Annotated in this window: 54 protein-coding genes, 1 tRNA gene and 1 pseudogene (2 of these 56 cut by a window edge); 34 read left to right on the top strand and 22 right to left on the bottom strand. The window is 49.9% G+C overall.

The window, feature by feature from the left end; translation table 11 throughout:
- The 6 genes in view from lepA to pdxJ are tightly spaced (at most 21 nt apart) and all read left to right on the top strand, a layout consistent with a single transcriptional unit that may run on beyond the window.
- A protein-coding gene (gene lepA, locus C2M24_RS06545; protein WP_105200750.1) for a translation elongation factor 4 crosses the window boundary here: on the top strand, positions 1-671 show its 3' portion. The gene continues 1117 nt to the left of window position 1, outside the view; 671 of the gene's 1788 nt are visible here — the last part of the coding sequence; its start codon lies off the left edge, out of view; its stop codon occupies positions 669-671.
- Positions 672-692: 21 nt separating this feature from the next.
- Positions 693-1628 (top strand): signal peptidase I, encoded by a 936-nt coding sequence (gene lepB / locus C2M24_RS06540; RefSeq protein WP_105213706.1) that lies wholly within the window; start codon positions 693-695, stop codon positions 1626-1628.
- A gap of 2 nt (positions 1629-1630) precedes the next feature.
- Positions 1631-2308: a ribonuclease III gene (gene rnc / locus C2M24_RS06535; protein ID WP_105200748.1), complete on the top strand. Its 678-nt coding sequence runs from the start codon at positions 1631-1633 to the stop codon at positions 2306-2308.
- The gene (gene era, locus C2M24_RS06530) at positions 2298-3209 is read left to right on the top strand and encodes a GTPase Era (protein ID WP_105200747.1); all 912 of its coding nucleotides are present in this window, start codon (positions 2298-2300) and stop codon (positions 3207-3209) included. The genes rnc and era overlap by 11 nt, the downstream gene beginning before the upstream one ends.
- A 4-nt stretch (positions 3210-3213) precedes the next feature.
- Positions 3214-3909 carry a DNA repair protein RecO gene (gene recO, locus C2M24_RS06525; protein WP_105213705.1) on the top strand — a complete coding sequence of 232 codons (696 nt, stop codon included), beginning with the start codon at positions 3214-3216 and terminating at the stop codon, positions 3907-3909.
- Between the two features lie 6 nt (positions 3910-3915).
- The gene (gene pdxJ / locus C2M24_RS06520; RefSeq protein ID WP_105213704.1) at positions 3916-4647 is read left to right on the top strand and encodes a pyridoxine 5'-phosphate synthase; all 732 of its coding nucleotides are present in this window, start codon (positions 3916-3918) and stop codon (positions 4645-4647) included.
- A 983-nt stretch (positions 4648-5630) separates the two neighbouring features.
- Here pdxJ and C2M24_RS06515 read toward each other — a convergent pair.
- Together C2M24_RS06515 and C2M24_RS06510 are read right to left on the bottom strand one after the other, a co-directional pair.
- Positions 5631-6167 (bottom strand): hypothetical protein, encoded by a 537-nt coding sequence (locus C2M24_RS06515; RefSeq protein ID WP_105213703.1) that lies wholly within the window; start codon positions 6165-6167, stop codon positions 5631-5633.
- 102 nt (positions 6168-6269) lie between these two features.
- Positions 6270-6689, bottom strand: a complete 420-nt coding sequence (locus C2M24_RS06510; protein ID WP_105200742.1) for a hypothetical protein — start codon at positions 6687-6689, stop codon at positions 6270-6272.
- A 541-nt stretch (positions 6690-7230) separates the two neighbouring features.
- Here C2M24_RS06510 and C2M24_RS06505 point away from each other — a divergent pair.
- On the top strand, positions 7231-7806 hold the full coding sequence (locus C2M24_RS06505; protein WP_105213702.1) for a hypothetical protein: 576 nt from the start codon (positions 7231-7233) through the stop codon (positions 7804-7806).
- A 454-nt stretch (positions 7807-8260) separates the two neighbouring features.
- Here the strand turns inward: C2M24_RS06505 and barA are convergent, their stop codons facing one another.
- Positions 8261-11020, bottom strand: a complete 2760-nt coding sequence (gene barA / locus C2M24_RS06500) for a two-component sensor histidine kinase BarA (RefSeq protein WP_105213701.1) — start codon at positions 11018-11020, stop codon at positions 8261-8263.
- Positions 11021-11100: 80 nt separating this feature from the next.
- Between barA and rlmD the strand changes: the two genes are divergently transcribed.
- The 5 genes from rlmD to eno all read left to right on the top strand — a co-directional run bounded on the left by rlmD (position 11101) and on the right by eno (position 18545).
- Complete coding sequence (gene rlmD / locus C2M24_RS06495; protein WP_105213700.1) at positions 11101-12411, top strand: 23S rRNA (uracil(1939)-C(5))-methyltransferase RlmD; 1311 nt, start codon at positions 11101-11103, stop codon at positions 12409-12411.
- Between the two features lie 8 nt (positions 12412-12419).
- On the top strand, positions 12420-14585 hold the full coding sequence (relA, locus tag C2M24_RS06490; protein WP_105200738.1) for a GTP diphosphokinase: 2166 nt from the start codon (positions 12420-12422) through the stop codon (positions 14583-14585).
- Entirely contained in the window at positions 14582-15349 is a 768-nt protein-coding gene (mazG, locus tag C2M24_RS06485; protein WP_105213699.1) for a nucleoside triphosphate pyrophosphohydrolase, read from the top strand. The genes relA and mazG overlap by 4 nt, the downstream gene beginning before the upstream one ends.
- A gap of 146 nt (positions 15350-15495) precedes the next feature.
- Positions 15496-17130, top strand: a complete 1635-nt coding sequence (locus tag C2M24_RS06480; RefSeq protein WP_105190565.1) for a CTP synthase — start codon at positions 15496-15498, stop codon at positions 17128-17130.
- A gap of 122 nt (positions 17131-17252) precedes the next feature.
- Complete coding sequence (gene eno / locus C2M24_RS06475) at positions 17253-18545, top strand: phosphopyruvate hydratase (protein WP_105200735.1); 1293 nt, start codon at positions 17253-17255, stop codon at positions 18543-18545.
- Between the two features lie 162 nt (positions 18546-18707).
- Here eno and mutH read toward each other — a convergent pair whose 3' ends face one another.
- Entirely contained in the window at positions 18708-19376 is a 669-nt protein-coding gene (gene mutH / locus C2M24_RS06470; RefSeq protein WP_105213698.1) for a DNA mismatch repair endonuclease MutH, read from the bottom strand.
- A 435-nt stretch (positions 19377-19811) separates the two neighbouring features.
- Between mutH and rppH the strand changes: the two genes are divergently transcribed.
- The 6 genes and pseudogenes from rppH (at position 19812) to C2M24_RS06440 (ending at position 25522) form a co-directional block, all read left to right on the top strand.
- Positions 19812-20333, top strand: a complete 522-nt coding sequence (gene rppH / locus C2M24_RS06465; RefSeq protein WP_105213697.1) for an RNA pyrophosphohydrolase — start codon at positions 19812-19814, stop codon at positions 20331-20333.
- A 14-nt stretch (positions 20334-20347) separates the two neighbouring features.
- Positions 20348-22636 (top strand): phosphoenolpyruvate--protein phosphotransferase, encoded by a 2289-nt coding sequence (gene ptsP / locus C2M24_RS06460; RefSeq protein ID WP_105213696.1) that lies wholly within the window; start codon positions 20348-20350, stop codon positions 22634-22636.
- A 57-nt stretch (positions 22637-22693) separates the two neighbouring features.
- On the top strand, positions 22694-23500 hold the full coding sequence (locus C2M24_RS06455) for a sulfite exporter TauE/SafE family protein (protein ID WP_105200732.1): 807 nt from the start codon (positions 22694-22696) through the stop codon (positions 23498-23500).
- Positions 23501-23514: 14 nt separating this feature from the next.
- Positions 23515-24323, top strand: a pseudogene (gene lgt / locus C2M24_RS06450) (prolipoprotein diacylglyceryl transferase).
- A gap of 10 nt (positions 24324-24333) precedes the next feature.
- Positions 24334-25185: a thymidylate synthase gene (locus C2M24_RS06445; RefSeq protein WP_105213695.1), complete on the top strand. Its 852-nt coding sequence runs from the start codon at positions 24334-24336 to the stop codon at positions 25183-25185.
- A gap of 262 nt (positions 25186-25447) precedes the next feature.
- Positions 25448-25522: transfer RNA gene (locus C2M24_RS06440), tRNA-Arg, on the top strand.
- A gap of 94 nt (positions 25523-25616) precedes the next feature.
- Here the strand turns inward: C2M24_RS06440 and C2M24_RS06435 are convergent.
- Positions 25617-26357, bottom strand: a complete 741-nt coding sequence (locus C2M24_RS06435) for a glutathione peroxidase (protein WP_105200729.1) — start codon at positions 26355-26357, stop codon at positions 25617-25619.
- A 388-nt stretch (positions 26358-26745) separates the two neighbouring features.
- Here C2M24_RS06435 and ccmA point away from each other — a divergent pair, with 388 nt between their 5' ends.
- From ccmA to C2M24_RS06385, 10 genes are read left to right on the top strand one after another with little or no spacing between them, the layout of a single operon-like run.
- The gene (ccmA, locus tag C2M24_RS06430; RefSeq protein ID WP_105200728.1) at positions 26746-27366 is read left to right on the top strand and encodes a cytochrome c biogenesis heme-transporting ATPase CcmA; all 621 of its coding nucleotides are present in this window, start codon (positions 26746-26748) and stop codon (positions 27364-27366) included.
- Entirely contained in the window at positions 27366-28052 is a 687-nt protein-coding gene (ccmB, locus tag C2M24_RS06425) for a heme exporter protein CcmB (protein WP_105213771.1), read from the top strand. Before ccmA ends, ccmB begins: the two co-directional genes overlap by 1 nt.
- Complete coding sequence (locus C2M24_RS06420) at positions 28052-28789, top strand: heme ABC transporter permease (RefSeq protein WP_105213694.1); 738 nt, start codon at positions 28052-28054, stop codon at positions 28787-28789. The genes ccmB and C2M24_RS06420 overlap by 1 nt, the downstream gene beginning before the upstream one ends.
- Position 28790: 1 nt before the next feature.
- Positions 28791-29006 (top strand): heme exporter protein CcmD, encoded by a 216-nt coding sequence (gene ccmD, locus C2M24_RS06415; protein WP_105190496.1) that lies wholly within the window; start codon positions 28791-28793, stop codon positions 29004-29006.
- The gene (gene ccmE / locus C2M24_RS06410) at positions 29003-29479 is read left to right on the top strand and encodes a cytochrome c maturation protein CcmE (protein ID WP_105190495.1); all 477 of its coding nucleotides are present in this window, start codon (positions 29003-29005) and stop codon (positions 29477-29479) included. The genes ccmD and ccmE overlap by 4 nt, the downstream gene beginning before the upstream one ends.
- A 3-nt stretch (positions 29480-29482) precedes the next feature.
- Positions 29483-31423: a heme lyase CcmF/NrfE family subunit gene (locus tag C2M24_RS06405; RefSeq protein ID WP_105200724.1), complete on the top strand. Its 1941-nt coding sequence runs from the start codon at positions 29483-29485 to the stop codon at positions 31421-31423.
- Positions 31420-31983, top strand: a complete 564-nt coding sequence (locus tag C2M24_RS06400; RefSeq protein ID WP_105213693.1) for a redoxin family protein — start codon at positions 31420-31422, stop codon at positions 31981-31983. The genes C2M24_RS06405 and C2M24_RS06400 overlap by 4 nt, the downstream gene beginning before the upstream one ends.
- A 1-nt stretch (position 31984) precedes the next feature.
- Complete coding sequence (locus C2M24_RS06395) at positions 31985-32446, top strand: cytochrome c-type biogenesis protein (protein ID WP_105200722.1); 462 nt, start codon at positions 31985-31987, stop codon at positions 32444-32446.
- Positions 32446-33684 (top strand): c-type cytochrome biogenesis protein CcmI, encoded by a 1239-nt coding sequence (gene ccmI / locus C2M24_RS06390; RefSeq protein WP_105213692.1) that lies wholly within the window; start codon positions 32446-32448, stop codon positions 33682-33684. Before C2M24_RS06395 ends, ccmI begins: the two co-directional genes overlap by 1 nt.
- Positions 33685-33692: 8 nt before the next feature.
- Complete coding sequence (locus tag C2M24_RS06385) at positions 33693-34430, top strand: MlaA family lipoprotein (protein WP_105200720.1); 738 nt, start codon at positions 33693-33695, stop codon at positions 34428-34430.
- Between the two features lie 71 nt (positions 34431-34501).
- Here C2M24_RS06385 and C2M24_RS06380 read toward each other — a convergent pair whose 3' ends face one another.
- Positions 34502-35722: an EAL and HDOD domain-containing protein gene (locus tag C2M24_RS06380; protein WP_105213691.1), complete on the bottom strand. Its 1221-nt coding sequence runs from the start codon at positions 35720-35722 to the stop codon at positions 34502-34504.
- A 326-nt stretch (positions 35723-36048) separates the two neighbouring features.
- On the opposite strand from C2M24_RS06380, the gene putP reads away from it, so the two are divergent.
- Positions 36049-37587: a sodium/proline symporter PutP gene (gene putP, locus C2M24_RS06375; RefSeq protein ID WP_105213690.1), complete on the top strand. Its 1539-nt coding sequence runs from the start codon at positions 36049-36051 to the stop codon at positions 37585-37587.
- An 87-nt stretch (positions 37588-37674) separates the two neighbouring features.
- On the opposite strand, the gene C2M24_RS06370 is transcribed toward putP, so the two are convergent.
- Genes C2M24_RS06370 through C2M24_RS06335 form a run of 8 tightly spaced genes read right to left on the bottom strand, consistent with a single transcriptional unit; the run spans position 37675 to position 46015 of the window.
- Positions 37675-38394, bottom strand: coding sequence for a DUF3379 family protein (locus C2M24_RS06370; RefSeq protein WP_158681405.1), 720 nt, complete (start codon positions 38392-38394; stop codon positions 37675-37677).
- Positions 38387-38962 carry a sigma-70 family RNA polymerase sigma factor gene (locus C2M24_RS06365; RefSeq protein ID WP_267894348.1) on the bottom strand — a complete coding sequence of 192 codons (576 nt, stop codon included), beginning with the start codon at positions 38960-38962 and terminating at the stop codon, positions 38387-38389. The genes C2M24_RS06370 and C2M24_RS06365 overlap by 8 nt, the downstream gene beginning before the upstream one ends.
- Before the next feature lie 38 nt (positions 38963-39000).
- A complete protein-coding gene (locus C2M24_RS06360; protein ID WP_105213689.1) occupies positions 39001-40629 on the bottom strand; it encodes a BatD family protein in 1629 nt (542 codons plus the stop codon).
- A complete protein-coding gene (locus C2M24_RS06355; protein WP_105213688.1) occupies positions 40623-42611 on the bottom strand; it encodes a VWA domain-containing protein in 1989 nt (662 codons plus the stop codon). Before C2M24_RS06355 ends, C2M24_RS06360 begins: the two co-directional genes overlap by 7 nt.
- Positions 42608-43606, bottom strand: coding sequence for a vWA domain-containing protein (locus C2M24_RS06350; protein WP_105213687.1), 999 nt, complete (start codon positions 43604-43606; stop codon positions 42608-42610). The genes C2M24_RS06355 and C2M24_RS06350 overlap by 4 nt, the downstream gene beginning before the upstream one ends.
- Positions 43599-44030, bottom strand: a complete 432-nt coding sequence (locus C2M24_RS06345; RefSeq protein WP_105200712.1) for a DUF4381 domain-containing protein — start codon at positions 44028-44030, stop codon at positions 43599-43601. Before C2M24_RS06345 ends, C2M24_RS06350 begins: the two co-directional genes overlap by 8 nt.
- Entirely contained in the window at positions 44031-45059 is a 1029-nt protein-coding gene (locus C2M24_RS06340) for a DUF58 domain-containing protein (protein ID WP_105213686.1), read from the bottom strand.
- On the bottom strand, positions 45059-46015 hold the full coding sequence (locus C2M24_RS06335) for an AAA family ATPase (RefSeq protein WP_105200710.1): 957 nt from the start codon (positions 46013-46015) through the stop codon (positions 45059-45061). The genes C2M24_RS06340 and C2M24_RS06335 overlap by 1 nt, the downstream gene beginning before the upstream one ends.
- A 294-nt stretch (positions 46016-46309) precedes the next feature.
- Between C2M24_RS06335 and fadI the strand changes: the two genes are divergently transcribed.
- The 3 genes from fadI to C2M24_RS06320 all read left to right on the top strand — a co-directional run bounded on the left by fadI (position 46310) and on the right by C2M24_RS06320 (position 50359).
- Entirely contained in the window at positions 46310-47620 is a 1311-nt protein-coding gene (gene fadI, locus C2M24_RS06330) for an acetyl-CoA C-acyltransferase FadI (protein ID WP_105200709.1), read from the top strand.
- Positions 47620-49947 carry a fatty acid oxidation complex subunit alpha FadJ gene (fadJ, locus tag C2M24_RS06325; protein WP_105213685.1) on the top strand — a complete coding sequence of 776 codons (2328 nt, stop codon included), beginning with the start codon at positions 47620-47622 and terminating at the stop codon, positions 49945-49947. The genes fadI and fadJ overlap by 1 nt, the downstream gene beginning before the upstream one ends.
- A gap of 220 nt (positions 49948-50167) precedes the next feature.
- Positions 50168-50359, top strand: a complete 192-nt coding sequence (locus C2M24_RS06320) for a hypothetical protein (RefSeq protein ID WP_105190478.1) — start codon at positions 50168-50170, stop codon at positions 50357-50359.
- A gap of 161 nt (positions 50360-50520) precedes the next feature.
- Here C2M24_RS06320 and C2M24_RS06315 read toward each other — a convergent pair whose 3' ends face one another.
- The 5 genes from C2M24_RS06315 to C2M24_RS06295 form a co-directional block, all read right to left on the bottom strand.
- Positions 50521-50997: a hypothetical protein gene (locus C2M24_RS06315; protein WP_105213684.1), complete on the bottom strand. Its 477-nt coding sequence runs from the start codon at positions 50995-50997 to the stop codon at positions 50521-50523.
- Between the two features lie 140 nt (positions 50998-51137).
- Positions 51138-51467, bottom strand: a complete 330-nt coding sequence (locus C2M24_RS06310) for a hypothetical protein (protein WP_105200706.1) — start codon at positions 51465-51467, stop codon at positions 51138-51140.
- Between the two features lie 79 nt (positions 51468-51546).
- Positions 51547-51846, bottom strand: a complete 300-nt coding sequence (locus tag C2M24_RS06305) for a hypothetical protein (protein ID WP_105200705.1) — start codon at positions 51844-51846, stop codon at positions 51547-51549.
- Positions 51847-51893: 47 nt separating this feature from the next.
- Positions 51894-53090, bottom strand: coding sequence for an alpha/beta hydrolase-fold protein (locus C2M24_RS06300; protein ID WP_442792504.1), 1197 nt, complete (start codon positions 53088-53090; stop codon positions 51894-51896).
- Positions 53091-53358: 268 nt separating this feature from the next.
- Complete coding sequence (locus C2M24_RS06295; RefSeq protein WP_105213770.1) at positions 53359-54333, bottom strand: transposase; 975 nt, start codon at positions 54331-54333, stop codon at positions 53359-53361.
- Between the two features lie 429 nt (positions 54334-54762).
- On the opposite strand from C2M24_RS06295, the gene C2M24_RS06290 reads away from it, so the two are divergent.
- Positions 54763-55317, top strand: a complete 555-nt coding sequence (locus C2M24_RS06290; protein ID WP_105213682.1) for a hypothetical protein — start codon at positions 54763-54765, stop codon at positions 55315-55317.
- 120 nt (positions 55318-55437) lie between these two features.
- On the opposite strand, the gene C2M24_RS06285 is transcribed toward C2M24_RS06290, so the two are convergent.
- Positions 55438-56028, bottom strand: a complete 591-nt coding sequence (locus C2M24_RS06285; RefSeq protein ID WP_105213681.1) for a DNA-3-methyladenine glycosylase I — start codon at positions 56026-56028, stop codon at positions 55438-55440.
- Between the two features lie 136 nt (positions 56029-56164).
- Between C2M24_RS06285 and C2M24_RS16225 the strand changes: the two genes are divergently transcribed.
- On the top strand, positions 56165-56287 hold the full coding sequence (locus C2M24_RS16225; protein ID WP_267894372.1) for a hypothetical protein: 123 nt from the start codon (positions 56165-56167) through the stop codon (positions 56285-56287).
- A gap of 282 nt (positions 56288-56569) precedes the next feature.
- Here C2M24_RS16225 and C2M24_RS06275 read toward each other — a convergent pair whose 3' ends face one another.
- Both C2M24_RS06275 and C2M24_RS06270 read right to left on the bottom strand, forming a co-directional pair.
- Positions 56570-57196, bottom strand: coding sequence for a DUF2971 domain-containing protein (locus C2M24_RS06275; RefSeq protein WP_105213679.1), 627 nt, complete (start codon positions 57194-57196; stop codon positions 56570-56572).
- A 2-nt stretch (positions 57197-57198) separates the two neighbouring features.
- Positions 57199-57671, bottom strand: partial view of a hypothetical protein gene (locus tag C2M24_RS06270; protein WP_105213678.1) — the 3' portion only. It continues 127 nt past the right edge of the window; 473 of the gene's 600 nt are visible here — the last part of the coding sequence; its start codon lies off the right edge, out of view — the gene reads right to left on this strand; the stop codon is at positions 57199-57201.

The raw sequence follows: 57671 nt of genomic DNA, 5'->3' as shown, positions 1-57671 counted from the left end.
AGGTGGTAACCAAAGATGGCACGATTCAAATCGATAACCCGTCTGAGCTGCCGCCGGTAAACGACATTCTTGAAATTCGTGAGCCTATCGTAGAAGCCAATATTCTCGTACCGCAAGAGTACCTGGGTAACGTCATTACCCTGTGTATTGAAAAGCGCGGTATGCAAACCAAGATGAACTATCACGGCAACCAGGTAGCGGTGACTTACGAGCTGCCCATGGGTGAAGTGGTAATGGACTTCTTCGATAAGCTGAAGTCAACCAGCCGTGGTTTCGCATCACTGGATTACAACTTTAAAGAATTCCGCACCGCTGACATGGTACGTGTGGATATTCTTATCAATGGCGACCGCGTTGATGCCCTGGCCATTATTTGTCACCGTGACAACGCCCAAGGCCGTGGCCGTGAACTAGCCGAAGCACTGCGTGAGCTTATTCCGCGCCAGATGTTCGACATCGCCATTCAGGCGGCTATCGGCAACCATGTTATTGCCCGTTCAACGGTTAAACAGCTTCGTAAAAACGTAATCGCCAAGTGTTATGGTGGTGACGTAAGCCGTAAGAAAAAGCTACTGCAAAAGCAGAAAGAAGGTAAGAAGCGCATGAAGCAGCTGGGTAACGTTGAAGTTCCTCAAGATGCCTTCTTGGCGATTTTGAAAGTCGGCAAATAATAACAATAAAGGACACCACTGATGGCTGGATATTTTTCCATATTTTTAGTGCTACTTACCCTGGCCTCGGGCCTGATCTGGTTGATAGATCATCTGGTTTATGCCCCCAAGCGCAAGCAGCTAATTGCGCTTGCAGAGGGCGCCAGTGGTAAGCCGCTGGACGAGGAATTAAAAGAGGAAATCGCTCCTGTGCCTGTGCTTACCGAGCATGCCAAGTCGATTTTCCCCATGATAGCCATCATTACCGTATTTCGTTCGTTTTTGTTCGAACCGTTTCAGATCCCATCGGGCTCCATGATGCCAACTCTGTTGGTGGGCGACTTTATCCTGGTACAAAAATACTCTTATGGTATTAAGGACCCGGTATGGCGCTCTGAGCTGGTAGCTACGGGCAAACCGGAACGTGGCGACATCGCCGTATTTAAGTTCCCGCCTAAGCCTGAGCTGGACTTTATCAAGCGTGTTATCGGTCTGCCGGGCGACACCATTGTGTATCGCAACAAGCAGCTGTATATCAAACCGCATTGTGAGCAAGGCCAGGCCGAGCAGGGCAGTTTGCTTTGTGGCGAATACAATAAAATTGCACTAGATATAATTAATAAAGATGAGTTTATGCAAGGGAGCCAGCAACTTGTGCGTCTTGAAGAAGACCTCGACGGCCTTAAGCATGATATTTTAATAAACCCAAGACTGCCTGAGTTTAAGAGCAAGTACTACCAACAACAAGGCACCAAGATTGACGAGTGGGTTGTTCCCGAAGGTCATTATTTTATGATGGGCGACAACCGCGACAATAGTGAAGACGGTCGCGCTTGGGGATTCGTTCCAGAGCCTAACCTGGTAGGTAAAGCGGTCTTTATTTGGATGAGTTTTGAATTTGAAAACACAGCCGATGACTTCTTGCCAAGTTGGGTGCCAACCAGTGTTCGCTTTGAACGCTTAGGTAATATTCAGTAACAATGAAGAAAAACGTAACAGAACTGTACAGTAAAATAGGATATAGCTTTATTGACCAGGGCTTGCTTGAGCAAGCCCTGACTCATCGCAGCCATAAGGGCCAGCATAACGAGCGCCTGGAGTTTCTTGGTGACTCGATTTTAAGCTTTGTCATCGCCAACGCCTTGTATCACAAGTTTCCTAAGGCGCGCGAGGGCGATTTGAGCCGCATGCGTTCAACTTTAGTGCGCGGCCAAACCCTGGCCGAATTTGGCCTTGAGTTTAACCTGGGCGAGTACCTGCGCCTGGGCCCGGGTGAGCTTAAAAGCGGCGGTTATCGCCGCGAGTCGACCCTGGCCGATGCGGTAGAGGCCATTATTGGCGCCGTATTCCTGGACTCAGATATCGACACCTGCAGCGACTTGGTACTGCAATGGTACGCCTCGCGCTTGGACTCTATTTCCCCGGGAATGAATCAAAAAGACCCTAAGACTCTGCTACAAGAGTTTCTACAGGCCCGTAAGTTACCCCTGCCGGGTTATACGGTGATCGATACCAAGGGTCAGGCGCATAACCAGACGTTCACGGTTGAATGTATCGTTGAAGGGATGGAAAGTATTATCTCTGTGGGCAGTTCGCGCCGTAAGGCGGAGCAAAAAGCCGCAGAAAAAGCCTTAAAGATATTAAAGAATGACAGCTGATACGCACACACAAACGCATTGCGGTATGGTGGCCATAGTCGGTCGCCCGAACGTAGGTAAATCAACCTTGTTGAACAAAATTGTTGAGCAGAAGGTGAGTATTACCTCGCGTAAACCGCAAACCACGCGCCACCGCATTATGGGCATTCATACCGAAGATAATTATCAAACCGTGTATGTGGACACCCCGGGCCTGCATGTGGAAGAGAAGCGCGCCATTAACCGTTTAATGAACCGCGCCGCCTCAAGCTCCATCGGTGACGTTGAGCTGATCATCTTTGTGGTCGAAGGGACGCACTGGACCAATGACGACGAAATGGTGTTGAACAAGGTCTGTGCCGGTAAAACACCCGTGCTCTTGGTGATGAATAAAACCGATCAGGTGAAAGACCAGGAACTGATCCCCAAGCATCTGCTCTGGCTCAGTGAAAAAGGCGACTTTGCCGGTATTATTCCGGTTTCCGCCAAGAATAATCGCAATCTTGACCTGATCAAAAAAGAAGTGCGTAAGCGCTTACCACAAAGCGAATTTTACTTCCCGGAAGACTATGTTACAGACCGTTCCATGCGCTTTATGGCGGCGGAGATCGTGCGTGAAAAGCTCATGCGCTTTATGGGGGACGAGTTACCCTATTCTGTGACCGTAGAAATCGAGCAGTTTAAATGGCAAGACAACGGCGTATGGCAAATTAACGCCCTGATCCTGGTTGAGCGCGAAACGCAAAAGCGTATGGTCATAGGTAACAAGGGTGAAAAGCTGAAAACCATCGGCCGTGAAGCCCGTCGCGATCTCGAAGATATGCTCGATAACAAGGTGTTCCTTGAGCTGTGGGTCAAGGTGAAATCGGGTTGGGCGGACGACGAACGCGCCCTGCGTAGCCTAGGTTACGGCGAAGACTAAGCCCATGAATGCGGGCTTTGAGCGCGCCTTTTTACTGCATCGACGGGCCATTAGCGACTCGCAATGGCTGGTCGATTTTGTGGTCGAAAACCGCGGCCTGATGCGCATGATAGCGCGCCTAAGCGGTAAGCAGGCGATCAAACATAAAGCCCAGTTACAACCCTTCCAAGCACTCCTTATTCGCTATCAAGGCAATGGCGAGCTCAAATACCTGCAACACTTTGAACTCGACACCGCCTTGGAGCCACTGCGCGGCGACAAGCTCTATTGCGGCTTTTATATGAATGAATTGGCGGCACGCATCATCCCCATCAATGAGCCTCTGGAGCAGATATTCTCCCTCTATTCCCAGCACTTGCAGGAGCTCGCAGGAGCTAAAGATCTGGGTGCCAGTTTACGCTGTTATGAGTTGCAGCTGCTGGAGAGCCTGGGCTATGGCGTCAACTTTGACAGCGACTATCAGGGCGATGCCATTGATGCCAAAGGACAATACGATTACTATCCCGAGCAGGGTTGGGTACGCCAGGCACAACCGGTGCAGGGTTACGGTTTTAGCGGTGCGCATATTCTCGCGTTTGCCCGTTATGATTTTTCCGAGCCGCAAATACAAAGGGCGGCCAAGCATTTTTGTCGTTATATACTCAAACCCTTGCTTGGCAACAAACCACTAAAAAGCAGAGAACTATTTAAATCAAGGTAAGGCAGCATGAAAGAGATTCTACTAGGCGTTAACGTTGACCATATCGCCACTTTACGTCAGGCCCGTGGCACCACTTATCCGGATCCGGCCCATGCCGCCGCAGTCGCCGAGCATGCCGGTGCCGACGGGATCACCATTCACCTGCGTGAAGACAGACGTCATATTCAAGACCGTGACATCTATGTGATGAAAGACACCATACAAACACGCATGAACCTAGAAATGGCGGTCACCGAAGAAATGCTCGCCATTGCCCTGGAAGTAAAACCGGCCTTTGTCTGCCTGGTACCGGAAAAGCGTGAAGAGCTGACCACAGAAGGCGGTCTGGATGTCGTCGGGCAGTACGACAAGGTGGCCGATGCGGTAAAGCGTTTAAGCGATGCCGGTATTAAGGTAAGCCTTTTTATCGATGCCGATAAGGCGCAAATCGACGCCAGCGTAAAAGCCGGTGCCCCTTATATCGAAATTCACACCGGCGCCTATGCCGATGCCGAAAACGACGCCGAGCAAGCGGCAGAGCTTGAGAGCATCCGCGTTGGCGTACAATATGCCCACGCTCAAGGCCTGGTGGTTAACGCCGGTCATGGCTTGCACTACCACAATGTAAAGCCTATCGCAGCCATGCCTGAGATTTACGAGCTTAACATTGGCCATGCGATCATCGCCCGTGCCGCCATCGATGGCATGGAAAAGGCCGTACGTGATATGAAACGTCTGATGCTAGAGGCGCGGGCCTAAGAGGTCTTGGAGTCAGGCTGCTGACGGCGTTTTGATATTGAGATACTTTCTTTGGAAAGCCGGTGTTTATCGCCGGCTTTTTTGTTTTTGTTGAGATCTTGTCGGGTCGCCGACCTCGACTTAGAGGAAATGCTAAGTTCAGCGCTAATAACTCGTCCCTGAAGGAGGGTTCCTGTCGGCATCCATGCCTTCACCTCCTCACGCTGCGAAGCGGTGCTTCGGTCACTCGTCGCCCCTAAGAACTCCTAGGACACCCGTGATTCGCCAATGCTTCCGAACTCAGCGCTTTGTTAAACGTTCCGCTTAGCTTTCAACACGGTTTAACGAGGTGTTCTACCTCGGTAAACCTAACTCCGAAGTCCCCCTCCTCGCAGAGCTCGTCACCTTCAAGCGGCGCGAGTGAAACTGTTCACTCGCTTGTTTCCGCTTTCAGCCATACTCGCTGTTTCCAGCACACTCCACAACAAAAGCGGATTTCTCCAGCGCGAATCCAAACGGGAAGATCGATACCTGTTACTTCTGAGTTTGCTGATGGGCTGATAAGTGCCAATAGCGCCTTGTTAGAAGACTTATGCAAAAAGACGATACAGGCCATAATAAAACCCCAAGCCTATAAAAGCAGCAAAATGCCCCATCCACTTTGTTGCTGAGTCAGAGGATTTACTCTGGAAATAGCCAACAACAAAACCTAAGAACAGTATTGGTAAGAACAATATCATTGGAATAATCGTAGCACTCGGCGTTCCTTCATACTCCCTAAGACTATCGATGAGCTTCTTTAACTTTTTGGGCAGTACCGAATCAGCATAAAGCGCTGGAAATAACGAAAAGTATACCCAGAAGAAACCTAAAAAAAATGTGGGTAGAACTAATACAAACCATTCCTTGTTAATAGCGCTTTCCTCTTGTCTGCTAATGCCTCACCAAGAGGTGAATAATTGTTGGATAAAATGTGAAATGAAGCGGAACCAAGCCAACTGTTACTAGTCCAGTTTCAGTGGTTTGTTGTGTGAAATTACACGTTCTCCATGAAAATTCCACCTGATTTGCATAGTTACTTCAGATATAGGCTGTGAAATAAATTCCTGAACCTTATCACAACGTACTACAACACCATCGGTGCTTAGAGGCACAAGTTGACCAGTCCAAGCTGAGCAATTAGCAATTAGTTTTTTTTCATTTGTATATGCCTCAAAATCAACCGCCACACTCTTCCAAGTACTACTACCTTTGTTACTTATAACACCTGAAATCTCTATCACATCGCCCATATCTTTATAACTTTGAATGCTGAAATATAAATCATGGCTCGGGTCATAATACATATCAGGAATATCACTTAAAAACAGTTCATCAGAGCTGATTGTCATCGACTCTCTTAACTGCTGCGCTTTTTCCATAGCATCTTCGAAGTCATTCAATCGATCTTTTTTACTTAGGTGATAGTGTGCTTCATCAACAATAGATATTCCCAGACCTAAAAGAACACCAATACCTAAGTATTTAAATACTGACTTCACGAATTTACCCCTTTCACATAACGCCTCAATAAAGGGTCTCCACGCAGCGGCGAAGCCGCAAAGTGGAGGTCCAGCCCCGAAGGGGCGCCTTTGATTGATTTGTTAGGCATTTGACTCTGGCCTAAATGCTAGCTCAGGATAAATTAGATAAGCAAAGAAGAAGCCTACCCCGGCTGAACTAAAGAAAGACAGCAAAAACAGAACACTGTCTGGGCCGCCTACCAACCAATAATAGGTAAAACCAGATAACCCGGTAAATATGCCGAATGCAACCATTAAGAAAATTGTATTGACGTACTTACCAATTGCTCTGTACGTGCCTGGCATTGGCATGGGTAAAAACCTATTTAGCAAAGCCAAAATCGGGGGGCCGAACAAACCGAAAAGAACCACCGGCAAAATAGCTGCGTTTTCTAAGCCGCGACCAATCTCACTATCAAATACCACAATACCTTGATAGAGGCCCATGACTGAACCAATCCCAATTCCTACCCAATCGCTTCGTAAAAACTCGAACTTCATGTTGATGCCTAACAATTTAATATCGAGCGATTGGGTCGTTTTTCTACTGCAATCTGTCTCGTTTTTGTCCTATAACCATAGATAACAAATTTAGGAAGTACTTACCAGCATTGAAGTTACGCTACATTGCCATCAACGTGAACACGACAAAAAAGACCCATTGGGTCGTTTTCCTGACTATGGGAGAAACTCATCGATTATGGATGGATAACCAGTAATTTCGGTGGAAGTATGAACGTCAGTTTTCCGCTTAATCGAGGCTGCCTGGAAGTGACATTGGTCAAAATTATATTTCCAGAACTTGTTTTTAACTGTAATGCCTGCGACATGCTCTCAAGATAAGTAACGAATTGTGGTGATTCTTGGTGTTTATCAAACGATGCTCTTGCTTATTAAATAAATTATGTGTGGATGTTTATAGTAGACGGCAAATATTTTCGTTAATTTAGCCATCACATGTAGAGGTGCTAATATTCATTATCTATAGGATTTACATTGCAGATATTACAGAAGCTACTTTTTGGAACGAGGGACTGTTGTTATGAATGGATATCGTATCTTACCTTTAGCGCTAGCTTTAGTTCACTTAACTGGATGTGATTTTATTCCACCCAGTAAAGAAGAAGTATACAAACCTTTTATAAGCCTGAAAGAAAAGTACTCAAAACAAGAGAAACCGCAAGTACCGCTTTCACCAGTTGATTCTTTGCTGTTTCAATCGATACATCACCCTGGCGTGTTATTAAGCTCGGGCAGTACGAGTGGGTTCGCGTTGAACCAAGGCGCTTTGTATATAGACACAAAAAACACCCCACTAGGCTCATTTGAAATTTCAGCAAAAAATATTAGGGCTTGTACATGTCTAAGTTTTGGCTCTGGTGAGATTTACACAGAAGTTTTACTGGCTGAAGAAGGGCTAATTTTGAGCTTAGGCTACTCAGGTATAGCTAGTAAAACGATTGACTGGTGTTACGCTAATAACAAACCAGTTATTTCTAGCTCCCTCCAAAGAGATTGGTTATATGATAAGCGCTCCCTCCCGGACTTCGCCAACTATACTCAAGTGAGTCGAAAGGTATACGATGAGCAGTATAAACAAGCTTGCCGAGGGTTCTAGTGCAGTGTTGGTGAAATAGTTTTATCGTAATACGAAAAGCACTTCCTCGACTTAAAATTAATTGAGCTTCCGCTCCTCGCTCATAGTCATCTAACAGATTGCGATAGCCTAAATTTGAAAGCAGGTGTATCAGCTTAATCCCCTTACATTGCATCCGAAGCGCGATACGAGAAGAGTAATCGCCAGCACGACGCTGGCGAAAACATGCTCAGGCCAGGGAAGGCCTGTGCATGTTGGTTACGTTCATTTCTCGTAGCGGGGTGAGGAAACAATGCAATGTTGGGGCGCCTTGGGGTTCTTAGGGGTGGTTGGCGTAAACCACCCCTAAGGTGTCGTCGCCACCGCGACAATATCTTAACGCTTAAAGCAAACTGACCAGTGCGTCCACTAGTCACCCAAAACCGGGGTTCCAAGGGGGCTCGCCCTTTGGGTGTGATGGTAATCACACCAGCGGTCACAACGAGTTGTTCTTCTCCAACCCCGCATCCGTCAGCAAATTCCTGAGCTCATCCAGCAATTCCAGCAGCTCGGGCTCGATATCATTGATGCTGGCCTGCTCCTTCATGGCCGTTTCAATCAGCTCGGCGAGCTTTTTCAGCTTCGGCACACCGGTATAGCAGCAGGCGCCGTGGAACTTGTGGATGATAGAAAGTAAGCGTTGGTGATCCTTGGCGGTCATGGCTTCTTCTATCAGGCTGACGGTTTCCGGAATGCTGAGCAGCAGCATGTTGAGCATTTCCTGGGCCAGGTCCTCCTTGCCACCGGCGCGTTGCAGGGCCAGATCCCAGTTCAGACCATTGCTGGCAAAGGGAGGTGTGCTTGGGGGGCTCTTGTTGACGTGGCGCTCGCGCAGGCGCTTATGATCGGCGCCGTGCTCCATAAGTACTTCGTGGAGCATGTCCTCGTCCAAAGGCTTGGTCAGGTAGCTGGCAAAGCCAACTTCCTTAAGCTGTTCTTTCTCCCCGCTTAGGGCGTGGGCGGTCACGGCTATGATTGGCGTGTCTTCATTGAGAGAGGACTCGCAAATGAGCTTACAGGCGGTAATGCCGTCCATAATCGGCATTTGTATGTCCATAAAGATCATATCGTATTTATGACTCTTACAGACCTCCACCGCCTGGGCACCGTTATGGGCTGTATCCAGCTCTTCCACCTGCTCTTCAAGCAAGGCGCAGATCAGTTTCAGGTTGGCATCGTTATCGTCTACTACCAAGGCTTTCAACGGCAAGCGGCTGGCCTTGCGGTCCTGGGTGTGAATGGTGGGGTGATCAAGACGATAGGGCGCCGCCATCATTTCACAGAACTTGCGATGATTAATGGGTTTGCTGAGGCAGCCATCGGCACCACTGCCCACTAAGGCCTCGCGCATATTATGCGACACCGTATTGAGCAGCAAATAGATATAGTCACTGTGTGGGCGCACCATGGAAATGAGCTGTTTCATCAGCCCCATGGACTCGACACCGCCGGCATCGCCAAGTACACAGATATCAAATTTAAAGGAGCCGGTGAGTACTTGCTCTAGCTCTTCCAGGTTGCGACAGCCGCTTACATGCACACCCCAGGCATGCAATATGCTGGTGGTGGCCATGTAGCTGTGCTCATTTTGCTCGAAATACAGCACCCGCTTAGTGGCTAACGAGCCGCAGGGCAGTTCGGTTTGGAAATGATGGTCCGGCAGCTTAAACACAGCATTAAAAGTAAAGCAGGTGCCCTTACCCGGGGCGCTGTTCAAGGTGATGCGTCCGCCCATGGCTTCAACCAAATGCTTGGTGATCATAAGCCCCAGGCCGGTGCCGCCAAACTTACGGGTGATGCTGGAGTCGGCCTGGCCAAAGGGGGTAAACAAGGTGTCTTGTTTATCCATGGCAATGCCGACGCCGGTGTCTTTTACCGAGATCAGTAAGGAGGTGCGCTCATCGGCCAGCAGGCGACTGCTGATATCTATATTGATCTCACCCTGCTCGGTAAACTTAATGGCGTTACTCACCAGGTTGGTAAGAATTTGTCGAAAGCGGGTTGGGTCGCCAAACAGTTGCTCGGGCACATTGGGGTTTACATGAATCGACAGCTCCAGGTTTTTCTCATGGGCGCCGGGGGCGAGCAGGGTCAGCACCTCGTTCACCGCATCGCGCAATTGGAATTGAATGCTTTCGAGCTCCATGGCGCCGGCTTCAAGTTTGGAGAAGTCGAGAATATCGCTGATGATGCTAAGCAGGCTGTTGGCCGAGGCCTCTATGGTATCCAGGTAATCTTTTTGGCTCTTATTCAGCGGCGTTTTATAAAGCTGGCGTGCAAAGCCAATAACCCCATTGAGCGGGGTGCGCAGCTCGTGACTCATCTTCGCTAAGAAGTCGGACTTAACCTTGTTTGCAGCCAGGGCCTCGCGTTTGGCGATATTGAGCTGAATATTCTGGGTCTCATACTGCTCCAGGGTTTCCTGGTAGTCGGCGGTGGCCTGGTCGATATGACGCTGCATTTCGTCTTTTTCATCGGCCATATATTCGGTAATGCTCACTAGGCCTAAGCGCAGTTGCTCCAGCTCCCCCTGCATGGTCTGGGTAATGTTTTGCGGCACTTCGCCCCGGGCTACTTCGCCGGTAGCGCGCACCAAACGTGACAAGGGCTGGGTGATCATACGGCTCAGACGAATGGAGAGCACCACGGCAAAGCCGATGGCTAATAAGATCACAGCGGCACTGATTAAAATGGCTCTTTGTTGCTCTATTACCGCGGCCTGGCGGTTAAATTGCACCATCACAGTGCCGGCGGTTTGAAACGGCAAATGGCTGGGGGTATTGGGGTTGAGTACGCCCTGATAAAAAATTAAAAATTCATCGTCGTGAATGGCCTTATTCAGGCTCTGATGCACCTCGGGGGGAATAGTAGTCAGACGGTCAAAATTGCGATGTAAATTGCTGGTCACCACCAAGGAATCGCTGGCGTCAAAAATGGCCACGGACTTTACAAGCGGCGAGTGCATATTGTGAATATGGCGAGCTATGCGCTCTAACGTAGCCTTGTCGTTTTTAACTAAGGGTTGCTCTATGGCAATACTTAATGGCTCGATTATGGTGCTGCCTTGCTCGATGAGAAATTCATCCAACTCCAGGTAGCGATTTATAGTAAAATAGCCGCCGAGCAATAGACCAATCACCACGGTAGGCACCAAGGTCAGGATCAGGACTGAATCCCGAAGGCCTAGTCGGTTCATAAGCAAACAAATAAATGAGACTGTGTTAAGTTTAGGTTATAGCTTACACCGATCTTTATCAATGTAAATTAGGGCGGGGCATGGCGAACTTTTTTAAGCCAAGTAAAAAACAAGTTAAAAATCAAACGCAAGAATTGAGCATCCAGAGTATGGATCACCATGGGCGCGGCGTGGCAAAAAATAACGGCAAGGTTGTTTTTGTTAATGGAGCCCTGGCGGGGGAGCGCGTTCTGGCACGTATTAATGCCGATAAGAAAAGCTACGCAGAGGGCCAATGCATTAAGGTGCTTGAGCCCAGCGCAGCGCGGGTTAAGCCCATGTGCCAGCATTATCATCAATGCGGCGGCTGTAACTTGCAGCATCTTGAGTTGCAGGCGCAGCTGGATGCCAAGCAGCAGGCGGTGGGCGCTCTTTTTGCCAAGTTTACCGGCCAAAGCGAATTACCTTGGCAGGCGCCCATCGAAAGTCAGCCCTGGCATTATCGCCGCAGCGCCCGTATCAGTATTTTCCATGATAAGAATCGCGGCCTGCAGGTGGGCTTCCGCCAGCAAGGTTCCAAGCAGATAGTTAATATCGAACACTGCCCGGTGTTGGAGCAGGGCTTTGATGCGGTCTTTGCATTTTTCCGCGCTCAGATAGAGCAGCATCCGGCGCTGCGCTCAGTATCGCATTTACAGCTGGTGGCCACAGAAGACACCCATTACATAGTAGTACGACATACTAAGGCCATCGTCGACAAGGTGCAGCAACTAGTACAGGATGCCGCCAGCGAGCATGACTGGACCTTGGTTTGGCAGCACAGCGCCGAGCAGGCGCTACCGGCGGCCAGCTATCATATTAAACAAGGTGAACTGTCCTTGCAGTTCGGCCTGGATAACTTTATTCAGGTCAATGCCGAGGTGAACGAACAGATGCTTAACCAGGCCATGCAGTGGTTGGCGTTAGGTGCCGATGAGCAGGTGTTGGATTTGTTTTGCGGTGTCGGCAACTTCTCCTTGCTGGCAGCTAAGCAGGCAAAAAGAGTGGTCGGTGTTGAGGGCGTGGCCTCGGCTGTGGACTATGCTCAGTTAAATGCCAAGGCCAATGAATTGGATAATTGTCAGTTTCATTGTTTTGATTTAACCGAGCCCTTGGCGCAGGCGAGTTGGTTTGATAAAAACCTCGATGTGTTGCTGCTTGATCCATCGCGCATGGGTGCCGAGGCTATACTTGCGCAATTACCGCTCAAACAGTTCAAACGCGTCTTGTACGTGTCTTGTGATCCCGTTACTCTGGCAAGAGACAGCAAAACGATACTGGCAGCGGGTTTTTCGCTCAATAAACTGGGAATTATGAACATGTTCCCGCACACAGGTCATATCGAAACAATGGCATTATTTACACGGGGGTAGAGTCCGCCATGGTGGCAACAAGACAGTCGCATCGTACCGATATCGAAAACTTCGACAGCGCCCTAAAGCAGCTGGCGTTAAGTGACGACAAGTATCAGTTGGTCAAAGCGGCCACCGAATACTGCGGTGAGCACCGCAATGCCGACAGCGACCGATTGGCGTTGGAAATGGTGGAAATTCTGGCGCAACTGAACCTTGATGCAACCTCCTTGGCCACCGCCTACCTGACGCCCTATTTTATCGCCAATAAAATCGCTATCAGTGATGTTAGCGAGGACTTCAATAAGGATGTCGGCCTGTTACTGACCGGGGTGGAGCAAATGGCTACCATCAGCACCCTAGCTCATGCCTCAAGCGGCCAGGTGCAGGTGGATAAGATCCGCCGCATGCTGCTGGCCATGGTCGAAGATGTGCGTGCCGTAGTGATCAAGCTGGCGCAGCAGGTGTGTTATCTGCGCGAGGTGAAAGATGCCAGCGAAGAAGAGCGGGTCATAGCGGCCAAGGAAACCAGTAATATTTTTGCCCCTTTGGCGAACCGTTTGGGTATTGGCCAGCTGAAATGGGAGCTCGAAGATCTCGCGTTTCGCTATTTGCACCCGCAAACCTATAAACGCATCGCCAAGTTGTTAGAAGAAAAGCGTCTCGACCGTGAAGAATATATGCGCGACATGGTCAAGCAGGTGCAAACCAAGCTGGACGAAGTCGGCATTAAGGGCGAGGTCTATGGCCGCCCTAAGCATATCTACAGCATCTATAAGAAGATGAGCAAAAAGAACTATGAGTTCGATCAGCTCTTCGATATTCGCGCCATGCGTATCGTGGTGGATAAAATTCAGGACTGTTACGGCGCCCTCGGCGTAGTGCATACCAGCTGGCGCCATCTGCCTAAAGAATTTGACGATTATGTCGCCACCCCTAAGCCGAACGGTTATCAGTCCATTCATACCGTGGTTTTTGGCCCCGAGGGCAAAACCGTGGAGATTCAAATCCGCACCGCGCAGATGCACGAAGATGCGGAGTTGGGTGTGGCCGCGCACTGGATGTATAAAGAAGGAGCGCTGGGCGGTCGCGACAGCGGCTATGAGCAAAAAATCAGTTGGCTGCAAAAGATTCTGCAATGGCAAGAGGAAGTGGTCGACGGCACAGACCTGGCAGATGAACTGAAAAACCAGGTGGTGGAAGACAGGGTCTATGTCTTTACCCCGCGCGGCGATATTTTTGACTTGCCCTATGGCGCCACGCCGTTGGACTTTGCCTACTATATTCACTCCAATGTTGGTCATCGCTGCATTGGTGCTAAGGTATTTGGCAAAATTGTGCCTTTTACCTATCAGTTGCAAACCGGCGATCAGGTGGAAATTCTTACCCAGAAAGAGCCGAATCCGAGCCGCGACTGGGTCAATCCATCCCTTGGCTATATTCGCTCATCCAGAGCGCGGGCGAAAATTCATCACTGGTTTAAACAGCTCGACAGGGATAAAAACCTGCAGGCTGGTAAAGACATACTCGATAACGAGCTGCAGAAGCTGGATCTTACCTACAAGGATCTCGACCCGGCTATTAAGCGCTTTAACTTCACCAATCTGGACGACCTGCTGGTGGCCATAGGCGCCGCCGATGTGCGTCTAAACCAGCTGTTGAACTTTGTGCAAAACAAGGGTGAGCCTGAGCCGCAAATTAAGTTTAAACAGCCCAGTCGCAGCACCAAGGCGGATAAAAACGGCATAGTGGTGGAAGGCGTCGGCTCCCTGATGAGTCATATGGCCGGCTGCTGTGAGCCGGTGCCCGGCGATTCCATTTGTGGTTATATCACCCAGGGCCGGGGCATTGCGGTGCACCGCAGTGACTGTGAGCAATTTGCCACCTTACAGGAGCGCCACCCGGAGCGCATCGTCGAGGTCAGCTGGTCGGCAAAAACCAGCAGCGATTTTGCACTCTCTATTAAGGTAGAAGCCAATGACCGCCAAGGGCTTATTCGTGATATCAGCTCGGTGCTGGCCAATGAAAAGGTCAATGTGCTGAGCATGAATGTGAATACGGTGGACGAGAAACAGCTGGCGATTTTCAATATGAAGATTGCGGTGTCGGATTTAAGCAGTACCAACCGCTTACTGACTAAGCTGATGCAAATCGAGGGCGTGTATGATGCCTCTCGTGTGGGAGCCGGTGGGTGAGTCACAACACCATTGCCGAGCTACAGGCCATAATGGCCAAGTTGCGCTGCCCTGAGTCCGGTTGTGACTGGGACCTGGCGCAAACCTTTAAAACCATAGTGCCGCACACCCTGGAAGAGGCCTATGAGGTGGCCGACACCATAGAGCGTGGCGCCTATGATGAACTCAAGGCGGAACTGGGCGACTTGCTGTTTCAGGTCATCTTTTACAGCCAGCTGGCCAGTGAGCAACAACTATTTGACTTTAATGCCGTGGTTGCCGAGCTCAATAGCAAGTTAAAACAGCGCCACCCTCATATTTTTGCCGATGGCCAAGCCCGGGATAATTGGGAAACCCGCAAACATCAGGAGCGCCAGGCCAAGGGGCAGGCGCATCTGCTCGATGACATTCCCGCCAACCTGCCAGCGCTCAGCGCTGCAAATAAAATTCAAAAGCGCGTTGCCGCCGTAGGCTTTGACTGGCCCAGTGTCGATGGTGCTCTGGACAAGGTCGCCGAAGAAGTGCTTGAGGTGCGCGAGGCCATAGAGCATGACCCAAATAGCGAGCACTGCGCAGAGGAAATTGGCGACCTGCTGTTTGCTACGGTAAATGTTGCCCGCCACCTAGGTCGTGACCCGGAGCAGCTGCTGCGTCAAGCCAACCGCAAGTTTAGCCGACGTTTTAATGGCGTCGAGGAACAACTAGCGGCTCAAGGCCTAAACCTGGAAAACGCCGATCTAGAGCAGATGGAAGCGGCCTGGCAGGCGGTAAAAGAGCACGAGTAAGGGTGCTCCCTCGGGGGCTCCCTAGCGTGCCCTAAAGGGCGCTCTTCGAGATTAATTTTAGCTGGATTGGCTGAGGGGGCTTTGCTATACTATCGCCCCGTCTTGATTCTATAATTTAATCCATTTCCTGATATCTTAGGGTTCGCATGAGTACAAAATTTATCTTCGTTACAGGCGGGGTGGTTTCCTCGTTGGGTAAAGGTATTGCTGCTGCATCATTGGCAGCGATCTTAGAAGCACGTGGCTTAAAAGTCACAATCTTAAAGCTGGATCCTTATATCAACGTTGATCCGGGCACCATGAGCCCAATTCAACACGGTGAAGTGTTCGTTACCGAAGACGGTGCAGAGACGGACCTTGACCTTGGTCACTATGAGCGTTTCATTCGCACCAAGATGACCAGCCGCAACAACTTCACCCAAGGTCGTGTATACGAAGATGTTCTTCGTCGCGAGCGTCGTGGTGAGTACCTGGGTGCAACCATTCAGGTTATCCCGCACATCACTAACGACATTAAACGTCGTGTAGTTGAAGGTGCAGAAGGTCATGATATTGCCATCGTTGAGATCGGCGGTACCGTAGGTGACATCGAGTCACAACCTTTCTTAGAAGCCATTCGTCAGCTTGGTACCGAAATCGGTCGCGAGCGCGCCTTGTTTATGCACCTAACGCTGGTGCCATTCTTAGGCCCTGCGGGCGAAGTGAAAACCAAGCCGACTCAGCACTCTGTAAAAGAGCTGCGTTCTATCGGTATTCAGCCAGACATCCTGGTATGTCGTTCGGCCTGTAAACTACCGGGTAATGAGCGTGCCAAGATTGCCCTGTTCACTAACGTTGAAGAAAAAGCGGTTATCTCGCTACAAGACGTAGACAGCATTTATAAGATCCCGGCGCTGCTTAAGTCGCAGGATCTGGACAACATCATTTGTCGTCGTTTCTACCTGGATTGCCCGGAAGCGGATCTATCCGAGTGGGAACAAGTACTTTACCAAGAGTCGAACCCTACTGGTGAAGTGACTATCGGTATGGTGGGTAAATACATCGAACTACCGGATGCCTATAAGTCGGTTAACGAAGCCCTTAAGCATGCTGGTTTGAAAAACCGCCTGACAGTGAACATTCAGTACGTTGACTCACAAGACATCGAAAGCAAGGGCGTTGACCTGCTGAAAGGTCTTGATGCCATCTTGGTACCGGGCGGCTTCGGCGGTCGTGGTGTTGAAGGCAAGATCATGGCGGCCAAGTATGCCCGTGAAAACAAGGTGCCTTACCTGGGTATCTGTTTAGGTATGCAGGTGGCGCTAATTGAATATGCGCGTAACGTAGCCGGTCTTGAAGGCGCGAACTCAACCGAGTTCGATGCTAATTCGCCGCACCCTGTAGTGGGCCTTATCACCGAATGGCTTGATAAAGACGGTAATGTTGAAGTACGTGACGAAGCGTCTGACTTAGGCGGCACCATGCGTCTTGGCGCTCAGTTGTGTCATCTGAAAGAAGGTTCAAAGGTACGTGAAGTGTACGGCAATGATCAAATCGTTGAGCGTCACCGTCACCGCTATGAAGTGAACAACAACTATGTTGAGCAGCTTGAGCAAGCGGGTCTTGAGTTCACCGGTCTTTCCGAAGATAAGAAGCTGGTGGAAATCATTGAAAACAAAGATCACCCTTGGTTTATTGCGGCGCAATTCCACCCGGAATTCACCTCAACGCCACGTGATGGTCACCCACTATTTGAAGGTTTCGTGGCGGCTGCACACAGCTTCCAGAAGCAGTCTTCGTAATCGATCGTACTAAGCCGTGCCCATGCACGGCTTTTTCGTTTTTATACCCCTTGCCCAGAGGCGCCAAGAATCGGCCCCGGGGGGAGGGAGTACTAAACCTGGGACAAGAGGAATCATTCGAGATGTCAGAAATTGTTAAAGTGATTGGCCGTGAAGTTATGGACTCACGCGGTAACCCAACTGTTGAAGCCGAAGTATACCTAGCCAGCGGTGCTTGGGGTCGTGCTTGTGCACCTTCTGGTGCTTCAACCGGTACACGCGAAGCGCTTGAGCTACGCGATGGCGACAAGAGTCGTTACCTGGGCAAGGGTGTATTGAAGGCCGTAGGTTATGTAAATAACGAAATCGCCGCCGCCCTTAAAGGCCAAAATGCGCTTGAGCAGCGTGCAATCGATAACATCATGCTTGAGCTTGATGGCACCGAAAACAAAGAAAAGCTAGGCGCAAACGCCATCCTGGCGGTATCGCTAGCAAACGCTAAAGCGGCAGCTCAGGACAAGGGTGTTGAGTTATTCGAACACATCGCCGACATCAATGGTACATCTGGCCAGTATTCAATGCCTGTGCCTATGATGAACATCATCAATGGTGGTGAGCATGCGGATAACAACGTTGATATCCAAGAGTTTATGGTTCAGCCGGTAGGCGCTCCTAGCTTCAGCGAAGCGCTACGCATGGGTGCGGAAATCTTCCACAGCCTGAAAAAAGTACTAAGCGCACGCGGCCTAAACACTGCGGTAGGTGACGAAGGTGGTTTTGCACCTGACCTTAAGTCAAACGAAGAAGCCTTGGAAGTGATCGCCGAAGCCGTTGCTGCTGCCGGTTACGAGCTAAACAAAGACGTAACCCTAGCGCTAGACTGTGCCTCTTCAGAGTTCTACCACGATGGTAAATACGACCTGAAAGGCGAAGGCAAGGTATTCGACTCGGCTGGTTTCGCCGACTTCCTTGCAGACCTAGCGGCACGTTACCCTATCGTTTCAATCGAAGACGGCCTGGACGAAAGCGACTGGGCGGGTTGGAAAATTCTAACCGATAAGATTGGCGACAAGGTACAGCTAGTGGGCGACGATCTATTCGTAACCAACACTAAGATCCTAAAGCGTGGTATCGACGAGAACATTGGTAACTCTATCCTTATCAAGTTCAACCAGATCGGTTCACTGTCTGAGACGCTTGATGCAATCAAGATGGCTAAAGACGCCGGCTTTACTGCGGTTATTTCACACCGTAGTGGCGAAACCGAAGACGCGACTATCGCCGACCTTGCGGTAGGTACTGCTGCTGGCCAGATCAAAACTGGTTCACTATGTCGTTCAGACCGTGTAGCTAAGTACAACCAGCTACTACGTATCGAACAACAACTTGGTGACAAGGCGGTTTATAAAGGCCGTTCTGAAATCAAAGGTCAATAAGCTGAGCTTGTTAAGCCAATAAAAAAACCGCGGTAAGACCGCGGTTTTTTTATGCCTGTTTGGAGCACCCTTATCACCATGTCGTTGTAGGTCGGGCTTTCAGCCCGACAAAAATGCCTCATTGTCGGCGCAAAGCACCGACCTACAAGCGAATTTAACGCTTTAGGGCTGAAACTGTTGAGCGAGGATCTGCCGGGTAAACTGGGTTTTTAAATAAAAGCCCCGTGGCAGGGTCTGAATGCGCTCGCCATTTTTGCCTATGGCGGCGGTCAGGGCTTTGCTGTTGGCGGCCTTGGGGCGCAGTTGTAACACCTCGCCAAAATGGCCATTGACCTGCTCAATCTGCCCCAGAGCTACCATCTCGGTGAGCTCTTCCCAATCCCGCTTCAGCTGGGCGAACTGCTGCGCATTGGGTTGCCATAAAAAGCCACTGCCTATCACTCGTTCCACCACAGGAATATCGCGCTCGGCCAAAATCGGCAGCCATAATACATGACACAACTTTTTATAGACGGTACTTTGCTCGAAACTCAGCCCGGTCACCTGTGTAAGGGGCGCGACGCTGACAAAGGTGGTTTCCAGCGGCGTGCCCTGATAGGAAATGGGCAAGGTTTTTAATTCCACACCAAGGGCAGGAAAGTCCGGTTCCGGCAAAGAGCCAGCGGTAGCCCCAAGCACATATTCCAACAATTGCCCAACCCAGCCCTTTTCTCGCTGCAAATGTTCCGGGGTTTTAAAACCGTATTGCTCGGCAAGCGCCCCTAGGGTCATACCGGCAATAGCATCGACGCGCTGACGTAATTGGGCAAGGTTAGTAGGTGGAGAAATCATAGCTGCTCGATAAGGGCTGTGGAGGCCTGATTGTAACAAAGGCGCGGTGAATTCCTAGTCTTGTTCGGTACGGCGAGCAAGGGTGTTGCTATTTTGAGCAGAAAAAATTGGATGCTTTTTTGCTCACCTATTTGCTTTGATTTTATTTTTAACTAATTGATTTTAATGGGTTATTTTATTGCTGTTAAGATTTCATACAATTGGTGTGATGTTTTAATCCACAAAATACAGATGTATAAACACATTTATCCACAGAATCTGTGGAGAAATACTGTTTTTGGCCTGCTGATTGTGGATTTGTTTTATTTTTATCCGTAGTTATTAAAAGTTATGCACAACATGTGAGTAACTTGGTGTTAATTGCGAATATTATTTGCTGTCAATTGGTGATTGTGGAACAATCGATAAAAATCGACTTACAAAAGAGGCACTAAGGTGATTGATGCCGAAGGTTTTCGTGCCAATGTCGGAATCGTAATCTGCAATAATCAGGGGCAGGTATTTTGGGCCCGCCGTTACGGCCAGCATTCATGGCAATTTCCACAAGGCGGGGTAGATGATGGCGAAACGCCAGAGCAAACCATGTACCGCGAATTGCATGAAGAAGTGGGACTGCTGCCAGAAGATGTTGAGGTGATTGCCAGCTCGCGTCATTGGTTGCGTTATAAACTACCGAAACGTTTAATACGCCGTGATTCGAGCCCTGTGTGTATTGGCCAAAAGCAGAAATGGTTCTTGCTGAAACTAAAATGCAAAGACGAAGACGTAAACTTGCTGAAAACCCATCATCCGGAGTTTGATGATTGGCGTTGGGTGAGTTACTGGTATCCGGTGCGCCAGGTCGTGGCCTTTAAACGCGACGTCTACCGCCGGGTAATGAAAGAATTTGCTCCTATTGCGATGCCATTTAATCGCAAGGAATCAGCGCCCCAGGGGCAGTGGCGTAACCGCCGTTAAGGAGAGTTTTCAATATGCTTGCCACCATGCGCGCCATCGTCGAGCGAGTTGCTCAGCAGCCGAGCTTGGAAAGCGCGCTCATGGTGTTTGTCAGCCAGGTCAAAAAGGCGATGAAGACAGAGTGCTGTTCGATCTATTTTGCCGATTACAGCCAGGATAACTTTGTCTTGATGGCCACCGATGGCCTTAACCCCGCCGCCGTGGGTAAGTTTCGCCTCGGCTTTACCGAAGGCCTGGTGGGCCTGGTGGCTCAGCGTGAAGAACCGATTAACCTTGCCTATGCCAAGTCACACCCGCACTTTATAACCTCAGATCTTGTTCAAGAAGAGCAATATAACGCCTTTTTATCCGTGCCCGTGGTGCATCAAAAACGGGTGCTAGGGGTTATTGTGGTGCAGCAGACGGCGGCCAGAGTATTTAGCGAAGACGAAGAATCCTTTTTGATCACCTTGTCGGCGCAATTGGCGCCACAACTGGCGGTTGCACAGATACAAACCTTGTTGCAGCAGGACGACCTCAGTCATCGCTCGACCATGCTCAAGGGGATCTCCAGCTCCGGCGGTATCGCTCAGGGGCATGCCTATGTGGTGCTGCCTAAAGTCGACTTTTCGTCCGTGGAGCTGCGCAAGGAAGAGGATAAGCTCAAACAAAAGCAACTCTTCTTACAGGCAGTGGCGGCCACCCGCAAAGAGTTCAGTACTCTGGCGGTGTCCATGCAAGGACATCTGCCGAGCGAGGCGGTCGCTGTTTTTGAAGTTTATTTGCAATTGCTCGATGCTCGCAGCCTGGGTCGCGATGTGGAGCTGGAAATTGCCGATGGCTGGTGTGCCAAAAGCGCCTTAAAGCTGGTTATAGAGCGATTGGTGCAGCAATTTAACGCCATGCAGGACCCTTATATTAAAGAGCGGGCCGTCGATGTAAAAGACATTGGCCTGCGGGTGCTGTTTCATCTGCTCAATACCGAAAAGGCCACCAAGCCTTATCCGGAAAATACTATTTTAGTGGCCCATACCCTGACTCCGGCCATGTTAGCGCAGGTGCCCAAGGAGCGCTTAAAAGGGGTGGTCAGTGTTCATGGCGCCGCCAACTCCCATGCCTCGATTTTGACGCGCGCCCTTAATATCCCCACGGTGTGGGGCATTAACGATATTCCGCTGTTACAGTTCGACAATAAAGAGCTGATCATCGATGCCTATGCCGGGCGGGTGTATCTTAGCCCCAGCGAGGCGCTGAAAAAAGAATATGCGCAAATTCAGCACCGCGACGCCAAGTTACACGACCAGTTTGAGTCGGAATACCATCTGCCTTCGACCACTCTCGATGGCAAGGCCATCGACCTGATGCTCAATGCCGGTCTGGATCTACAAACCGAGCTCGACAGCGCCCGTTATTGCGACGGCGTGGGTCTGTATCGCACCGAATCCTGGTTTATGCAAAAAGGCACCTTTCCGTCCCAGCATGAACAAGAGCAATGGTATCGCCAGGTGCTCAACAGTTATCATCCGGCCCCGGTCACCATGCGCACCTTGGATATAGGCGGTGATAAGGCGCTTGACTACTTTGATATTCAGGAAGAAAACCCTTTTCTGGGATGGCGCGGTATTCGCGTGAGCCTAGATCATCCCGAGTTGTTTCTCGATCAGCTTAAGGCCATGATCAAGGCCAATTCCGGCCTGGGTAACCTGCGTATTCTCTTGCCCATGGTTAGCGAAGTAGGGGAGGTCGATGAGTCTTTAGCCCTGCTTGAGCGCGCTTATTATGAGCTGCAACAGGACTTCCCACACGAATTCAGCTATATCGACAAGCCCCTGATTGGGGTGATGATCGAAGTGCCATCGAGCATGTACTTGCTGCATGAGTTTGCCGCCAAAACGGACTTTTGTTCCGTCGGCTCCAACGACCTGACTCAATATCTGCTGGCGGTGGACAGAGCAAATTCCCGCGTCGCCAATCTCTTCGATTGTTACCACCCGGCGGTTCTGCGCGCCTTAAACGGTATTGCCGAGCAATGTCAGGCTGCCAACTTTCCCTTTAGTTTGTGTGGCGAGCTGGCCGGTGAGCCGGAAGGCGCCATTTTGTTGATAGCCATGGGCTTTGACAGCTTAAGTATGAACTTTAGCGCCCTGCATAAGGTGAAATGGGTGATCCGCCGCGTTGGCCTTAAGAAGTGTAAGCAATTACTGGCACAATGTTTAAGCGCCGCCAATGCCAAACAGGTGCACCGTTTAGTGCGGGATTTCATGCTTGAACAGGGCCTAGGGCAATTGTTATATCGACAAAAAGACGATGATGGCAAGCAATGAAATCCTCTTTATAACCTGATATATTCATCATATAAGAAAACAGAATAAGTAAAATACATGGCAGATCTTATTTGGCTTTTTATCTTGTGCATGGCGTTAGGAAGTGTGGTGGGTTTTCTCGCCGGTCTGTTAGGCATAGGTGGCGGCCTGCTTATTGTACCCGCGCTCAGTGCGCTGCTGGTGCATTTTAATGTCACCGATGTTGAACATGTATTGGTAATAGCCATTGCCACCTCACTGGCTTCTATTTTATTTACCTCAACGTCTTCAGCTCTGGCCCATCATCGCAACCAAAATGTGCCCTGGGAAGTGGCGCCAGCGGTACTGTTTGGTGTGTCTACCGGCGCCCTGATCAGCGGCTTTATGGCCAGCTATATACCCCAGCAGGGACTGAAAGCAATTTTCGCCGTGGCGGTCATATTTATCGCTATGCGGATGATCTATTCCAGCCATAGGGCGACCAGCACCCGACCCATGCCATCCGATGTGGTGATCTTGGGTTCAACCTCGGTTCTCGGCGCACTGTCCGGGTTGATTGGCATTGGCGGCGGCGCGCTTCTCGTACCCTTGCTTAACTACTTTTCCGTAGACATGAAAAAGGCCATTGGCTGCGCCGCGGTCAGTGGTATTGCCATTGCGCTGTTTGGCTGCTTGGGTTACATTGCCTCCGGGTGGCAGGTGCAGGACATCGGCGATGGTTTTGTTGGCTTTGTTTATGTTCCCGCGCTGGCCGGCATTGTTGCAACGTCCTGGTTTACGGCCCCCTTTGGTGCGCGCGCTACGCATTATTTACCCGTTTCACATATTAAAAAAATCTTCGCCTTACTGCTGGTGATCATCGCCTTACGTATGGTGTTTAGCTAGGCAAAAATAAAATTATGGCTTTAGAATTTCCACAAATTGACCCGGTGATTTTCGAAGTAGGGCCGCTGGCCGTACGCTGGTATGGCTTGATGTACTTAGTTGGCTTTGTTCTGGCCATGTGGCTGGCAAACCGTCAGGCCGCCAAACCCGGCTCGGGATGGACCAAAGAAGAAGTCAGCGACCTGTTATTTTACGGCATGCTCGGGGTTATTCTCGGTGGTCGTTTGGGTTACGTATTCTTTTATCAATTCTCTTATTTCCTGGAAAACCCGCTTTACCTATTCCGTATTGACCAAGGCGGCATGTCCTTCCATGGCGGCACGCTCGGGGTAATTGCGCCATATTCTGGTTTGCTAAATCGCGCGGTAAATCGTTTTTTACCGTTGGCGACTTTGTGGCGCCTTTGGTGCCGCTTGGCCTGCTGGCGGGACGCATAGGTAACTTTATTAATGGCGAGTTGTGGGGACGTACGTCAGATGTACCATGGGCCATGGTGTTCCCAACCGGCGGGCCGGACGCACGTCACCCATCGCAATTATATGAAGCATTTTTCGAAGGCCTAGTGCTCTTCCTTATTTTGCAGTGGTTTATTAAAAAACCGCGCCCGGCGGGCAGTGTCTCAGGGCTATTCTTACTCGGTTACGGTACCTTCCGTTTTGCCATTGAATACTTCCGCGAGCCGGACGCCCACTTAGGCTTATTAGGCGGCATTATGTCTATGGGGCAGATTTTATCCCTGCCAATGATTATTATCGGTGGTGCGTTTATCTATTGGGCGTACAGCAAAGCGGATAACGCCGCGGCATCGGCAGCGAAGAAATAAGGAAGCAAAGATGAAACAGTATTTAGACTTATGCCGTCGCATCGTCGACACCGGCACCTGGGTGGAAAATGAGCGTACCGGGATCCGTTGTTTGACCGTGATTAATGCGGACTTGGAATACAATGTTGCTGCCAACGAATTTCCACTGATCACCACTCGTAAGAGCTTTTTTAAGGCGGCCATCGCCGAGTTGCTTGGCTATTTGCGCGGCTATGACAGTGCCGCCCAGTTTCGCGATATCGGCTGTAACACCTGGAATGCCAATGCCAACGAAAACCAAGCCTGGTTGAACAACCCCAACCGTCGCGGTGAAGACGATATGGGCCGTGTTTATGGCGTGCAGGGGCGCAGCTGGCAAAAGCCGGACGGCACGCATCTGGACCAGTTAAAGAAGGTGATTGATAACCTCAGTCGTGGTGTCGATGACCGCGGTGAGATCATCACCTTTTATAATCCCGGCGAGTTTGAACTGGGTTGTTTGCGTCCTTGCATGCACACTCATACCTTTTCCTTGCTGGGTGACACCTTACATCTGACCAGTTATCAGCGTTCATGCGATGTGCCACTGGGCTTAAACTTCAACCAGATCCAGGTCTTTACCCTGCTGGCCTTGGTGGCGCAGATCACAGGTCATAAGCCGGGTATGGCGTATCATAAAATCGTTAATGCCCATATTTATGAAAACCAGCTTGAGCTGATGCGTGACGTACAGCTAAAGCGTGAGCCTTTCCCTTCGCCGCAACTGCACATCAACCCAAAGATCAAATCCCTGGAAGATTTGGAAACCTGGGTGAGCACGGATGACTTTGAGATCTCCGGTTATCAGCATCATGAGGCTATTCGCTATCCGTTTGCCGTATAACTAGTCTCCTGCATTGCACTGCAATTAGGAATCTTTAGATCGGGATTTTGCATAAAATCCCTTAGCGAAAATGCTAAGGATGAAAGCTGGATGTCTGGTTTTATCTGTAATCGCGTTAATCTGAAGCGACCGGCGTACTATTAAAGAGCGCGTGTGGTGCATGAGAAACTGGGGCTAGGGATAGCCAGTTAAGTCCAATTAATAGGCTTGATTATCAAACACCTAGCTTTATAATCAAGCCCTAGGTCATAGACCTTGGATAGGCCCCTTAGTTAAATGGATATAACAACCCCCTCCTAAGGGGTAGTTGCAGGTTCGATTCCTGCAGGGGCCGCCATCTAACCGGTAAAAACCATTAAAAATCAAAATCTTGTATTTTTAAGCTTGTTTTTCACAGCTTTTTTACACTCAAAGTGGCGCTTGCCGTTAAATTATTGTGCCGCGAAGTAGGCCGCTAAATCGTCACTGCCACCTATATGCTCACCACCAATAAAGACTTGCGGTACTGTTTCACGACCTGTGATAGCCTTTAAGCTGGTAAGCGACACACTGTTACCCAGGGTGATCTCTTCAAACGCCAGACCCTTCTCTGTCAGCAGATTTTTTGCCTTGGTACAAAAGGGGCAGCCGGGTTTACTGAACAGGCTGACCGGTTGAGGTTTTACCTGCTGAGGATTGATGTACTCCAGCATGGTATCGGCATCAGACACCTCAAAGGGGTCGCCGGGCACATCCGCTTCGATAAACATTTTCTCAACCACGCCATCTTTAACCAGCATGGAATAACGCCAGCTGCGCTTGCCAAAACCAAGGTCATTCTTATCTACCAACAAGCCCATGCCATCGGTAAATTCGCCGTTGCCATCGGGCAGCAGGGTAATATTGCCGGCCTCCTGGTGCTGCGCCCAGGCATTCATAACAAAGGTGTCATTTACCGAAACACAAACTATGTCATCGACACCATTTTGTTTAAACACCGCGGCTAATTCGTTATAGCGGGGCAGATGGGTGGACGAACAGGTTGGCGTAAAGGCACCGGGCAGGGCGAAAACGATCACGGTTTTACCGGCAAAAATATCTGCACTGGTGCGTTTTTGCCACTGGTCATTCTCACGAATGGCAAAGGTGACATCGGGTACACGTAGGCCTGTGCTGTTTTTAAATTGGCTCATTAGTTTTAGTCCTTCTCTAAATCAATGAGCCTAGTGTGCCAAAGTAAGTTTAATCATTAAAATGCTTTAAACTGATTTAAGCAATCGTTTTTTTGAATTGTTTTAGTGGCGCCTGCACTCGCCCCGACACGTGCATTTTCATGTTTATTTGCTGCTATTTAAGGTGAATCCTGTGTGCCATCCAGGGTTATTTTTAAGGTGATTTTGGCTGCAGTATTGGTGCGCTTGAGGCAGTGATTTCCAGCGCTGAGATCAGGTTAAATAAAGGGGTAAATGGACCCGACATATTCCCCCTTGCTAGAGATCAAAGTTTTACCTGCAATTTTTCGCATTAGCTTAGCATTATGGTAGACTAACGCCCAATTTTAAGCATTGAGAATCCCTGTTTGTGCTACACGTTGACGCAGTCACTTGTATAAAGCAAGAGCGATGTTTGTTCGAAGACCTGAGTTTTACCCTAAAGTCGGGCGAGATCATGCAGTTAGAAGGTCCTAACGGTGCCGGAAAAACCTCGCTATTACGTATTTTAGCGGGCTTCGCCGAGCCTATGCAGGGGCAAGTAAAGTTTAATCAGCAGTGTATTGGTCGTAATTATGACGAGTACGCCGAGAATGTGCTGTTTATCGGCCATAAAACCGGCGTCAACACTGCGCTTAATGCCTTAGAAAATTGTCATTTTTGGCTTAATACCCATGGTCTTGAAAGCGGCTTAGATCTCTACGAGGTACTTGCTGACCTGGGTCTGGTTGGTCTTGAAGATGTGCCGGTGCGCCAGCTTTCTGCCGGGCAGCAGCGCCGCGTAGCCCTGGCGCGTTTATGGTTAAATCGTGCGCCCTTGTGGTTATTGGATGAGCCCTTCACCGCGGTGGATAAAAAGGGTGTGCAATTGCTGCAACAGCGTTTTGCCGAGCATCTCGCCTCGGGCGGTGCTATTTTGCTGACCAGCCACCAAGACCTTACCGCGCACTTTGATAAGCTCATCAAGTTGCAGCTGGAGTATCGCATTTGATAGCACAGAACCATTCATACTGGCGCGTGTGGGCCAGCGTATATAAAAAAGATGTTCGTTTGGCGTTTCGCCAGCGCAGCGACATTATCAATCCGTTATTGTTTTTTTTAATCGTTATCACCCTGTTCCCGCTGGGCATTGGCCCTGAGCCTAATTTATTGGCGCGCATGGCGCCTGGAATTATCTGGGTAGCGGCCCTGTTGGCGACCATGTTGGGCTTGGACAAGATGTTTCGTGATGACTACCTGGACGGTACCTTGGAGCAGCTGATGCTGTCGCCTTTTCCGCTGTCATTGAGCGTCTCGGCTAAGGTGGCCGCGCACTGGACGGTAACCGGCTTGCCCATGGTTATTCTAGCGCCGCTGTTTGCGCTTTTGATGAATTTACAATCGCAGGCTCTAAGCGCCATGATGCTGACCCTGCTAATTGGCACGCCGCTGCTGAGCTTGATTGGTGCCATTGGCGCCGGGCTTACCGTGGGCCTGCAAAAGGGTGGGGTACTATTAAGTCTTTTGGTCCTGCCGCTCTATATACCCGTATTAATTTTCGCGACCTCCGCCATCGATACCGCCAGTATGTCCCTGGCTTATGGCGGCCAGCTTGCGATTCTAGGTGCATTTTTAGCCGTGGCTATCGTGCTTGCGCCTATTGCCGTTTCATCAGCATTGAAAGTGAGTATTAACTAATGTGGAAGTGGTTACATCCCTACGCTAAGGCCGAAAGGGCCTATCAGTTGTGTAACACCCTGCTGCCCTATTTTGCCGTGATCGCCGTGCTTGGCATCCTGGTGGGCTGGGTATGGGGGCTGGCCTTTGCGCCTGCGGACTACCAACAAAAAGACAGCTATCGCATCATCTTTATTCATGTGCCGTCGGCTATTTGGTCCATGGGCGCCTATTCGTCCATGGCTATCGCTGGCTTAGTGGCCCTGGTGTGGCAAATTCGCAATGCCCAGTTGGCGGTGATTGCCATTGCTCCTGTGGGTGCGGCCATGACTGTGATTGCTTTATTGACCGGTGCCGCCTGGGGTAAACCCATGTGGGGTGCCTGGTGGGTGTGGGATGCCCGTTTGACCTCAGAGTTGATTCTGTTGTTTTTATACCTGGGTGTGATGTCTCTTTATCATGCCTTTGAAGATAAGCGCGCCGGGGGTAAGGCAGCGTCTATTCTTGCTTTGGTTGGCGTGGTTAATCTGCCTATTATTCATTTCTCGGTAGAGTGGTGGAATACCCTGCATCAGGGCGCTACCATCACCAAGTTCGATACCTCGGCCATCGACCCGAGCATGTTCTGGCCTTTGATGATTAATATCCTTGGTTTTGCCGGCTTCCTAGGTGCGGTGACGCTCATTCGCCTGAAAACAGAAATCCTAAAAAGCGAACAACATCGCCCCTGGGTGAAAGCCCTGGCGGGAGGCAAATAAGATGCAGTTTGACAGTCTTTCAGAATTTTTCGCCATGGGCGGCTACGCCTTTTATGTGTGGTTATCGTTCGGCAGCTGTGCGTTAATTCTTATCGCCCTGGTGGTAAGCTCGGTTCAAGAGAAACGTAAATTATTGCAGCAGGTATCGGCACAAACAGCCCGTGAGCAACGTATTGAAAAAGCCAAGCAGGCTAAGCAGCAGGAGTCGCAGTCATGAATCCGAGACGTAAAAAACGCCTATTAACCATTATTGCTTTGTTATTCGGCCTATCCAGCGCCGTGGGCCTGACTTTGTACGCACTGCAAGAAAACATTAACCTGTTCTATACCCCGAGCGAGTTGATCAACGGTAAGGGTCCTGAGCTTGAAAAGCCTAGTGTGGGACAAAAGCTGCGTATCGGCGGCATGGTGGTACCGGGCTCGGTCAAGCGCGATGAAAACTCGCTATTCGTTGAGTTTAAGCTGATCGATAGCGGCCCCATGGTAACCATTCGCTATAAAGGCATTTTGCCAGATCTGTTCCGTGAGGGGCAGGGCATAGTGGCACAGGGCACCCTGATTGAAAGCGATGTGATCGAGGCATTCGAAGTGCTGGCGAAGCACGATGAAGAATACATGCCCGAAGAAGTCGCCGAAGCGGTGAAGGGTATTAAGCACCAGAAACCAACTTATAACAACAACGGCTACTAAGTTATGATCCCAGAGCTCGGTTATTTTTCATTAACCCTGGCAATGGTGCTCTGTGTACTGTTGTTTATTTTTCCCATGTGGGGCGCGCACACAGGCAATTTACGCCTGATGCGCGCGGCGCCGTCATTGGCGGTGGGCCAGTTTATCTTTGTACTGCTTTCATTTGCGGCGCTGATTTACGCCAGTCTGACCGATGATTTCACCGTGGCCTATGTGGCCCACCACTCAAGTAGTACCTTGCCTTGGTATTACAAGATCACCTCGACCTGGGGTGGCCACGAAGGGGCTATTCTCCTGTGGTTGGTCATGCAGGCGGGCTGGACGGCGGCGGTGGCGCTGATGTCGAAATCACTGCCTTGGCCATTGCGCGCTCGGGTACTGGGCGTGCTGGGCTTTTTGGCCGTCGGCTTCATGCTCTACACCTTGTTGATGTCGAGCCCGTTTGACCGCCTATTGCCTTATTATCCGGTGGAAGGACGTGACCTGAACCCGTTACTGCAAGACCCTGGTATGATCATTCACCCGCCGCTTTTGTATATGGGCTATGTGGGTTTGTCTGTTTCCTTTGCCTTTGCCATCGCCGCACTGCTTACCGGCCAGTTGGATAACCTTTGGGCCAAGTGGTCGCGCCCCTGGACCATGGCGGCGTGGGGCTTTTTAACCCTGGGTATCACCATCGGCAGTTGGTGGGCCTATGCGGAACTTGGCTGGGGTGGCTGGTGGTTCTGGGATCCGGTGGAAAACGCCTCCCTGATGCCTTGGCTGGTAGCCACGGCACTGTTGCACTCCTTAGCGGTGACGGAAAAACGCGGGATCTTTAAGTCCTGGACCGTGCTGTTGGCCATTGCCGCCTTTTCACTGAGTCTATTGGGCACCTTTATCGTGCGCTCGGGCATTATTGTCTCGGTACACGCCTTTGCCTCGGACCCGGATCGCGGCATGTTTATCCTTGCCTTCCTGGCCATAGTCGTGGGTGGCGGGTTAACGCTTTATGCCCTGCGCGCCGGTCATGTATCGAGTGAGGGTCGCTATAGCCTGTTCTCTCGCGAGGTGGCGCTGTGGCTGAATAATATTCTTCTAGTGGTGGCGACGCTTATCGTTCTACTGGGTACGCTCTTGCCTATGATCCACAAGGAGCTGGGTTTGGGCTCGATTTCCATCGGTGAACCCTTCTTCAATCAGATGTTTACCTATTTAATTGTGCCTTTTGCCTTATTGCTGGGTGCAGCGCCGCTGCTGCGTTGGAAGCAAAACAAGCTGAAGCAAGTGGCGGGTAAATATGGATTAGGCGTAGTGATTGCCCTGGTGCTTACCGCCGCCTGGTTGTTCAGTAGCTTTGCCAAGGTCAGTGCTTTAACCTTTATGGCCACCGCATTGGCGCTGTGGATCATGGTGATGAGCGCTCAGGATCTGCTCCAGAAAACCGCGCAGGCGCAATCAATCAAGCGTTTAGGCTTGAGCTATTGGGCGATGCAGCTCGGTCACATCGGCCTGGCGCTGGTGATTATGTCTGTGGCCCTGACTTCGGCTTATTCAACCGAGCGTGATGTACGTGTTGTGCCCGGCGAGCAGGTGGCCTTAGGTGGTTATGATTTCCGTTTCGATGGCGTTAAAGCCATTCGCGGACCAAACTACACCGGCCATGCCGGAGTGGTGACCGTATTTAAAGAAGGTGAGCTGGAAACCGTATTGCACGCGGAAAAGCGTCGCTACGATATCGGCATGCAGTTTATGACCGAAGCCGCAGTAGATGCTGGCCTGAGCCGAGATCTTTATCTGGCACTGGGCGAGCAGCTCACCGGTGGCGCCTGGTCATTGCGCATTTACCATAAACCCTTTGTACGGGTGATGTGGTTGGGCGGTATCTTGATTGCTTTGGCAGGCTTTATCGTCCTATTTGATCGCCGTTATCGTCGTCGTAATCCCAAGGAGGCACAGGCATGAATAAAAAGTGGTTCGTATTGACGCCACTGGCGGTATTTATACTGCTGTGCGCGTTCCTGTTAAAGGGTTTGTTTTCCGACCCTCGTGAGCTGCAAAGTGGCCGTGTAAATCAGGCACTGCCAGACTTTGATTTACCGGATCTGATGGAGCCGCAAAAGCGTTGGACCAATGCCGATATGGCCGGTCAAACCTATTTGATCAACGTCTGGGGCACCTGGTGTCCAACCTGCTTGGCGGAGCTGGGTTACTTAACCGAGCTGCGCGAGCGCGGCGTGACCATAGTGGGTTTGTACTACGAGCAGGGTTATGATCCGGACTTTGGCGACCGCTTTGATTTGAATGCCTTGCAACAGGAAGTGCGGGATATGCTGGCCCGTGCCGGCGACCCTTATCAATTCAATATGCTTGATTTAGACCGCCAGTTTATTTTGGACTTAGGGGTCTCAGGTGCGCCGGAGACCTTCCTGGTCAATGGTGAAGGCAAGGTGCTGGTGCATCACACTGGTGATGTTAACGAGCGAGTGTGGCGTGCCAAGTTTGCGCCGCTACTGGGAGAATAACATGCGTTTTGTGTTTGTATTATTGGCCTTGGTATTTGCCGTTTCCGCTGCCGCGGTGGAAGAAAAGTACGACTTTGCTAACGACGAGCAGGCGGCCTTGTTTGCCGAGCTGACCAAGGAGCTGCGTTGCCCCAAGTGTCAAAACCAGAATATTGCCGACTCAGATGCCGTGGTGGCCAAGGATCTTCGCGATAAGGTGGAGCAACTGGTTAAAGAAGGGCAGAGCAAGGATCAGGTTATTGATTACATGATCGATCGTTACGGTTACTTTGTGCATTATCAGCCGCCTGTTACCCCTGCTACTATTTTGCTGTGGATTCTGCCCGGTCTGATCGTGGTGGGTGGTTTTGCCTTTATTATTCTGCGCCAGAAAAAGGCGGCGCAAAAAGCAAGTTGGTCTGAGACCGATGAGCAACAACTGCAAAAGTTGATCACGCGCTATAAGCGCAAGGAGTCTGCGTAATGTTGTCATTATGGGGGGCCTTTGCGGCCTTAGCCTTCGCCGCCTTGATATTTGTGTGCTGGCCTTTTTTCCGTCGTTTTGAAAGCGATGCAAACCCAAGCGTTAATGCCGAGCGCATCGATATCTTTGAGCAGCGCCAGCAGGAGTTGGCGGATGATTTAGCGCTTGGGCGTATTTCCCAAACAAGTTTTAATGAGTCGCTACTGGAACTTAAAAGACGCCTGTTGAATGAACTGGCGCCGGAGCAACAGCTGCAAAGCCGCGGTAATAACCGAATTTTGGCATTGACCGGTGCTTCATTTTTGGTGCTGCTTAGCGCTGTGTTCTATTATTTCACCGGTAGTCAGGCGCAGCTACAGGCGTGGGAAAAGGCCATGGTGGAGCTGCCAGAACTGGGTGAGCGCGCGGTGATGGGCAAGGGCGAGCCTCTTGATGCCAATGAGCGTCAGGCCTTGTTGCTTGGTTTGCGTACCCGCCTGGCTAAGGACGGTGATGATGCAGTGGCCTGGCTGATGCTGGGTCGTGTGGCCATGACCTTAAACGATTATGAAATGGCGATGCAGGCGTTCGACAAGGTTTTGGCCATGGACCCTGAAAATATCAGTGCCAAGGTCAGCTATGCTCAGTCGCTGCTGATCAAAGGTGATGATATGGCGATGAATCAGGCGGCCAAGCTGTTGTCGCAGGTGCTGCAGGTGCAGCCACAGAATATCGATGCCATTTCCATGCTGGCCTTGATAGCCTACGAGCGTAAGGATTGGGCCGAAGCCAAAAGCGCCTTTGAGTTGATCTTGTTGACCATGAATGAGCAAGACTCCCGTTATGCCATGGTCAGTGAACGCATTAAAGAAATTGATGCGCGTCTGGCGCAAGCGCAAAACAGCGAACCGACGCATAAGGTGCAGGTACAGGTGACTCTGGCCGATGACATAGCCGATCGTATTCCTCTTAATGCGGTGCTATTTGTGTTTGCCAAGGCCGCAGAAGGGCCTGCTATGCCATTGGCGGTTAAGCGCTTTGAGCAATTCTCCTTGCCCATGACAGTCACTCTGAGTGAGGCAGATGCCATGATGGCGCAATTGAGTTTGCAACAATTTGAGCAAATTCAAGTGATTGCCCGTATCTCAAAGGATGGTGACGTGGCCGTTGAACTGGGTGAGTTGGAAGGTAAATCTCAGCCCTTTAACCGCCATCAGCAACCCAGTGTCGATGTGACCATAGATACCTTGATTCAGTAGGATAGACGATGCTTAAAAAGACTCTAATAACCTTATCGGCACTGCTGCTAAGCGCCTGTGCTCAGGTGCCGGCGGAGAAGGAAGACCCGCGCGACCCGCTGCAAAGTGTTAACCGCCCTATTTATGACTTTAATATGGATGTCCTCGACGCCTATATTTTACGTCCTGTGGCGGTCGGTTATGTGGAAGTGACACCGGCGCCAGTGCGTCGCTCGATCGCCAATTTTACCGACAATATAGGTGCGCCCACGGATGCCATTAACGCTGCGTTGCAAGGCAAGGCGGATCGCACCGGTATCGCCATGGCGCGTTTTTTGGTTAATACCACGGTCGGCATTGGTGGTTTGTTCGATATTGCCAGCAGTCTTGGCCTAGAGCATGTGGATGAAGACTTCGGTCAGACCCTGGGTGTTTGGGGCATAGGTGATGGTGCCTATTTGATGTTGCCGGGTATGGGCCCGAGCACGGCCCGCAACCTCACAGGCGATGTGGTGGATAACTTTGTGTTGCCGGAAATCGCCCTGAGTACGCCGGAAACCATCCTGGTATTTGTGTTGAAAGTGGTAGAAACCCGTGCCTCCCTGATCCCTCAAGAGAGTCTGTTGAATGAGTCACTGGACCCTTATACTTTTGTGAAAGACGTTTATTATCAGCGTCAGCTGTATGAGCTGCACGATGGTAATCCGCCGCTGGTCGAAGAGCCGGAAGCGGAAGAATACGACGATGACTTCCTAGAGAATCTCTAAAAATCAGCAATAAAAAAGCCTGCATTTAGCAGGCTTTTTTATTGCTTAACTTTTTATTGAAAAATAAAGGCTTACATAATTGCCTTCATTTGCTCCTGAGCCCATAGAATGGCCTCATGGTAAGCATCGGGCACGCGTTTGGCATCAAGCTTCATCTTATCTATGGTGGCATTGGCTTCTTGCCACTGGGCATGCTCGTATTGTTCAACCAGGGCCAGGTAATCGCCCAATTCCCCCTTGCCGTGGAGCAGCGCCTCCTTGATATCGTCAGCCAGAGGTAAGCGCTCTACTACCTCATTCATGCTTAGATCTAAGATGGCATCAAGCAGCGACATTATGGCCGTTAAAAAGGCGCGCTCCGAGTCGATTTGCTCCGCATGCTGCTTTGCCAATATCTCGGCAAAACGAGCGCGTGTTAAAGACAGGCGTATAAGCTCGGCGGGTTTATCCGATGAGAGTTGGGCGGTATACAAGAGGGAGAGAAACTTTTTGATTTCCTTGTCACCCAGTACCACTAAGGCTTGATTAATACTGGTGATTTCCGTACGACGTTTAAACATGGCCGAGTTGGAATAGCGCAGCAATTTGTAGCTAAGGTTGACGTCGCGCTCGAACACCGCAGTGATCTTGGCCAAATCCAACTCTGTGTTCAAGGTTTGATAAAGCAGCTCAGCCAAAGTTAATTCAGAAGGCGGCAGCGCCTTGCTTTGCACTATTTCCGGTTTAGAGAAGAAAAAGCCTTGGAATAAGCTAAAACCAAGATCCATGGCATGTTGATATTGCTCATGGGTTTCAACCTTCTCCGCCAGCAGTTTAATATGAGGGAAGGGCTTAACGGTTTCAATCACTTCCTCAATTTGCTCCACAGGGGTTTGCAAATAGTCGATTTTTATAATGTCGATATAGGGGTAAAAGTGACGCCATTCATTTTGATGCTTGTAGTCATCGAGTGCCAGGGTATAACCACGCTCTTTCAAATCCTTGATCAGAGCCAGCAGGCGCTGGCTCGGTTGCACCGTTTCGAGGATTTCCACGACGATTTCATCGCTGCCCATGGTGGTGGCATAGCCCTTGGCCAAGGTTTCCAGGGAGAAATTAATATAGGCGGGCTTGTCGCCGGTTAACTCTTCAAGACCAAAAGTAAACTGACTGCCTTCGATAAGCCGTGAGGTGGCTTGGTCGTCATTGATCTGGGGGAAAACGTTATCAAGACCATCGCGAAACAGGAGCTCATAGCCTACTAGGGATTTGTCTCTATCTAGAATAGGTTGTCGCGCAGCGTAGAAATTCATTTATTACATCCATACCGGTTGCTGATCAGTTAGGGCCCAGTCCATTACAGAGCTATTGTATTTCTAACAATATATGAGAAATTGAAATGGCTTTCACCCAGTACTATATACTTTTGTTACCCCAGAAAAGTACTTTTTACGATTAAACAACATACTTGCTTTTGTTATCGCAATTATGGCGACAAACGCACTAATTGGAGTTGCCCCCGCTCGCCATGCTATAGTATGCGACTCGGTCTTGGTTTATGGCCGAATAAGACAATAACAAATAGCTTTGAGCCAGTGGCCAAGGCACGCACTATTTAGCGCTAAAGTTGGAGGCTAGTTTGGAATTAGGTACGATAATATCACTCGCCCTTTATTTTATTGCCATGCTTGGCATAGGCTTGTACGCCTATAAACAATCGACGGATGATGTGTCGGGCTATATGCTCGGTGGTCGAAATCTGTCGCCAAGTGTTGCCGCCCTGTCCGCCGGGGCTTCAGATATGAGTGGTTGGTTACTTATGGGCTTGCCTGGAGCCATGTATTTATTTGGCTTGAGCAAGGTATGGATAGCCATAGGCCTGGTACTGGGTGCCTGGGCTAACTACTTCCTGGTTGCACCGCGTTTGCGTGTGTACACAGAAAGAGCAAATGACGCCATTACCATCCCGGATTACTTTGCCAATCGCTTCGCCGATAACAAAAATATTCTTCGCGTTATTTCCGCCATCGTCATCATAGTTTTCTTTACCCTTTATACCTCATCCGGCGTGGTTGCTGGTGGTAAGCTGTTTGAGAACTCCTTTGGTATGAGTTATGAAACCGGCTTGTATGTGACTACCGGTGTGGTGGTGCTGTACACCTTGTTCGGTGGTTTCCTGGCAGTGAGCCTGACGGACTTCGTGCAAGGCTGTATCATGTTTGTGTCCTTACTGGCGGTACCGCTAGTCACTTATACCATGCTGGATCAGCCGGTGTTCGAAACGCTAGGCAACGCCAGTTATGACTTGCTGTTGTCCTCGCCCAAAGACAGCGAAGTGCATGCACTGAATATGATGGACTGGTTTGCCGGTGGTTCAACCATTGCCATTATTTCAGCCATGGCCTGGGGCCTGGGTTATTTTGGTCAGCCGCATATTATTGTACGTTTTATGTCGGTACGCTCGGTGAAGGTAATGCCTACCATGCGTCGTATCGGTATGTCTTGGATGACGCTCTCCGCCATAGGTGCGGTGTTAACCGGTTTATTCGGTGCCGCCTATATGCTGGAAAACCAAATGCCTATCGATGATAAGGAAACCATATTCCTGGTGCTTGCCGAGCTGCTGTTCCATCCCTTGATTGCTGGCTTCTTACTGGCGGCGATTTTGGCGGCCATTATGAGTACCATTTCATCTCAGTTGTTGGTGTGCTCAAGCTCGCTGACCGAGGACTTCTACCGCATCTATGTGCGTCGTGAGGCGTCACAGAAAGAGTTGGTGTTGATAGGTCGTATCAGCGTAGTGCTGGTTGCCCTGTGTGCCATTTATCTTGCCTATGACCGCGACAGCTCTATTTTGGATCTGGTAAGTAATGCCTGGGCTGGCTTTGGTGCTGCGTTCGGTCCTTTGGTCCTGTTTAGCCTGTACTGGAAACGCATGAACCTGCAAGGTGCGATTGCCGGTATGGTGGTGGGTGCCGCCACCGTATTGTTCTGGATTTATGCGCCAATCAGCATTAACGGTCAGAGCCTGAGCAGCCTTATTTACGAGATTGTCCCTGGCTTTATCTTCTCTTGTATAGCCATTTTTGTGGTGTCGCTGGCAACCAAAGAGCCAAGCGACGAGTTGGTGGCTACCTTTGAGGAAGTAGAAGCTTCGCTGAAAGCGGAGCTAAAATAAGCCTGGGCTTATCGCTTGCTTAGAGACACAAAAAAGCCACCCTTAGTTCGCTAAGGGTGGCTTTTTGCTATCTGGGGAAGTGCCGCTTTATAGCCATTGCAGCGATTGGTTTATGCGACTTTGATATTCATCTATAGGCGCCTGTGCGGCAGCTACCAAGATGGCATCCCCCTTGGGAAAGTGGGAAATCCGTCCGGCAAAACGCTGATCGGAAAAATAGTCATCGCCCAGGTATTGGTTATTGGTCGGGACGATAAATACCGTCATGGGGCCAAACTGAGAATTAAATACCAGATGCAGACTTTTTTGCCCCTTAAAGCGGCAAAAACGAGCAAAGGTCACTTCACCGGGCAGGGCGCTTAATTGGCCACCTAGCTCGGCAAGGCGGGCATTGACCGTGGCCATATCCAGGCGGTCTTGGGCCTCCAGCGAGTCGATTTCGTGGTACACATGGGCCAGAGCATGCTCGCCTATGCTCAGGGTCGGGCTATTAAGCTGATACAAGGCAAAGGTAAACACCAGGGCGACACTGGCAACCAGCGCCAGATACCAGGGACGATTAGGGGAGCGTTTTAGGGGGTGGGTATTCGCGCTCGTATCATCGCTCATGCTTTGCCTAAAAATAATCTTATCGACCAGGTTTTCCGGCACCGACACATTCATGGCTTGGTGCAGCTCCTTATCAAAGCTTTTGAGTTCATTGACCAAACTCATGCGCTCGGGGTTTTGCTGTGCGTACTCAAGCAGCTCTTTGTCTTTATTCTGCGGCTGAGCTAAAAGGCGCCGGCGAAATTCGAGTTCATCCATTGGGGGCCTCATTAAATTTGTCAGGGTTACGAGTTAATGCGTCTTTTAGCTGGTTGCGAGCCCGATATAAGCGCGTCATTACCGTGTTCTTGTTGAGATTAAGGATGTCGGCAATTTCCTCGCCACTGCATCCGGCCATCACCTGCAATATCAAGGGCTCCCGGTATTCGTCTGGTAAGGCCATGATATGTCGCTGCAGCACGGTGAGCTCCATATCATCATCGAGGGCGGTATTGCGCTCATCGACTAATGTGTCTTGCTCGACATCGCTGTAATCAAACTGTTTACGTTCAAAGCGGCGGGCGTTTTCACGGCGCAATATGGTTAGCAGCCACGACTTAGCCGCGCCCTGATCCTGCAAGGAATCCAACGATCGCCACGCTCTTAAAAATGTTTCTTGGACCAGGTCTTCCGCCACAGTGGCATCCTTGCTTAACCAAAAGGCAAAACGATAGAGCTCTTTGTGGTAGACCTGCACCAGCGCTTCATAGCGCTTTTGTTTATCTGCCATGCCCATAAAGACCTGTAATGACGAAAAATTATTTCGTAAAAGGGGAAATTTTTGCACCTGGCTTGCGACGCAGCGCAAACCAGGCGAAAAAGGTTTTAATACAAGGAGTCTAGTTCAGACTGTGGTTTATGGCTTGGGCGCGGGGTATAGGCTGCAGCCTTGGCGATAGCACTGTAGTCAACCTCGGTTGTACTTGGGCTGTATAGGGACTGGCGCAACTTGGCAAATTCCTGCACCGCATCCTGTGGCCACAGAGCAAGCCAAGCATCTATGTTGCCATAATGGGACTTGGCGTAGGCGTCTATGGCCTGATACAGGGCCTTACCATCATTCTTAGCCGCGGCGTCCTGGATAGATTGCACACTTGCCTGTGCAATAGGGGCTGTTTCCTGGCTTGGAGCTATAGTTTGTGCCTTGCTGCGCTTGTGACTAAACCACCAGAGCAGCAGAGTCACCAGCCAAAGAAGATAGCCGGGTAAGGCCAGCCACCAAGGCAGTGAACCAGGTTGCTCTTGAGCTGCACTGGTATTTTCGTCCGCACTCACATCGATATCCGGTGTGGTGGTTTGCTCAGTTTGTGGCGGCTCATTTGCGGCGACTTTAGTGCCATCGGCAGCGACTACGGTAATTTGTTGCTCGGGGACACTGGCCACCTGCTCACGCCCAGTCACTGTATTAAACCAGTTAATTGAAATTGCCGGCAGTGTATAGGTGCCCGGTTCTTGCGGCACATAGGCGATGGAGGTTTTGGTCTGGGCGATAATGCGGCCATTGCGAACCACATGAGTGCGCTCGGATTGATCTGCATAGCTGCGCACCGCCTCTATGTTTGTGCTGGTTAGATCCGGTAATTGCTCCTTGGTAACATTGAGCGCCGTGAGCGTGAGCGTCCGGGTGATCGGCGTGCCAACCTTTACCTCTTGCTCCAGACCTTGCCATTGCTCACTTAAATCTACCAACTCGCTGGGCAGCCAGGCGCCGCTGTACTGTGCCGGGGTGGGCTCAATATCCACTAACTGATCCGTACCGCGGGCGCTGATGGCCACTGGTCGGTAGTTTACACGGACTTTACCTTCGAATACCGGTGCTTGCAGCTCAAAGGTGCCGCTTTTTTGCGGTTGGATCAGATACTCGCGCTGGATCACCCGATAGCGGCGGCCATCAATCACTTCCTGGCTTTCGCTGTCGCGGCCCAACTGAGCCACATTCGCGTCACCCATTGCTGGGGCTGACATGGCCGCATCAATAAGGTCGACGCCAACATAAAGTTTGACGGTATAAATAGCCGCCTGTTGCACATACAAGGAGGCCGGCGTCAGCTCGGTTTTAATAAAGGCGTTATTGCTATCACCTTGCGCCTCATTACCTTCGACCACATTGAGCGTAAAGGGTGTGGAGCTGATGCCCTGGATTTCGAAAGCCGGGATCTCATATTGGCCCGGATCACGGGCCATCAATTCCACCCGCCAGCTGGTTTGGCGGCTGACTACACCATTGATGATCTGGGTGTTGGTACTGCGATAGGTAGGGCCGACCACAAAGTCTTGCAACAGGACCTGGGTGTCTGGTTGGCTGTCTGTTATGGCGTCATCGGCGTTCAGGGTCAACATAAAGTATTCACCGGCGGACACAGGGTTTTTATCGACGCTGGCTTCAAGCTGCGACAAGGCCAAGGTCGGCAGGCTTAAGCAAATAAAGCAAATATATAAAAAACTTCTTACCATGACTTCTCTACTCCTTGTGGTAAGCGGCGGCGATGACTTTGGCGTTGCTGAGCTTCTAATTGCATCTTGTTGCGCAGCAGGATTTCCGGATTGTCGGGGATTTTCCGTAGCAGTTGATTGAGCTGTTGCGCTTTTTCGCGCTCTTCTGGGCTAAGTGCGGCACTGGCCATGGCAGCCTGTTGCTCAGCATCCTGCTCTCCCTTTTCGGCGCCAGGCTCTTGTTCGTTCAACGCTTGCTGCTGTAATTTGCCTTCTTGCTCTTGTGAGCTATCGGCTTCGGGCGATTCCTTAGGCGATGCTGCGGCATTATTTTTTTGCTTGGCATCTTGCTCGTTAGATTGCTCGCTCGAAGATTCATCCGCTTCTTGTTGCTCGTTTTGCTCTGATTGCTCTCCGGCTTGGGCGCTGTTTTGCGGGCGGTTGCGCTCATTGCTGTTACGCTCGTTTTGCGTGCTGCTGCCACCATTTTGTTGCTCGGAGTCGTCTTGTTGTTGCGACTCACCTTGTTGCTCAGTGCCTTGCGGTTGGCCGTCACCTTGTTGTTGGCCATCTTGCTGCTGTTGTTGCGAGTCCTGATCTTGGGAGCCTTGCTCCTGCCCCGAATCACCTTGTTGATTTTGTTGCTGCTCTTGCTGCTTTTTCAACTGCTCCAGGGTCGCCTTATTGGCCTTGGCGGCCTCCAGGTTTGGGTCTTTCTCCAAAGCCTGCTGATAGCGCTCCAGGGCCGCATCAATATCACCCAGCTGCGCCAGGGCATTACCCTGGTTATACAGGCCGGTGGCCGAGTTATCCTTGTTAAAATCCGCCAAGGCACCTTGGTAATCCTGCTGCTGGTATTTGGCGGCGCCACTGAGCAAAGGATTTTGCGCCTGTGCCGCCTGTTCATAGGCCTTGTCATGATAGGCATTCAGGGCGTTTTGCTCGGCATTATTAAACCAGGACTGGCCGCTGGCGGCATAGGCCGGGCTCCATATTTGCGGTATCAGCACTAAGGCGGCGCCCAGCATAATGGCGCGGCGTTGCAGTTGCCATAGCAGCAAGGGCAGAACCAATAACGCCAGATAGATGCCGGCGTCGATTCGCCACAGGGTTTGCTGGTTTTGTGCCTGTTGCGTCATTTTTTCGCCTTTGGAAACCGCCAATACGCTAAGGTTTTCACTGCTTGGCTGATAACGGATCAGTTTACCGCTTCCCAATCTCGTTAGGCGTTGCAGGCGCTCAAAGTTAGTTTTAGGAATGACGATTTGTCCCTGATTGTCTTTTAAGAAGCCGCCATCAGGCAGGCTGATGGGAGCACCTTGCTCACTGCCGATGGCATAGATATGCAAACGGTAATCATTGTTGCTGAGCCAAGAGCGGATATCGTCTTCTTCTTCTCTATCTATGCCGTCGCTGATAAGAATTATGTCCCCTTGCGGGTAGTCGGCCTGCTCCAGCAGCTCCTGTGCCAAGGTCAAGGCCGCCATCACGTTACTGCCTTGCTCCGGCATAATATCCGGGCTTAGGCTGGGGATAAGATTGGTCAGGGTTTGACTGTCCGAGGTCAGCGGCGAAATGGTAAAAGCATCGCCGGCATAGGCGATAAGCGCCGTTTCACCTTCTTTAAACAGCTCCACCATATCCAGGGCTTTAAAGCGGGCCTGTTGCAGTCGGTTGGGGCTGATATCCGTGCTAAACATGGAGCGGGACATGTCCATCACCATAACCCGTGCCATTTTCGCCTCATACACAGGCAGCTCTTGCTTGCTAAAGCTGGGGCCGGCTATGGCTACCACCATAAGTGCCAGCAGCAGAGCGTTGAGCAGGCCATTGTTTTGTCGTTGCTCAGCGCCTTCTTGCATCACTTGTGCCGCCAAATGGGGGGCGATCAGGGGCTGTTGCTGTTGCTCGCCCTTACCGGCAAGCAGACGCCAGATCAGATAGAAGCCCGGCAGTAGCAGTAACCATAATAGTTGCGGTCGTAAGAAAATAAATTCGGTCATAATTGCTCTCCTGCAACACGTTGTAGGGCAGATGCAAAGCGGTGCCAAACCGTGGCTAACAAGAGTATTAAGAAACTCAATAATAAGGGAAGGTAGAAGAGTGCTTCTTCCGGGCGCACCGTTTGCTCTTCTTTTGCTAACGGCTCCAGGGCGTCCAGCTCTCGGTAAATATTGGCCAGACTACGGGTGTCGGTGGCACGAAAATAACGGCCGCCGGTTTCCTTGGCCAGATGAGTGAGCAGGCGCTCATCCAAGGACGCACCACCACCCATGGAAAACAAACCACCACCAAAGTTACCGTCGGAGCCGACGCCTATGGTGTACACCTTCACTTGTGCATCCTTCGCCAGTATCAAGGCTTCCTCCGGGGTAAGGTTGCCGGCGGTGTTTTGGCCGTCTGTGAGCAGGATCACCACCTTATTGGATGCGGATTTATCATTAAAGCGTTTAACCGCTAAACCCAGGGCATCGCCGATGGCGGTGGCGCGACCCACCAGGCCTATTTGCGCTTCTTTAAGCATTTGCGCCACTGTATCCAGATCCCGGGTCAGGGGGGTTTGTAAAAAGGCGGTATCGGCAAAAAGAATAAGGCCGAGCTGATCGCCCTGACGCTCACTAATAAAGTCGCTAAGCACGCTTTTAACCACACTTAAGCGGTCTACATAGCGCCCTTGATAGGCCATATCCTGCTCGCGCATGGAGCCGGACAAATCCACCGCCAGCATAATATCTCGCCCTTCATTGGCTAAAGTGATGGACTCGCCACGATACACGGGGTTAGCTAAGGCGCTTACCAGGGCCAACCAGGCCAGAGCCAGCAGCCAATGCGGCCAGCTTTTGTTGGCGGTGGTCTGGGTTTTTGCCTTAGCCTGATAAGCCAGGGAGTCGATACGCAGCAACAGGCTGCTGTGCGTTTTTTTGCTATTTTGCACCCAGGCCAGTAACCAGGGCAGGGGTACAAGGATAAACAGCCAGGGCCAGGAAAACTCAAACATCCAAAGTCTCCTTGGTTTTAAACTGCACTAGGGCCTGCTTTAGTTTCTGCGCCAGCTCATGTTGCGCGCTTCTCCCTTGATATAGGGCATTAAGTTCATCGGCGTTAAAGCTCAGGCCGCTCAACTGAGACAGGGTTAAGGCCCATTGCTGGCCACTCAGGGCACTGACCTTGGCGCCGTAATAATGCTTGCACAGGCGCTTTAGCAGTTGATGTAAGCCCAGTGCCGTTTCCTGCTCTGCCAATTGCAGGGCGTGGCGTTTGGCGCGCAAGTGTTGCTGTTGGCGACGATAAACCAGTACGGCGGCTATAACCAAGAGTATCAGCAGGGCGCCTAAGAGCCACCAGGCCGGACCCGGTGGCCAACTGGAAACCTCAGTGGGAACTATGACATCGGCCAATGGTAATGTGGGGGCTGACTGCATTTACAAACTCCCTTCATAAAACTGTTGTTCCAGCGCCTTGGCGGCAGTGATTTCTACCAAGGAATGGCAATATCGGGCCAACTTCTGCTGGCGCAAAGCGCCGAGTTGCTGTGCCTGCTGGTTAAAGCGGCGGCGAAAGCCGGCGTCGTGCAGGGGCAGGCTAAATTGCCCCTGATGACTGCGCACATTCACCGCTTCTGGATAGTGTGGCAGGTGCTGCTCAAAGGGATCGCTGATCACACAGGCGACCACTTCACAATGGCGAGCCAGGCGCTGCAGCTCGCGCTCAATGGCCGGGCTGTCACCCTGTTGCAATACCGCAAAGTCACTGAGCAGATAAACGGTGCAGCCGGGCTTGGCAAGCTGGTTTAAGCGCTGTAACTGGGCCAGTAAACCTGTGTTGGCGGGGCCACCGTTGGCGGGGCCACCCTTGGCGGGGGCATTGGCAGAGCCATTACTACCGGTGCTATCAATAAGGTTCTGTTGTTGTTTATGGCTGTCGAGCAGGCCGTGAAACACTCTTAATACCGCTTTATCTCGGCTTTGTGGGCGAAACTCATGGTGTTGTTGGTCATTGAAAACCAGGGCGCCGAGTTTGTCGCCCCGGGCGCAGGCAGACCAGGCGATAAGGGCTGCAAGGTGCGCCGCCTGTACAGATTTAAATAACAACTGAGAGCCAAACTGCATGCTGGCACTAAAGTCCACCAACATCAGCACCGGGCGTTCCTTTTCTTCCTGAAACAGCTTGGTATGAGCCTCGCCGGTACGGGCGGTGACACGCCAGTCGATGCTGCGCACATCATCGCCGCTTTGATAATGGCGTACTTCGGCAAATTCCATGCCTCGGCCCTTATGCGGCGCCAAATACTGGCCACTATGGGGGCTGCGAATGCGTTTACGCACCGCTAAGTCCAGCAATTGGGTTTTACTCTTGTAATAAGTGAGCTCTTTTAAAGCCAGGCTATGGCCGTTGCTATGTAACTGCTGTAGCCATTGCTGCACACTCAGGGCTGACTTCCACTTAGCCATTAAGGCACTGCCACGCGCTCTAAGATGCGCGTTAACACCTGATCTTTACTGATCCCCTCGGCCTGGGCTTCGTAGCTGAGGATAATGCGGTGGCGCAGCACATTATGAAAGACCGCCTGAATGTCTTCCGGGCTGACAAAGTCGCGGCCATTCAACCAGGCATGGGCGCGCGCCGTTCGGTCCAGCGCTATGGTGGCCCTTGGGCTGGCGCCGTATTCAATCCAGTTGGCCAGCTCATCATCAAAGCGCAAACCATCGCGGGTAGCTATGACCAGCTGCACCAGATATTGTTCTAGCGGCTCGGCCAAATGCAGTGCCAATACCTGTTGGCGGGCATCGAACAAATCGGCCTGAGATATAGGCTCGATAGTAAGCTGCTCACCGGCCAGGGCTTCACCACGAGTCAGACGTAAAATCGCCAGCTCAGCTTCGGCATCCGGGTAATCGATATTGAGGTGCAGTAAAAAGCGGTCAAGTTGGGCTTCTGGCAGCGGGTAGGTGCCTTCTTGCTCCAGCGGGTTCTGTGTCGCCATCACCATAAACAGCTGCTCCAGTGGGTAGGTGTTCTTGCCTACTGTGATTTGGCGCTCGGCCATGGCCTCCAGCAGTGCCGACTGCACCTTGGCCGGGGCGCGGTTTATTTCGTCCGCCAGAACCAGGTTATGAAACAGCGGGCCCGGCTCAAATACAAACTCGCTGGTTTGTTGGCGATAAATATCCGTGCCGGTGACATCCGACGGCAATAAATCTGGAGTAAACTGAATGCGTTGAAAACTGCCCTCAAGGCCTTTGGCCAGTGCGTTTACCGCGCGGGTTTTGGCCAGTCCGGGAGGGCCCTCAACGAGCAGGTGACCGTCCGCCAATACGGCAATAAGTAGGGACTGAGTGAGCTGGTGTTGACCGATGATTTGGGTATCTAAATAGGTTTTTAATTGTGCAAACTTAGAAACTGCCATAAGTGTACTTGTCCTTGCCGGCATATTTAAATGCAGTGAAAAATAGGGCGCGTGTCATAATTTGGTTACGCCTAACAACGCCTGTTAGGCATTGCTACAGCCAAATAGTTCGATCGATTTTACTTACAATTGTTCAGTTTTAAAGTCTTGTTTTTTATTTTAATTGCTTCAAGTTGTTAACTATTGTTGTAGCTGGGTGGTAAATTTTGACAAGCCTATTGGCAATGCGCCCAGGGTTGTTTTAGAATCGAGGAAATATAACAGGTCAGACCTGTCAACAGGAGAAGCATTTATATGTCTGGGCAAACAAAACTAACAACACGAAACGGGGAGCGCATCGCCATTGTCAGCGGCCTGCGTACACCTTTTGCAAAGCAAGCGACCGCTTTTCATCATGTACCCGCATTGGATTTAGGCAAGCTGGTGGTTAACGAGATGCTTGAGCGTCTTGATTTCGACCGCAAGGAAATCGACCAGCTGGTGTTTGGTCAGGTGGTACAAATGCCTGAAGCGCCGAATATTGCTCGTGAAATTGTGCTCGGAACCGGCATGCCGGTGAATATCGATGCCTATTCGGTCTCCCGTGCCTGTGCAACCAGCTTCCAGGCCATCGCCAATGTTGCCGAGTCGATTATGGCCGGTCACACACAGGTAGGTATTGCCGGTGGTGCAGACTCATCCTCTGTTTTGCCCATTGGTGTAAGCAAAAAACTGGCCGGCAGTCTGGTCGATTTAAACAAAGCGCGCACCTTCTCGCAGCGCCTAAAGATTTTCTCAAAGCTGGGTCTAAAAGATTTACTGCCGGTGCCGCCAGCTGTGGCCGAATACTCCACCGGCTTGTCCATGGGACAAACCGCCGAGCAGATGGCTAAAACCCATAATATCAGCCGCGCCGATCAGGATGCCTTGGCGCATCGCTCACACACCTTGGCAGGTCAAGCTTGGGCCGAGGGTAAGCTGGCGCAGGAGGTAATGACCGCTCATGTGCCGCCTTATAAGTCCTTTATTGAGCAGGATAACAATATTCGCGCTAACTCAGAGCTGGCCAGTTACGCCAAGTTAAAGCCGGTGTTCGACCGCAAATACGGCAGCGTTACCGCCGCCAATGCGACGCCTTTAACCGATGGTGCCGCGGCGGTACTGTTGATGAATGAAAGCAAAGCCAAGGCCATGGGTTATGAAATCCTGGGCTATATTCGTAGCTATGCCTTTACCGCCATCGGCGTGCATGAGGACATGCTAATGGGCCCGGCGCATTCAACGCCTGTGGCCCTTGATCGTGCCGGTATTACCCTGGGCGACCTTGACCTGATTGAAATGCATGAGGCCTTTGCGGCGCAAACCCTGGCGAATATGAAGATGTTTGCTTCGGATAAGTTTGCCAAGGAGCAGCTTGGCCGCGATAAGGCCATTGGTGAAATCAATATGGATAAATTCAATGTTAACGGTGGCTCACTGGCTTATGGTCACCCCTTCGCCGCCACAGGTGCGCGTTTGATCACTCAAAGTATTCATGAACTTAATCGTCGCGGTGGTGGTTTAGCATTAACCACGGCCTGTGCCGCCGGTGGCCTGGGTGCTGCCTTTGTATTGGAGAGCGCATAATGACTGAATCAGTATTTACATTCGAGCTCAATGATGAGCGCGTGGGTATCGTCACCATAGATGTGCCCGGCGAGAAGATGAACACATTACGCGCCAGTTTTGCCGAGCAGTTGCAGGATGTGATCACCACAGCCAACGAAAATAACGTTAAAGGCCTGGTATTTATCAGCGCCAAGCCGGATAACTTTATTGCCGGTGCCGACATCAACATGCTGGATGAGGCCAATACCCGCGAAGAAGCGCTGGCTCTGTCGACTACCTGTCATGATGCCTTTTTTGATTTAGCTAAATTGCCTTATCCCACGGTGGCCGCCATTCACGGTGCTGCTTTAGGTGGTGGTTTAGAGTTTGCTTTGGCCTGTGATTACCGTGTATGTAGCGACAGCGACATCACCAAAATGGGTCTGCCAGAAGTTCAGCTAGGTCTTTTACCAGGCGGCGGCGGTACTCAGCGCCTGCCTAAGCTGGTGGGTATTCAGAAGGCTCTGGAATGGATGCTAACTGGCAAGCAGGTACGTGCCAAGCAGGCGAAAAAAGCCGGTCTGGTAAATGATTGCGTGCCGCACTCGATTTTGTTGGATGTGGCGGTGCAGTTTGCCCAAAAAGGCAAAGCGAAAGCGGCGAAACCTCAGCTCGATAAAATGTCGGCGCTGCTGGAGTCTAACCCCTTTGGCCGCAACCTGATCTTCAAAAAAGCCGCCGAAAATGTGGCCAAGAAAACTGGTGGTCATTACCCGGCGCCTGAGCTTATTATCAAGGCGGTGCGTGCCAGTGTTGAGCTGGACCAACTCAAGGCTTATAAGACCGAGGCCGAAGGCTTTGCCGATCTGGTTATGAGCGATGTCTCTAAAAAGCTGCGCGGTATCTTCTTTGCCACCACTGAGATGAAAAAAGAGTGGCGCGCCGATAATGCCCCAAGCACCGACAAGGTTGCGGTGTTGGGTGGTGGCCTGATGGGCGCGGGTATTACCCATGTCAGCGCCATTAAGGCGGGTGTGCGCACCCGAGTAAAAGACGTGGCGCAGAAAGGCATCGCCGGTGCCATGAACTACAGCTACAAAATTCTTGAGAAAAAGCGTAAGCGTCGTATCTTGTCTCTGGCCGAGTTGCAAGAGCAGATGAACCGCATTACCGGCACCACGGATTACAGCGGTTTTAAGCATGTGGACATGGTGATCGAAGCGGTATTTGAAGACCTTTCTTTGAAGCAGGCCATGGTTGCCGATGTTGAGCAATACGCCCAAGAGCACACCATTTTTGCCAGCAACACCAGCTCGTTGCCGATAGCGCAAATTGCCGCACAGGCGCAGCGTCCGGAAAATGTCATTGGTTTACACTATTTCTCGCCGGTAGAAAAAATGCCGCTGGTGGAAATTATTCCCCACGAAAAAACCAGTGAGCAAACCATTGCCCGCACCGTGAGCTTTGCCCGCAAGCAAGGTAAAACGCCAATTGTGGTTAAAGACAAGGCTGGTTTCTTTGTAAACCGTATTCTTGCTCCTTATGTGAACGAGGCGGCAAACCTGTTACTCGCCGGTGAGCCTGTGGAGAAAATAGACCAGGCCCTGGTGGAGTTTGGTTTCCCGGTTGGTCCCTTGGCGCTGCTCGATGAAGTAGGAATTGATATCGGTTCTAAGATTGCCCCTATCCTTGAGGCCGAGCTTGGCGAGCGCTTTAAGGCACCCGAGGTGTTTAATCGCTTAATCGACGACAAGCGTCTAGGTCGCAAGTCGGGCCGAGGCTTCTACGATTACAGCAAGAAACAGAAGAAGGTAGACGAGTCGGTTTACGAATTCCTGGGTGTAACCCTAAGCCCGAAACTAAACAAGGAAGAGATTGCCCAGCGCTGTGTTGTGCAGATGCTCAACGAAGCGGCTCGTTGTTTGGAAGAAGGCATCGTCAGCAATGCCCGCGATGGCGACATAGGTGCCATCTTTGGCATTGGCTTCCCGCCGTTCTTAGGTGGTCCATTTAGCTATATGGATAAACTGGGCGCCGCCAATGTGTGCTCAACCCTGGCAACCTATGCGCAGTTTAATGATAGCTTTACTCCGGCGGCGGCCTTACTGGCTATGGCCGAGCAGGGCGGAAGTTATTACCCGCAGGAGCAGGCGGCTGCCGAGGCTACAAACAAGGTTGAAGCTGAGAACAAGGCAGAGGCTAGCGACAAAGCCGACGCTGAAAGTAACGACGAGTCCGAATCAGTTGATACTGAAGAGCTGGCCGAGGACGTCGCCAAGGACGTCGTCGAGGACGTTGCCAAGGACGCTACCGATGACGTTGCCGAGGACGCTGTAGAGCAAGACAAGGAACAGGCTCGCAGCTAATCTCCTCCTAAGTACATGATTGAAAAGCGCAGCAATATGCTGCGCTTTTTTGTGCTCAGGCTTTTGGACGCGTATCGGCTTCTAGATGAAATAAAATCAACTGAAAAAGTTTACTTACTAACCAATGACCTAGCTAGGAACTCTAGAAACAGGGTGGGGTGTATGGTTAATTAAGCAGCAGCTTTGTGTTAAAGTCGCCGCCCGAGAATGAGGGGGGATTATGATTTTATTGTTAAGCGTCGTGTTTGCCAGTTTATTATTTGTTGTTGCTACCGCCAAAGGCATGCCAGCCAAGCGCTGGGCTTTACTCGGCGGATTATGTGGCCCCTTCGCCCTGGCGCTGTTTAATGTGCATTACCGGCGCGCCTTGATGCGCACCATAGCCCATTGTGGGATTATCTGGCGGCCCTGAGATTTCTTGGTGCTGGAAAGGATGCCGCCGAGCATCCTTTTTTGTGTAAGTGAGTTGCAACTCATCGGCAACGGTTTTCTCAGTTAGGTGTCGTCGCCACCGCGACAAGATCCAGCTGTTTGGACAAACTACCTAGTTTTAGCAATTCACCCAAAAGCAGATTACTTTCCTGCTTTGCCCGCTTCGAGTATGGGTAGACCAGCCTCGGTGGGGATGTATATGCGCTCGCCATTGCCTTCTTGCAGGCCTTTAATCCAGACATAACGCAGGTAAGCTTCATTCCCTTTTAGAGACTCGCCTATGATTCTGTTTGCCTCTGCGGCTGCTTTTGCTCTTTCAATGTCTGCTTGGCCTTCGGCTTTTGCTTGAACAATCTTGGCTTCACCTTCACCTTCGGCTTGGGCTAATGTGACCCGTGCTTTTGCTTGCATGAGTGCCGCTTGCTCTCTTGCCTTGGCCTCTTCAATGAGGATTTGCTTGCTCCATTCCGCCTCTTTTAATGCGGCAATACCATTCATTTCTAATTTATATACTTTGTATTTAGGCCAAGCCCATAAGGCCAGTATGATTAATATCACAAAGAATAAAACTGTGGCCACCAGACCACCAAAAGCGATTGCATTTCTATTTGGGTGCACAATTTTTCCTTTCTTTATAATAGGTTATTATTCAGTCCTTGACGTTAGCTTACCTTGTTGGCTGTGCTAAAACCAGCATGGGTAGCGAGCTGGCACAATCTACGGGCTGAAGAGAGTGAATACTTTCCCAAGCGGCATGGTTAGGGCTTTGTTTGATACTGGTGGCACAGCATTAAAATGCCCACTGAGATAGAGACCGAGCCCAGATAAGTCAACGCCATGACAACATAGCTTTTATAGAGCATAGCTTTAGCAAGTAGGTCGGTATCCAACCTTGCGATTGCAACTGTCATGAGTGTATCCAATGGCAGCAAGCCCACCAGGATAATCCCAAGGCTAAGAAAATAAATGGCTCCCTTGCCAAAGGTTCCGTGCAGTTTCACGCTCGCAATAATGGCCAAAATAATGGGACTAATGGCTGCCAAGAGCGTAAACAATGCAAAGGTAATAAACGTCGATTCTTCTTCCATGAGGTAACTCCTTCCTTAGAGATATAACATCCGCATGATGGGCAGGTTCAGCTCGGCTAAAATTAGCGCCAGCCTAGCTTTACTTGTCCTGCTTTAACAACTTGTTAGTTTGAATTTCACTGTAATCAATAGGCTTATTTGCAGCAACAATGACAGCCACAATAAATGCAGGTATAAACTGATAGAACCATTCGGCTATATTTTGAGCAAAAAGAAATGCAATTGATGCACTAGTTAATGCTGTAATAGCAACACAAGTTAAAGCTTGTAATTTATATGCCCAACTAACATGACCAGAAGAGAACTCTTTTCTAGATGCAAACCTAATTGCAAGTGCATAGATAATTAGAAAGAAGTATAAAAATACAAATGCACCCATGATTTCCTTTTCAAACTAAAGTTGATTATCGCGGCCTTGTAAGCCAGTTAACTTTGCGTGCCCTTCACTAACGGAAGCAATCTATCGCGACGTTGGATAAAGAAGTCATAACCAGCATCGTCTTCTTTGGACAGCTCTAAGGCCATATTAACCTGTTGCAGTGAGTCCTTATATTGTCCGTTGCGCTCATAGGCAAAGGCCAGTCCGTTATATGCATCGGCGGACTTAGGGTGCAATTCGATATTAAACTTGAATAGCTTTATTGCCGTTGTAAAGTCATCTTCAAAGACAAAGTGGTAACCCAGTTCTCTTATTACCTGTTCCGGCGGCGCTATCTGTTCGCCGTATTGCTGTGAAAGGCGAGCGTAGTAGTCGGTAATAGAGTCCAGCTCGCCGGTGAATGCTTGTACCGGCATGGCCCTGGGCATAAATAAATGATGGTACGCATTGAATATGCCGGCGCTGGATGTCAGTGCGTGCGCTACATCGTCGAAGGCGTTGGTGACCAGGGTCAGATTCTTGGGTTTATTGGCCATCATAAACTTATGCAAGTCATCATACACAGCGCGCATATCGCCACCTTCTTCACCTATGTTCATATACACATAGCTATTAAGCGTTTTTGCTTTGGCAATGAACTCCTTGGTACTCTTTGCCGACGCGCCATGGTTCCACCACACCGCAGGGCTATAGGCGATATGGGCCTGAAAAAGCTCGGGCTTGGTTTGTAGCGCATAAAGGGCAAAGACTCCGGCTGCGGAAGCGCCGGCAATGACTCTAAAGTCATGGGTACGGTATTTATTATCGACCAAAGGGATTAATTCACGTTCGAAAAAATCCAAAAACTTGGCGCCACCGCCACCGAGTCCGACCGGCCCCCTTGGGTCTTGGTTTACCGTGGGATAAAGATCTCTCAGGCGGTTGGTATTTTCTATGGCGACAATAATAACCTCGGGAGCTGATTGGGCATTCTGTAAGCGCTCTATAACCGCCGTAAGCAGGGGGAGATTACTGGCACCATCTAGGCGGTAAATTACCGGGTACACCTTGTCAGGGTTGGTGTGGTAGCTTTTAGGTAATTGCACCAGGATGCTGCGCTCTTCACCAAGCACTTTTGACTGTATGATTTCGGTGTGTTGACTGTAGATGTTATCTGGCTGTTCTTGAGCCAAAGTCATGGTTGAGGTCAGCGTGGCGACAAAAAAAGTCATCAGCAGAGCGCAGGTCGGCTTTAGAAGACTCACAATAAATCCCTTTATATAAACGCGTTATTTGACTCAAACTAGCATCCTCTACAAAAGAATAAAACAATTATAACCAAAACAAACAAAACACCCACTTTAAGAATTGAGCTTGTGCAACGGAACAAGAAAATACATTTTTAAAGCGAGTTCAATCAGAACAAGCGGTTGTTAGTGGATTTCCCCTTCGTTTTTGTCATTGTCGTAAATTCTGGACGTGCGAAATCGACACTTCGGTTAAGGACTCAATCATAGGGAAGGAAAGTAACACTTAAGCGAATAAGCTTTGGCTATTACTTAAATCTACACGTCGCTTTCGGTGTTGATGCTGGCAGTAGGTTGTTAACGCTTGCTCCTTACCTACCGCACCGTGAAAGACCTTGGTGAATGAAGTCGTAAGCGCTAGCCAGTTTTTCGGGCAAATATCGAGGCGCTGAAGTATGGGGGCTGCATCTGATGAAATATGCCCTGGCTTATCTTCGCGCATACAGCGTCCTGTCCATTCAATCAGCTCTAAGTAACTCTGTAGCTCAAAAGGCAACCCCTTAGGCATGTTTTTGCGTGGATTACCAACAAAGGGCATTAAGGTAGTGGGTTGCTGACCCTTCTTTGCTGAAGTGATTCTAGTTCTCACGCTAGTGTAGTCGGATTGTTCGGGTAAATCAGCAGCCTTTGCACGGATCGGGTTTAAGTCCACATAGGCTAAACAGGCAACCAAGGCAGCTTCATCAAGGAGGGCCTGGGACTTAAAACGCCCTTCCCAAAAACGGCCGGTGCAGTCATCTTCGCTATTGGCTTGACGGGCAATCCCTTCATTGAGGACACGCATAAACCAGCTGATATCACTAAGACGCTCCCGATAAATCAAGATACGACTGTGCAGCGCGGCCAGCTCTGCTGTATCAAGCTGCTCTCCTTGCACAAAACGTTGGCAGAGCACGGTGCCTTTAAACAATTTGTGCCAGCGTAGAACAATAGCTTTATCGGTTAAGTGCTGGGCTTTAGGCTTATCCACATGCAGCACCACATGGGTGTGGTTACTCATTACTGCATAAGCGCATACATCTATGCAGAAAATTTGCGCTAGCTGCAACAGTTTACTTTCAACCCAATCGCGGCGATGTTCATAAGAGCGGCCGGTCAGTGCGTCTATGCCACATAAAAACGCCCGCCGTACACAACGAGAGATGCAGTGATAATAGGGGGTATCTGCTAGACTAATTTGGTTTTTCCGAGGCGTTGCCATCATCCACTCCTCCTTGAGTCGAACATTCAAAGTGTAGTCAATGAGTCTGGAAGTGTGAAATTTTGGAGTGGGTGTCTTAGTTATTTTTTGGAGTGGGTGTCTGAGTTAGTGCACTTCAGCTGCGTTTCACCCTCACCAGCTAAAAGGCGTAACAGCTCGCCTCAGCTATTTATAAACTCAAGCTCATCGCAAATGATCGGGCTAACAATAGTGATATTGGCTGCAAGTTGTTAATTAACGCCTCTGCTAGCCTTGGACAGGCGGAAACCTTCCTCTTTTTCTACTATTGATTAAATACGCTTGCGAAAAAGTCGTTACTGGTAAAGCTCGCTCGATGTAACGAGAAACGGGCTTAAGAAGTTGATGCTTTTGGTCGGATTCTGAAAGCGCATTTCTTCTGGCATTCAAATAATTAAGTAGGAGCGGTTAATGAAGCATCCTAGGCATCAGGTATGGGTAAAGTTCATACTGCTGTTGTTAATTTTATTATCCTACTTTGGTTATTTAACTTACCAGTATGACTTTGTGACAGGCGGGGTCGCATCCCTGATTACCTGGAGCTTCTTTGTGCTTTGCACTCCGGTTGCCGATGCTGGCTTTTTACTGGACTTTCCCATTCGATTATTACTGGGTATTCGTATGGTGTTCTCAGAAATAGCAGTCTGGTTGATTGCTATTATGATTAATGTGCTCTTGCTGTTTTACCTTCCTGAGTTTTATGAAACAACATTTGTTACCCAGACTATGAAAATGATATTAACCACACCTTTTCCATATTGGCTGGTTATTTTGCTGTCTGGGGTGGGGACGTTTCTGTCTATCCGGTTTGGTGATGAACTGATGGACGTTTTTCACCATAAAGAGCGCTTGTTCTATCTACGCCATCACTTCAAACAAGAGCTAATTTTAATTGTTTTTTTTATTCTTGTGCTTTTCGGTTATTACGAAATAATCTCAACATTGGGTGTAAATACCAATTTCTGACACTTACTCGCTCACCAACTAAAAGGCGCAAGAGTTCGCCTTAGCTACTTACTTATACATAGCCAAAACCTGCGCCTTTCTATAACAGTCATCGTGATGGTCGTTGACCATGCCGCAGGCTTAATGTGGGTATTCATTTGCAAGTTGTATAACCTGTTGTTTTCTAAAGCAATTGTTTAGGTGGTCGTTTATGAGTCCAGTAGCTTGGAGGTGTGAATATAGGGTGGTTGAACCTAGGAACTTGAAACCTCTTTTCTTCATGTCCTTGGCAAGCTTGTCGCTAATTGGTGAGGTAGCAACGTAATCACTAATATCATTAATGCTGTTAACGATAGGTCGGTTATCCACATATTCCCAGATGAAGTTACAGAAGCTTTCAAACTCCTTTTGTATCTCTATAAAGCACTTGGCATTGTTGATAGCTGCTTCTATCTTTAGTCGGTTTCTGATGATTGAACCGTCCTCCATTAGGCGTTCTACATCTTCGGGGGTGAATTTAGAAACCTTGATTACATCAAAGTCAGCAAATAACCTTCTGTAGCCTTCACGCTTCTTGAGGATGGTGTACCAGCTTAAACCCGCTTGAGCCGATTCCAACACTAGGAACTCAAACATTGTCTTATCATCGTAAACAGGAACACCCCATTCATTATCGTGATAAGCAACGTAGTCTGGTTTGGTCGTATCTAACCAAGGGCATCTTTTGCACATCGAATCACCTTTACCTGTTTTTGTATACAGCCTGTATATTTGCACATGTTTAATTTGTCTACTACTTTTATTTATGTACTAAGGGGTTTTGTTAGTGCGCTAAATGTAACCATTAAATATTAAAGGGGAAATTCTAATGGCAAAGACTGTTAAGTTTAAGGTAGGTCGTGACGCTAAAACAGGTCAATTTATTCCAGTAGAGAAGGCTCGTAAAAGAAAAGCCACTGCTATTGTTGAAACTATAAAACGCACCAAGTAGCAACTAGTGACAACAAGGAGGTTGTCTTGTTTTACTCACTCCTGAATAGCGATATATCGAAATCTGCCACTCTGAGTCTAAATGTGCTTGGGTCGATTCTTGCCACCTTTACCTTCTCGTATAATCCGTGAGACTTAACAACGGCCAAAAGAGTAACCAGTTTGGCGTATGGCATTTTTTGGCCAACAATAATTGATTTAATTGCATTGGGGTTGTAAGTAACCCTCGCTTCTGATGTAACCATGCGCACCTCTTGCTCGTATTCCCATTCAGGGCTTTTGGTTAGCATGATGTCCGATACATTATGGCAGTTGATTGGTTGCTCATGGCGCTACTTAGGATATCTACCGCTTCAAGTTCACGATATCTAATTTCATCCTTAAGGATTGTCTGAGAGTTTTCTTCTTCCAAAGATTGAGCGAGTTGCTTATCATCAAACTCCAAAGCAAAGCCTCGCAAACCGTTTGCGTAGTGGCTCCACATTAGCTTATTTTCAAGGGCTCTCTTGTTCTCATTATCTCTGATGAAGCAGCAGAAGCGGCGACTCTTAACATCGCTAACGGTTCTGTTAATGGCTTCAACCATGGCATCTCTAAAAATGCGCTTTTCTTCTAGTAGCTGCCCCTCGGTTATTTGATTCGTTAAAAGATAAGAATACTCACTAACCTTGTCTATAGCTTCTTGCTCACTGAAACCAGTCCCTAGAAGTCCTTTCTGATGAAAAATCAAAAGGTCATCATTTGAAATGTCCTCAGGTGTTTTAAAGGCCATCTGCTCTAGGTACATCCCTTCAAAAGGGTCATTGAAATCCTCTATTGAGCTAAACCAAAGGTATGAGCCAGCTAAGGCATCTAGGTCAAAGTCACGATAAGGATAAAATTTATAGATTTTCTCAGATTGTGTAGTCATTTCTAGTTATTGCCGTTCGTGCTGGTAACTTCTTCTAAAGCCTTGCCTTTGGCTTGTTGCTTAATGGTTAAGTTAGGTGTTAATTCCTTGGCATCTATAGCTTTTGCTGAAACTGCTTCAGGGCTGGTCTTTTTTATCAAAGCTGTTTCATAGCCTAAGCTATGAGCAAATATTGCTACACCTATGGCGGTTCCAGCCACACCAGCCGTTGTCAGAATTCTGAAAAACAAAAACCGCACTTTATCGTACCAATCATGTTTAACCATCTGTTTAATCTCATTCGTTATATCTTTGTGGTGAGCGTGCATGGTGTTGTATGTGTTTAAAATGACTTCCATTCGGGTTCCTCTCCCAAAACTGTTTAACCCTTTCTCCATACACATTCCTTTAGCGCTACCTATGAAATCATCTTGGCTTTTATAGTTATTGTATTCAATGGAGGTGTAGGCTTGCCTCATTACATCCTCAATTACCT

The sequence above is a fragment of the Pseudoalteromonas sp. T1lg22 genome, from assembly GCF_002964645.1.
GTDB lineage: Bacteria > Pseudomonadota > Gammaproteobacteria > Enterobacterales > Alteromonadaceae > Pseudoalteromonas.
This window is presented reverse-complemented; position numbering and strand designations above follow the sequence as displayed.

Bases quoted from the DNA above. Each gene is read 5' to 3' on its own strand.
- C2M24_RS06435 (WP_105200729.1), bottom strand. From the start codon at position 26,357: ATGAGCCAATTTAAAAACAGCACAGGCCTACGTGTACCCGATGTCACC.
- barA (WP_105213701.1), bottom strand. From the start codon at position 11,020: ATGAACCGACTAGGCCTTCGGGATTCAGTCCTGATCCTGACCTTGGTG.
- fadJ (WP_105213685.1), top strand. From the start codon at position 47,620: ATGACTGAATCAGTATTTACATTCGAGCTCAATGATGAGCGCGTGGGT.
- C2M24_RS06320 (WP_105190478.1), top strand. From the start codon at position 50,168: ATGATTTTATTGTTAAGCGTCGTGTTTGCCAGTTTATTATTTGTTGTT.
- ccmE (WP_105190495.1), top strand. From the start codon at position 29,003: ATGAATCCGAGACGTAAAAAACGCCTATTAACCATTATTGCTTTGTTA.
- C2M24_RS06345 (WP_105200712.1), bottom strand. From the start codon at position 44,030: ATGCAGTCAGCCCCCACATTACCATTGGCCGATGTCATAGTTCCCACT.
- C2M24_RS06385 (WP_105200720.1), top strand. From the start codon at position 33,693: ATGCTTAAAAAGACTCTAATAACCTTATCGGCACTGCTGCTAAGCGCC.
- C2M24_RS06350 (WP_105213687.1), bottom strand. From the start codon at position 43,606: ATGTTTGAGTTTTCCTGGCCCTGGCTGTTTATCCTTGTACCCCTGCCC.
- C2M24_RS06395 (WP_105200722.1), top strand. From the start codon at position 31,985: ATGCGTTTTGTGTTTGTATTATTGGCCTTGGTATTTGCCGTTTCCGCT.
- ccmI (WP_105213692.1), top strand. From the start codon at position 32,446: ATGTTGTCATTATGGGGGGCCTTTGCGGCCTTAGCCTTCGCCGCCTTG.
- C2M24_RS06420 (WP_105213694.1), top strand. From the start codon at position 28,052: ATGTGGAAGTGGTTACATCCCTACGCTAAGGCCGAAAGGGCCTATCAG.
- mutH (WP_105213698.1), bottom strand. From the start codon at position 19,376: ATGATTTCTCCACCTACTAACCTTGCCCAATTACGTCAGCGCGTCGAT.
- fadI (WP_105200709.1), top strand. From the start codon at position 46,310: ATGTCTGGGCAAACAAAACTAACAACACGAAACGGGGAGCGCATCGCC.
- C2M24_RS06360 (WP_105213689.1), bottom strand. From the start codon at position 40,629: ATGGTAAGAAGTTTTTTATATATTTGCTTTATTTGCTTAAGCCTGCCG.
- C2M24_RS06445 (WP_105213695.1), top strand. From the start codon at position 24,334: ATGAAACAGTATTTAGACTTATGCCGTCGCATCGTCGACACCGGCACC.
- rlmD (WP_105213700.1), top strand. From the start codon at position 11,101: ATGGCGAACTTTTTTAAGCCAAGTAAAAAACAAGTTAAAAATCAAACG.
- C2M24_RS06370 (WP_158681405.1), bottom strand. From the start codon at position 38,394: ATGGATGAACTCGAATTTCGCCGGCGCCTTTTAGCTCAGCCGCAGAAT.
- relA (WP_105200738.1), top strand. From the start codon at position 12,420: ATGGTGGCAACAAGACAGTCGCATCGTACCGATATCGAAAACTTCGAC.
- C2M24_RS06340 (WP_105213686.1), bottom strand. From the start codon at position 45,059: ATGGCTAAGTGGAAGTCAGCCCTGAGTGTGCAGCAATGGCTACAGCAG.
- C2M24_RS06310 (WP_105200706.1), bottom strand. From the start codon at position 51,467: ATGGAAGAAGAATCGACGTTTATTACCTTTGCATTGTTTACGCTCTTG.
- eno (WP_105200735.1), top strand. From the start codon at position 17,253: ATGTCAGAAATTGTTAAAGTGATTGGCCGTGAAGTTATGGACTCACGC.
- C2M24_RS06305 (WP_105200705.1), bottom strand. From the start codon at position 51,846: ATGGGTGCATTTGTATTTTTATACTTCTTTCTAATTATCTATGCACTT.
- pdxJ (WP_105213704.1), top strand. From the start codon at position 3,916: ATGAAAGAGATTCTACTAGGCGTTAACGTTGACCATATCGCCACTTTA.
- C2M24_RS06400 (WP_105213693.1), top strand. From the start codon at position 31,420: ATGAATAAAAAGTGGTTCGTATTGACGCCACTGGCGGTATTTATACTG.
- C2M24_RS06480 (WP_105190565.1), top strand. From the start codon at position 15,496: ATGAGTACAAAATTTATCTTCGTTACAGGCGGGGTGGTTTCCTCGTTG.
- C2M24_RS06405 (WP_105200724.1), top strand. From the start codon at position 29,483: ATGATCCCAGAGCTCGGTTATTTTTCATTAACCCTGGCAATGGTGCTC.
- C2M24_RS06455 (WP_105200732.1), top strand. From the start codon at position 22,694: ATGGCAGATCTTATTTGGCTTTTTATCTTGTGCATGGCGTTAGGAAGT.
- C2M24_RS16225 (WP_267894372.1), top strand. From the start codon at position 56,165: ATGGCAAAGACTGTTAAGTTTAAGGTAGGTCGTGACGCTAAAACAGGT.
- lepB (WP_105213706.1), top strand. From the start codon at position 693: ATGGCTGGATATTTTTCCATATTTTTAGTGCTACTTACCCTGGCCTCG.
- ptsP (WP_105213696.1), top strand. From the start codon at position 20,348: ATGCTTGCCACCATGCGCGCCATCGTCGAGCGAGTTGCTCAGCAGCCG.
- C2M24_RS06295 (WP_105213770.1), bottom strand. From the start codon at position 54,333: ATGGCAACGCCTCGGAAAAACCAAATTAGTCTAGCAGATACCCCCTAT.
- C2M24_RS06510 (WP_105200742.1), bottom strand. From the start codon at position 6,689: ATGAAGTTCGAGTTTTTACGAAGCGATTGGGTAGGAATTGGGATTGGT.
- C2M24_RS06290 (WP_105213682.1), top strand. From the start codon at position 54,763: ATGAAGCATCCTAGGCATCAGGTATGGGTAAAGTTCATACTGCTGTTG.
- ccmD (WP_105190496.1), top strand. From the start codon at position 28,791: ATGCAGTTTGACAGTCTTTCAGAATTTTTCGCCATGGGCGGCTACGCC.
- C2M24_RS06275 (WP_105213679.1), bottom strand. From the start codon at position 57,196: ATGACTACACAATCTGAGAAAATCTATAAATTTTATCCTTATCGTGAC.
- C2M24_RS06285 (WP_105213681.1), bottom strand. From the start codon at position 56,028: ATGTGCAAAAGATGCCCTTGGTTAGATACGACCAAACCAGACTACGTT.
- C2M24_RS06355 (WP_105213688.1), bottom strand. From the start codon at position 42,611: ATGACCGAATTTATTTTCTTACGACCGCAACTATTATGGTTACTGCTA.
- C2M24_RS06380 (WP_105213691.1), bottom strand. From the start codon at position 35,722: ATGAATTTCTACGCTGCGCGACAACCTATTCTAGATAGAGACAAATCC.
- C2M24_RS06335 (WP_105200710.1), bottom strand. From the start codon at position 46,015: ATGGCAGTTTCTAAGTTTGCACAATTAAAAACCTATTTAGATACCCAA.
- recO (WP_105213705.1), top strand. From the start codon at position 3,214: ATGAATGCGGGCTTTGAGCGCGCCTTTTTACTGCATCGACGGGCCATT.
- rnc (WP_105200748.1), top strand. From the start codon at position 1,631: ATGAAGAAAAACGTAACAGAACTGTACAGTAAAATAGGATATAGCTTT.
- C2M24_RS06505 (WP_105213702.1), top strand. From the start codon at position 7,231: ATGAATGGATATCGTATCTTACCTTTAGCGCTAGCTTTAGTTCACTTA.
- era (WP_105200747.1), top strand. From the start codon at position 2,298: ATGACAGCTGATACGCACACACAAACGCATTGCGGTATGGTGGCCATA.